The organism is Siccirubricoccus deserti (genome assembly GCF_014283215.1).
GTDB classification, from domain to species: domain Bacteria; phylum Pseudomonadota; class Alphaproteobacteria; order Acetobacterales; family Acetobacteraceae; genus Siccirubricoccus; species Siccirubricoccus deserti.
Genome location: NZ_JACOMF010000031.1, coordinates 1 through 55,708, shown reverse-complemented (window position 1 = coordinate 55,708; position 55,708 = coordinate 1). Strand labels below are relative to the sequence as shown.

The window sequence follows — 55,708 nt, the reverse complement described above, 5'->3', positions numbered from 1 at the left end:
GCGAGCAGGCCGGTGGCCGCGAGCAACGCACGTCGCCGTGGCATCCAGCCGGCGGTCGTAGTGCTTTCTGTCATTGGACGTTCCCCTTTGCGATGGCGGTCATGCTGGGTCAGGGGTCGGCAGCCGGCAAGGGTCCGCGGGCGCGGTAGGCTGCCGGCCCGGGGCGGCCGCTGGTATGGAGAAAGCCGCCACGTGCCGCCTTCCGGCGGAGGCGGACCTCATCGCCATACGCGCGTCGCCAGAAGCCGGCCTGGCCTGTAAAAGGCGGGACATGCCCAGCCCCGCCGATCCGCGTCCGACCCTCGCCGCGCCCGATGACGACCCCTGGCTCTGGCTGGAGGAGGTGGCGGGCGAACGCGCCCTCGCCTGGGTCAAGGGGCAGAACGCCGCCACCCTGGCGCGCCTCGCCGATGCCCGGTTCGAGGCCGATCGGGCCTCGGTGAAGGCCGCGCTGGACCGGCCGGACAAGCTGCCTTTCGTCACCCGTCGCGGGCCCTTCCTGTATAATTTCTGGCAGGACGCGGCGCAGCCGCGCGGGGTCTGGCGGCGCACCACCCTCGACTCCTACCGCCGCCCGGCGCCGGAGTGGGACGTGCTGCTCGACCTCGACACCCTGGCGCGGGCGGAGGGCGAGGATTGGGTCTGGCAGGGCGCCACCACCTTGCCCGGCACCCATGATCTGGCCGTGCTCCGCCTCTCCCGCGGCGGCGGCGATGCGGTGGTGCTGCGGGAGTTCGATCTCGCCACCCGGCAGTTTGTCGCGGACGGCTTCGCCCTGCCCGAGGCCAAGGGTGGCGTCGACTGGGTGGACCGCGACACGCTGCTGCTCTCCTCCGCCTTCGGCGAAGGCATGGCGACGCGCTCCGGCTATGCCCGCAGCGTGCGGCTCTGGTCCCGTGGCGCCGACCCGGCCGCGGCGCCGGTGCTGTTCGGCTGCGATCCGGGACATATGGCGGCGGGAGGCGACGTCGACCGCGAGGCGCCGGGGCGGCTGGTCTTCATCGACCGGATCGGCTTCTACGACGCCGCTGTCCATATCGGCGACCGCACCGGCCCGAAGCAGCGCATCGACCTGCCGAGCGATGCGGAATACGTGTGGCAGCAGGGCTGGCTCGCGGTGCAGCCACGCAGCCCCTGGACGCTGGACGGCACCACCCATGCGCCCGACAGCCTGCTCGGCATCGGCTTCGATGCTTTCCTGGCGGGCGACCGGCGCTTCCGGCTGCTCTTTGCCCCCGGCGAGCGCCGCGCGCTGCAGGGATTCTTCTGGTGCAACGGGCGGCTGGTGGTCTCGGTGCTCGACGAGTTGCGGCCGGTCTTCACCGTCTTCACCCCGGGCGAGGAAGCCTGGACTTCGGCGGAGCTGCAAGGTCTGCCACGGCACGGTGTCGCGCATCTCTGGCCGTTGGATGCGGTGGCGGAGGAGTCCGATGGCACGCTGCTCGCCCAGGTGCAGGATCCCATCACCCCCGCCAGCCTGCTGCTGACCAGCACGGCGCTCGCGGCGCCCGCGCTGCTGCGGCAGTCCTCGCCGACCTTCGACGCCAGCGGCCTGGTCGTGACGCAGCATGAGGCGGTCTCGGTGGATGGGGAGCGCATCCCCTATGTGCAGACCGGCCCGGCGGGGGAGGCCGGCGGCGAGGCCCCGGTGCACCTCACCGGCTATGGCGGCTTCCGGGTGCCCAGCCTGCCCCACTACCAGAGCATCATCGGCAAGCTCTGGCTGGAGCGCGGCGGCACCACCGTCGTCGCCAACATCCGCGGCGGCGGCGAGTTCGGCACGCGCTGGCACGAGGCGGGACGCCGGGAGGGCAAGCGCCTCTCGCATGACGACTTCGCCGCCGTGGCCGCCGATCTGGTGCGGCGCGGCGTCACCCAGCCGCGGCGCATCGCGGCGGAGGGCGGCTCGAATGGCGGGCTGCTGATCGCCAACATGCTGACCCGCTACCACGAGCGCTTCGGCGCGCTCTTCTGCACCATCCCGCTGATCGACATGCGGCGCTACAGCAAGCTGTTGGCCGGAGCGAGCTGGATCGCCGAATACGGCGACCCGGACAGGCCGGAAGACTGGGCTTTCCTGCAGCACCTCTCGGCCTACCACACGGCCGAGCCGGGGCGGCGCTACCCACCCATCCTGCTGGCCACCACCCGCCGCGACGATCGCGTGCATCCGGGCCACGCCCGCAAGATGGCGGCCAAGCTGCAGGCCATGGGCTACCCGGCACTGTTCCACGAGCCTGCCGCCGGCGGCCATGGCTACGGCAAGGACAATGCGGAAGTGGCCGGCTTCGCCGCCCTCGGCGCCGCCTTCCTGCGCCGCGCCATCGGCTGGGAGGCCGCGGCGGCCTGATCCACCGTGGAGGCTGGGCACGGTTGGCGGACCCGCCTGGAGCACCCTCAGGCTGACCATGCCGGTCGGCTGAAGGCCGTGCTCCCCCGCAGACCGTTTCCAGCCTGCGGGAAACTGCTCTAGCCTCGGTCGTGCAGGGCGGCCGGACGCTGATGCCCAGGGCGGAGGCTCGGCTATGCGCCGGTCGCTAGGCGTTCGAGGCAGGAAGGATCAGCAAACCGTGCGAGTTGCGATCATCGGTGCCGGCGTGCTCGGCGCCAGCACCGCCTTCCACCTGGCCCTGGCCGGCGCCGGGGTGGTGGTGGCCGACCAAGCCCATGCCGGGCGTGCCACCGCGGCCGGGGCCGGCATCATCTCGCCCTGGTCCTCGGGCCGCGTCGATCCCGGCTGGCGCCGCATCGCCGAAGCCGGCGCCCGCTACTATCCCACCCTGATCGAGCAGCTCGCCGAGGCGGGTGAGGTCGAGACCGGCTACCGCAGGGTGGGCGCGCTCTCGGTTGCGGCGGATCACACCGAACTCGATCAGATCGAACGGGCGGTGCGTGCCCGGCAGGCCGAAGCGCCGGAAGCCGGGGAGGTGGCGCGGCTCTCGCCCGCCGAGGCGCGCGCGCTCTTTCCGCCGCTGCGCCAGGACCTCGGCGGGGTACATGTCAGCGGCGGGGCCCGCGTCGATGGGCGGCTGCTCGCCGCCGCGCTGCGGCGGGCGGCCGAGCGGCGGGGTGCGCGCTTCCACACCGGCCCGGCCGAACTGCTGGCCCGCGACGGGCGCGTGACCGGGATCCGGCTGGCCTCCGAGGTCATCGAGGCGGATTGCGTGGTCGTCGCGGCCGGGGCCTGGGCACCGGAGATGCTGAAGCCCCTAGGCGTTTCCCTCGCGGTCGTGCCCCAGCGTGGGCAGATCACGCATCTTCGCCTCGAGGGCGTGGACACCGGGGCCTGGCCTGTCGTGCTGCCCCGAAGCAGCCATTACCTGCTCGCCTTCGGCGGCTCCCGCGTGGTGGTCGGGGCCACGCGCGAAACCGGCTCCGGCTTCGACTACCGGGTCACGGCGGCGGGCCAGGCCGAGGTGCTCAATGAGGCCCTGGCCATTGCGCCCGGCCTTGGCCCGGCCACGCTGGTCGAGACCCGCATCGGCTTCCGGCCCGTGGGCCCGGACCTCAGGCCGATGCTGGGGCGGATCGCGGGGCTTGACGGGTTGGTCATCGGCAACGGCCTGGGCCCATCCGGGCTGACCATCGGCCCCCTTGCCGGCCGTCTCCTGGCGCAGCTGGTGCTGGGCGAGGCGCCTGAACTCGACCTTGCGGCGTATGATCCGCTGCGGTTGCCCGGCGATGCCGCAGGGGACGGGGCCGAGCCGGTCCGGTGAGGCGGGCACCCATGCTCCCCCAATGAGCACAAGGGCTGGCGTACCCGATCAGGCGGTCGCGTCGCGGATCCGCTCGATCCGCAGCACCCCCTTCGCACCCCAGCCCTGCACGCCCTCGGGCACCTCGGGGCGGAAGCCCTCGTACAGCCGGAAGCCGATGCGGTTCAGCTCCTGCGGCGCATGGCGGGCGGCCAGCGCCACCATCGCCTCACGCGTCTCGGCCAGGCGGCTGCCGAAGGCCCTGGCGATATAGGCCGCCACCGGGGCCGCGGGCGCCGGCGTGCCGTCTCCGGCATCCGCCAGGACCACCCCGTCGGCGTCATGCGTCAACCGCACCTCCTTGCCGAGCAACCGGGCCGTGTTCATTGGCATGGTCGGGCCTTGGTCTTTCGCCATCTCCCTGTCTTCGGCGATGCCGAGGCGCCGCGCCTTCGCCCGCGCGGCGGTACCGGCGACAGCGCTGGCGAGGCTCAGGGCGGTGTCGGGAGGATGGCCCAGCCGTTCGGCCACCACGGCTGCCCAGAGGGTCAGCACCGGGGCGCGGTTGACGTGGATCGGCGTGGCGGCAGGCATGCCCACGAACCTACAGCGGATCCGCGCTCCGGGGTGTTCACGCCCTCATACCAGCAGCATGAATCTTCCATTCATGTCGAGCCGCTGGCGGCAATCGCTCAGACCCTGCCGATCGCGCCTACGACTTCCACTCACCCCTGAGGCCGGCGCGGCGCATCCGTGAACCCTGGCGCACATCATAGAAGCCCCACTGGAAACCAGAGTGCCAAAGCCCTCCACGTTCGCTGCTGTAAATCCGGCTCGGGAGTGTTCACCCAAAGGGACAATCCGCCTGCGCCGGCCCGATTGACCAGCCAGTGCTCACCCAGCGGCGGCACCCACGAACTCGAGCCCCACCTGGGTGCCTTGCTGCCAGCGGCGCCGCGCCGGCTGGAGCAATCCGTCCGGAAGGCGAAGCTCCACCATCTCCGGCACCTCTACCGGGTCGAAGAGGCAGATCCGCGCGCCGGTGGAGGAAAGGTCGAAGGCTGCGCAGGTCAGCAAGACCTCTCCGAATGCGATCCGGGCTTCCTTGATCATGCGGCTCCGAGCCGTGCGGCGTTTATCCTGCATTGCATCCTCTGGCTCGGTTCAAGATGATTTCACAGGATATTATTCAAATTTTGTCCTGTGCACGTTTTTATAGATCATCCTTCAGGGCAGCGCGATTTCCCGCGACGCCATCCGAACATCACAAAATCGTTATCAATTAGCTAGTCCGAACGTTCTCAAAAAGGAAGCGGCAATGTGAAGAGGCGGGCCGGGCCGGTGCCGCGTTGCGCTTCCTGTCCACGAGAGGGAGAGCGCCATGCTTCGCAGACTGACGACGGCGGCCGTGCTCGGCGCGGCATTGCTTGGAATGGTGGCGTGTGGGTCCAGCCCTGGCGGGCGGGCGGTATCCGGTGGGCTGCTCGGCGCGGGCGCGGGCGCGGGTGTCAGTGCCCTGACCGGCGGCAGTGTCGGCACCGGTGCGCTGGTCGGTGGCGGCGTCGGCGCGGCCGGCGGGGCCCTGACCGCACCCCGGTGGTAGCGGGCTGCGCGCGCGGGGCCAGGGGCGGTTCCAGGGCGCTGGCGCCAGCCTTTGGCGTTCCGTCACCCGCTGCAAAGGAGACAGGCGGGAACCGGCCCGCGGCTCCCAATCCACCCGGATGCCGAGCCGCCGGACCGGCGCGCCATAGCGCTCCGATTCCTGCACGGTGAAGGTCACCGATCCTCGGGGCAGGAGCCGACCGGCTTCGCGTTCGGGCCGGGCAACCGCTCTCGGAAATGGCCGAACAGTGAGGGTGCCATGTCGTTGGAGGTGCTGCCGCGATCAGTGCCTGCGCATCCTTGCAAGCGAGTCGGCAGAGACCGCCATGACGTTCACCGAAGATTGGAATGCGGCGTGAAGTCGCGCTCCGGGTCACAGGGCAGCCGTGCATAGAGAAGTCGGTTGACCACCTGCGCGTCGGTGGTGGCGAGCAGCAGTGCATAGCCCTCTGGCGCCATGCGCACGCCCGCTTCTGTGGCGATGCTGCCGGCGACGCCGGTGCGGTTCTCACAGACGATGGGTTGGCCGGAGCGCTGCGACAGCGGCTCGGCCATCAGCCGCCCGACACATCGGCAGAGGAGCCAGGGTCGAAGGGTAGGACCAGGCGGGTGGGACGGTCGCGCCACTCCGCCGCCCGCACCATTGACGCGGTCAGGACAGCACCGGCCCTGCCAGCACTGCGCGCCGCCGCGTGACCATCTCCTCCACTCTTTGCGGGAATGCTGCTGCGCGGGCTGACACGCGCCAAGGTGGCAGGCCAGGGCATGGACGTCCCCGGGAAGCAGCCTAAGCTGCGCCCGGGCGACAGACCCGGGGGGAGAAACGCATGCAACGCCGGGTGATGGTCGCCACCTTCGGGCTGCTGCCGTGCATCGTCAGGGCGCAGGGCGCGCGGCCGATCCGGCTGATCGTGCCCTATTCGCCGGGCGGCGCGACCGACATTCTCTCCCGCCTGCTGGCGCCGCGGCTGAGCGAGAGCCTCGAACAGCCGGTGGTGGTGGAGAACCGCGCCGGCGGCAACAGCATCGTCGGCACCGAGGCGGCGCTGCGCGCCGCGCCGGATGGCCAGACGCTCGGCATGATCGACCTTGCCTTCGTGGTGAATCCGGCAATGTACGCCACCCTGCCCTACGATGCGCAGCGTGACGCCGCGCCCGTCGGACTGGTGGCCAGCGCGGCGCAGGTGCTGCTGCTGCACCCGGCGGTGCCGGCGCGCAACCTGGTGGAGCTGGTGGCGCTGGCCCGCGCCCGGCCGGGGCAGCTTTCCTTCGGCTCGGCCGGCGCCGGCACCGCGGTGCGCATCGCCGGCGAGCAGCTCCGCATTGCCGCCGGCCTCGACATCCTGCACGTCCCCTATCGCGGCGGCGGCGAGACCCTGGCGGCGGTGACCTCGGGCGAGGTCAGCATGATCTTCTCCGGTCAGGCCCAGGCGAAGCAGCTGGCGGATGCCGGAAGGGCCCGGCCACTGGCCATCACCGGCGCGCGGCGCGGCCGCCGCATGCCCGAGGTACCGAGCTTCGCCGAGGCCGGCTTCGCTGGCGTCGACGTTGTCACCATCAACGGGCTGATCGCGCCCGCTGGCACCCCTCCCGAGGTGATCCGGCGGTTGAACGCCGCGGTGGTACAGGCGCTGCGCCAGCCGGATCTCGCGCAGCGGCTGACCGAGCTGGGCTTCGAGATCATCGGCGGAACGCCGGAGGAATTCGCCGCATGGACCGCGGCGCAATTGCCGAAATGGGATGCGCTGGTACGCACTGCCGCCATCCGCCCCGAGTGAAAGGACTCACCGCATGACGATCAAATCCGTCACCGCCTTGCCGCTGGCCCTGCCCCTGCTGCCCGGCAGTTCCCGCCCGAGCTTTGCCGGCAAGACCCTCGACGTCGCCCGGATGATCGTGGTCCGGGTGGAGACCGATGATGGCGTGGTCGGCTGGGGCGAGACCTTCAGCCACCTGGCCTGGCAACCGGCACATGCCGCGCTGCGCGATGTCGTCGCGCCGCTCGCCATCGGCCGGGACGAGCGCGACATCGGCGCGGTGTCGCTGGAGCTGCAGCGCATCCTGCACTTGTTCGGCCGCAGCGGCGCCATGCTCTACGCGCTCTCGGGGTTGGAGATCGCGCTGTGGGACATCGCCGGCAAGCGCGCCGGCAAGCCGATCGTCGAGCTGCTTGGCGGCGCGCGGCGCAAGCTGCTGCCGGCCTATGCCAGCCTGCCGCGCTACGGCGATGTCGCGACCGTCGCCCACCATGCCGCCGGCGCCGCCGCGCGCGGCTATCGCTCGGTGAAGCTGCATGAGATCGGCGCGCCGCAGGTCGCCGCCGCCCGCGCCGCGGTGGGCCCGGATGTGGCGCTGATGATGGACACCAATTGCCCCTGGACGGTGGATCAGGCGCTGGCAGTGGCCGAGCAGGTCCGGCCGCAGAAGCTGCTCTGGCTGGAGGAGCCGGTCTGGCCGCCGGAGGACCACGCCGGCCTCGCCCGGGTGCGCGCCGGCGCCGGCATCGCCGTGGCCGCCGGCGAGAATGCCGCGAGCCCTGAGGAATGCATCGCCCTGATGGCGGCCGGCGGGGTGGACTACATCCAGCCGAGCGTCACCAAGATCGGCGGCATCGGCGCCTGGATGCGGGTGGCGCGGGAGGCCGAGGCGCGCGGCATCGCCGTCATGCCGCATTGCCCGTATTTCGGCGCGGGCTTCATCGCCACCCTGCACATGGTGGCGGCGCTGCCGGGGGAGAGCCTGGTGGAGCACATGTACTATGACCTGGAGACCAGCCCCTTCGCCGCGGCGATCCAGCCGCAGCGCGGCAGCTTCACCGTGCCGGAAGGGCCGGGGCTCGGCTGCGAACCGGATCCGGAGGTGCTGCGGCGTTACGCGGCGGCGTGAGGCGCGGCGGGCCGGCGAAAGCCGGCCTGGAGCCAGCTTCCGGCCAAAAAGAAAGCCGCCAACCCAATGGGATGGCGGCTGAAGTTAACAGGGAGGCTTCACGTCTGGGAGACGAAGGAGTTCGGGGAAACCCCGAAACCCTCTTCCGACGAAGTGCGTCGGAATGGCTATAGCCTACCCCTAACATTGCCATGCCGGTTTGGTGAAAGCTGCCACCACCCATGCGCCATACGCATATCACACGGTGCCGGACAGTTCCGCGACCAGGAAGTCCCGGAACACCGACACCCGCTTGGAATGCCGCATTTCCTCGGGATAGACGAAATAGGCGTCGAGCCGCGGCGCCTTGAGCTCCGGAAGCACCTGCAGCAGCCCTTCCAGCTCCCGGCCCATGTAGTCGGGCAGGGCGGCGAGGCCGAGGCCGCTCTGCACCGCTCGCAGCATGCCCGTCAGGCTGTTCACCTCCACCGCTGCCCGGCGCGGCGCGCCGGCGCGGCGGCCGGCCTCGCTCAGCCAATTCACTTCGTCGATCGGCGGCCGGTGGTCGCCCCAGACGATCAGCCGATGGGCGTCCAGATCCTCCGCTCGCTGCGGGATGCCGGCGGTCTTCAGATAGCCGGCGGCACCGCAGACCCGCCAGCCGAAGCTCGCCAGATGGCGCTGGATCAGATCGGGCTGGCGCGGCGGGTGCATTCGGATGGCGACATCCGCCTCCCGCATCGCCAAGTCCAGGTCGCTGTCGTCCAGCAGCAGGGTGACGCTGACATCGGGGTAGAGCGTGAGGAAGCGCGAGAGCCGGGGCGCCAGCCAGGTGCTGCCGAAACCCGTGGTGCTGGTGACCTTCAGCCGCCCCGCCGGGCGTTCGCGGCTTTCGGTCAGCAGCGCCTCGGTCATCGCCAGCTTGGCGAAGACCTCCCGCACGGTCCGGTTCAGCGTCTCCCCCGGCTCGGTCAGGATCAGGCCGCGGGCGTGGCGGTGGAACAGCGGCACCTGCAACGCCTCCTCCAGCGCCTGGATCTGGCGGGAGACGGCGGATTGGCTGAGATTCAGCGTCTCCCCCGCATGGGTGAAAGAGCCTGCCTCCGCCACCGCGTGGAAGACGCGCAGCTTGTCCCAGTCGAGTGGCATCGGCGGCGGGCTTCCCTTCAGGTCCAGGCTTCGACGGCGGGGGCCTCGGCCGGCAGATGCGCCAGCCACTTCTCCGCCTCGAGCGCGGCCATGCAGCCGGTGCCGGCGGCAGTGACCGCCTGGCGGTAGATGCGGTCCTGCACGTCGCCGGCGGCGAAGACGCCGGGGATGCTGGTGCGGGTGCTGCCCGGCTCGGTGGTGATGTAGCCATCGGCATCCATGCCGATCTGGCCATGGAACAGCGCCGTGGCCGGATCATGGCCGATGGCGACGAAGACGCCGTCGAAGGGCAGTTCCGCCGTGGCGCCGGTCTTCAGGTTGCGGGTGGCGACAGCGCGCAGGGCACGGAACCTGCCCTCGGTCGCCAACATCTCCTCGACCACCGTATCCCAGACCACGGTGACGTTCGGCTTGGCGAACAGCCGCTGCTGCAGGATCCTCTCCGCCCGGAAGCTGTCCCGGCGGTGGATGACGGTGACGCGCTTCGCCAGATTGGAGAGGTAGAGCGCCTCCTCCACCGCGCTGTTGCCGCCGCCGATCACCGCGACCTCCTTGCCGCGGAAGAAGAAGCCGTCGCAGGTGGCGCAGGCGGAGACGCCGAAGCCGGACAGCTCCTTCTCACCGGGCACGCCAAGCCAGCGGGCCTGGGCGCCAGTGGCGATCACCAGGGTCTCGGCCAGGTAGATGTCGCCGGAATCGCCCGTGGCGCGGAGCGGCCGGGCGGCGAGGTCGACGCCGGTGATGACGTCCTGGATGACGGTGGCGCCGACATGCTCGGCCTGGGCGCGGAACTGATCCATCAACCAGGGGCCCTGGATGGGTTCGGCGAAGCCCGGGTAATTCTCGACATCGGTGGTGATGGTCAGCTGCCCGCCCGGCTGCATCCCGGCGACGACCAGCGGCGCCAGCCCGGCCCGGGCGGCGTAGATGGCCGCGGTATAGCCGGCGGGGCCGGCGCCGAGGATCAGCAGGCGGGTACGGTGGGTATTGGACACGGACTCGGTTCCCGGCGTTTCAGTCAGGCGTTGCATATTCGGTGTGCGGCGCCGCACCACAAGCACAAGTCTTGCGACTTCGACAGGGAGCAATGATATTGCGCTGTACGCCAAACGGCGGCAATGAAACATGAGCGCATGCGGACCGAGCCAGAACAATCCCTTGACGAGGTGGATCGCCAGATCCTCGCCGAACTGCAGGCCGATGGTCGCATGACCAATGTGGAGCTCGCACGCCGGGTCGGGCTCTCGGCCCCACCCTGCCTCCGCCGCGTCCGGCGGCTGGAGGAGGAGGGCATCATTCGCGGCTACCACGCCGACCTGGACCCGGTGGCACTCGGCTACGAGATCACCTTCTTCGCTTTGGTCGGGCTGGAGAGCCAGAAGGAAGCCGTGCTGGCGACCTTCGAAGGCGCGGTGCGCGAATGGCCGGAGGTGCGGGAATGCCACATGATCCGCGGCGGCGGCGATTTCCTGCTGCGGCTGGTTGCCCGCGACACGGCACATGAGAATGCGTTGACCTCGCGGCTGACCGCAGCGCCGGAGGTGGCGCGGGTGCAGACCCTGCAGACCATCCGCACCGCCAAGGACGAGGCGGGCGTTCCGGTCAGCTAACGATATGCTTCCAATGACCCTGAACCTTGGCAGGTTCAGCCTTCCTCACACGCCGGACGGCCCGCTTTCGCGGGCCTTGGCTTCGCGCCACCGGGCACGGCGCGCGGAAGCGTGCTCGGGCCGGCCGCGGAACCGGCCGGTTGGCCTGATTCCACTCTTGCCGCGGCGGCCCGTCGTGCTAACCGCGGCGCCATGGCACTCCCCGACCCTGATTCCAGCCCCGATGGCCCCCGCGCCCTGGTGACCCGTGAGCGGCTGGATGCCGCCGCCCGTTTCGCCGGCGACATCTGGCTGCCCGACCATCCGTATTTCGACGCCGCCGAGCCGGCGATCGAGGCGCTGTGGCGCGACGCCATCCTGCCCTTCCTGGCCGGCGCCGACTTTACCTGCGTGCTCGACTTGGCGACCGGGCGCGGCCGCAACGCGCGGATGCTGCTGCCGCTGTCGAAGCGGCTGATCCTGGTCGACATCCGGCCGGAGAACATCGCCTTCTGCCGCGACCGCTTCGGCGATGATCCGCGCATCAGCTACATCGCCAACAATGGCTACGACCTGCGGGAGGTGGCGGACGGCACGGTGACGCTGTTCTACAGCTTCGACGCCATGGTGCATTTCGACAGCGACGTGGTGCGCGCCTATCTGGCGGAGGCGCAGCGGGTGCTGGCGCCGGGCGGCCGGGCCTTCCTGCATCATTCCAACTACACCGGCGGGCATGACTGGCGGGTGGCGCCGCACTGCCGCGCCTTCATGTCGAAGGACATGTTCCGCCACTACGCGCTGAAGGAGGGACTGGAGGTGCTGCGGCAGCGGGTGTTCGACTGGGGCGGGGAGACGGAGCTCGACGGCTTCACCCTGCTGCGGAAGGCATAGCGCGCTTGACGGTGCCCGGCCGCCGCCGCGATGACGCTGGGATGAGCGCCCCCCTCCCTCCCGCCCAGACCATCGCCCGCCTGCTCGCGAACCCCCGCTTCCGGGCCGCCGTGGCGGTGCTGGACCGGGAGCATGAGCGGACGGTGGAGGACATCATCCGCCTCACCGAAATTCCCAGCCCGCCGTTCAAGGAAGCCGCCCGCGCCGCCGCCTATCTGGCGATGCTGCGCGACCACGGGCTGGAGGAGGTGGAGCAGGACGCCATCGGCAATGTCATGGGGCGCCGCCGCGGCAGCGGCAACGGCCAGACCGTGGTGGTCGCGGCGCATCTCGACACCGTCTTCCCCGAGGGCACGGATGTGCGCGTGCGGCGGGAAGGGACGAAGCTCTTCGCCCCCGGCGTCGGCGACGACACCCGGAGCCTGGCGGTCAACCTTGCCTTCCTGCGTGCCATGGATTCCGCCGGCATCGTCACCCGCAGCGACATCCTCTTCGTCGGCGATGTCGGGGAGGAAGGCCTCGGCGACCTGCGCGGGGTGCGGCACCTGTTCCTCGAAGGCCGGCACCGCGACCGGATCGCCGCCTTCTTCACCGTGGACAGTCCGGACGTGGACCGAATCGTCACCGGCGGCATCGGCAGCAAGCGCTACCGGGTGGGCTTCCGCGGGCCGGGCGGGCACAGCTTCGGCGCCTTCGGGCTGGTGAACCCGGCCTATGCCATGGCCCGCGCCAGCCTGGCATTGGCGGAGCTGCCGGCGCCGGTGGACCCGCGGACGACGCATTGCGTCAGCGTGCTCGGCGGCGGCACCTCGGTGAACGCCATCCCCAATGCGGTGTGGATGGAGGTCGACCTGCGCAGCCAGTCGGCAGCCGAGCTGGCGCGGCTGGAGGCGGCCTTCCTCGGCGCGGTGGAGGCCGCGGCGGCCGCCGAGAATGCGGCGCGCTCGACCCGGGAAGGGCCGGTGACGGTGGAGCTGACGCCGATCGGCGACCGCCCCGCCGGGGAAACGCCGGCGGGGGCGGCAATCGTCCAGCTCGCCGCCGCGGCAGTGGCGGCGCAGGGCTACGAGCCGGTGCTGGAGGCCTCCTCGACCGACGCCAACATCCCGATGAGCCTCGGCATCCCGGCGGTGAAGATCGGCAGCGGCGGCACCGGCGGGCGGGCGCATTCGCTGGAGGAATGGATCGACGTGGAGAAGGGCGAAAGCCTGCGCGGGATGGTTGCGAGCTTGGCAGCCATCCTGGCGGTGGCTGGGGTGGAGGAGGGCTGACGAAGGCCGGGGGCCGACGCCCCCCGGCTCACCGTGCGGCCCGCGCCAAGGCCAGAGCAGTACCCAGGGCGGCAAGGGAGAAGACCAAGCCGCTGCCGAAGACCGCCGCATGGCTCTCTCCGGTGGCCGCGAACAGCGCCGCCAGGGCGAAGCCCACCACCGTCTGCACCACCGCGAAGGCCGCGGTGCATCGCACCCAGAGCCCGGTCGCCTGCGGCCCTGCCAGAACCCGGGTCACCGCCAGGGTCACGGTGGTCACTCCGACGGCGGCGAAGCCGGCCAGCGCCGCGGTCGGCAGCACCAGCCCGGGGGAAGGCGGCAGCGCCAGCGCCAGCGCCGCCGCCTGCACCAGCAGCCACAGCACCAGGGTCGGCAGCGCGCCCAGCCGGTCCACCACCCGCCCGCTCAGTACCCCACCGGCAATGCCCGCCAGACCGAAGGCCAGCCAGGTGGCGGCGCCGATGCCGACGCCGAGGCCCCGGCCACGCGCCGCCAGATCGGCCAGGTAGACCATCGGCGGCACCATCCCGGCGCCATGCAGCCCGTAGGTGAGGATCAGCAGCCGGGCCCGTGGCGGGCGGGCGGCGGCGGCTCCGGTCAGCACCATGTCCGGCCAGCGCGGATGGGCGAAGGCCCAGAGCAGCAGCACCAGCCCTGCCAGCCCCAGCCAGGTCGCCGGCAGCCCGGCGCCGAGCAGCGCCGGCACCGCGACCGCCCCGGTGGCGATACCGATGCCGACCCCGCTGATGACCACGCCGCCGGCCTTGCCGCGGTCCGGTGCCGCCACGCTCGCCTGGGTCGCCGGTCCGGCGATGGCCATCAGCAGCCCGCCGGCCACCCCGGCCAGGGTCCGCCACAGCAGCAGCCAGGCGAAGCCGCCGTTCCAGGCGCAGGCGGCGAGCGAGACGGCGATCAGCGCCATCCCCGCATCCAGCAGCCGCGGCACGCCGATCCGCCGTGCCACTGCCGGCCCGATCAGCGTGCCGATGAGGTAGCCGAGCAGCGCCGCGGCACCGAGGGTGCCGGCCTGGCCGCCATCCACCCAGCCGGCGGTGACCATGGCCGGGAACAGCGGCACATAGGCGAAGCGCGCAATGCCATTGCCGGATGCGGTCGCCGCGGCACCGGCGGACGCGAAGCGGAGATAGGAGGCCACACGCCGAGGCTACATGCCCCAGACCATATGACCAACGCGGCTAACGCCGGGCCGTCATGCAGTTCGTGACGCAACAACCGCCGGGACCGGCGCCGCCACCGCTTGCAGCAGGCCAAGGCCGGCAACCTCGCCGATCACCACCAGCGCCGGCGTCGGCAGCGCGGCGCGACGGGCTTCCAGGGTGCAGGTGCCGAGGGTGGTGCGCAGCACCGCCTGGCCCGGCAGCGAGGCCTGCGCCACGACCGCCACCGGCGTCTTCGGCGCCCGCCCGGCGGCCAGCAGGCGCAGCGCGATCTCGTCCAGCCGGCTGAGTGCCATGAAGGCGGCAATGGTGCCACCGGCGCGACCCAGCGCATCCCAATCGACGCTGCCGGGCAGCTCGCCCGCCTCGTCATGGCCGGTGACGAAGGTAACAGCGCTGGCGGTGCCACGATGAGTGAGCGGAATGCCCGCCGCCGCTGGCGCCGCGGTGCCGGCGGTAACGCCTGGGACCACGCGCCAGGGAATGCCGGCGGCGGTCAGCGCCACGGCTTCCTCGCCACCGCGGCCGAACAGGAAAGGATCGCCGCCCTTCAGCCGTACCACCCGGTGCCCGGCGCGGGCGCCGGCGATCAGCCTGGCGTTGATCTTCGCCTGGGACAGCGGCGCATGGCCCTTCCGCTTGCCGACCGCGAGCACGGTTGCCCCGGCGCGGACCAGCCGCAGCATGGCCCGGCCCGGCAGCGCGTCATGCAGCACCAGATCCGCCCGGGCGAGGGCGCTGGCAGCGCGCTGGGTCAGCAGCCCGGGGTCGCCGGGGCCGGCGCCGACCAGCCAGACCTCGCCGGGGGCGGGGGCGTCGCCGGTCGCCAGTGCGGAGGCATAATCCACATCGGTCATGCGTAATATCCGAATTTGGCAGCTAAATTCGGCTTTCCACGCCGACGATGCAAGAGCCGTCTGCCATTGCGCGGCCTTAGGGCGCAAGTTGTGGCGACAATGTCCTTGATAAGGCGATTAATGATCGCTAATTTTGGCCTATATGCCTCGGATTGGCGTGCATACCCATCACCCACAGGACATTCCCGCATGAGCAGCACCCCGAAGGCGCGGCCCGCCACCGCGCCGGTGGTCTTCACCGCCAACCGGCTGCGGGACGGCCGCGTGGTCTGGCTGGGTGCCGAGGGATCGTGGGTGGAGGCGCTGGCGGCGGCCCGGGTCTTCCCGCCGGAGGCCGCGGCGGAAGGGCTGGCACTGGCGAAGCAGGGCGAGCGGCAGCAGCAGGTGGTCGGCGTCTATGGGGTCGAAATCCGCCACCTGGCCGGTGCGCCGGTGCCGCTGAAATTCCGCGAAAGACTGCGCGCCGCCGGGCCGAGCATTGCGGCCGAGCCGGCCGGCTGGCGCCTCGCCTCCTGAATCCGGAACAGATTCGATGAACGTCATCGCCTCCCGCCCTGCGCCGCAGTATCCGCCGCACGCCCGGACCTATCGCTACGATGAGATCGACCGCGAATTCCTGGCCGAGCGCATCGCCGAGTTCAGCGACCAGGTGGCCCGCCGCCTGAGGGGCGAGCTGACCGAGGATGAGTTCAAGCCGCTGCGGCTGATGAACGGGCTCTACCTGCAGCTGCACGCCTACATGCTGCGCATCGCCATTCCCTACGGCCTGCTGAACGCGACGCAGCTGCGCCAGCTGGCGCTCATCGCGCGGCGCTGGGACCGTGGCTTCGGCCATTTCACCACGCGGCAGAACATCCAGTTCAACTGGACGAAGCTGGAGGATGTGCCGGACATCCTGCGGGCGCTGGCCGAGGTGGACATGCATGCCATCCAGACCAGCGGCAATTGCATCCGCAACGTCACCACCGACGAATACGCCGGCGCCACGCCGGATGAGGTGGTGGACCCGCGCGTCTATGCCGAGATCCTGCGGCAGTGGTCGACCCTGCACCCGGAATTCACCTGGCTGCCGCGCAAGTTCAAGATCGCCATCACCGGCAGCCCGAACGACCGCGTCGCCGCCCAGGTGCACGACATCGGCGTGCTGGCGAAGCGCAACGTCGCCGGCGCGATGGGCTTCGAGGTGCATGCCGGCGGCGGCCTCGGCCGCACCCCGCTGATCGGGCGAAAGCTGCGCGACTGGGTGCCGGAGGATGAGTTCCTCGGCTACATGGAAGCCGTGCTGCGCGTCTACAACGCGCTCGGCCAGCGCGACAACATCTACAAGGCGCGCATCAAGATCCTGGTGCGCGACCTGGGCGACGCGTTCGTGGAGATGGTCGAGCGCGAATACGCCACCATGCCGCGCGATCCCTACCGGCTGGACCCCGCCATCGTCGCCGCCATCGCCGCGCATTTCGCCCCGCCGCCCTTCGCGGCGCTGAACGACATCGCCCCGCCGGAGGACCCGGAATTCGCCGCCTGGGCCAGCCGCAGCGTCCGGCCGCATCGCCAGCCGGGCTATGCCTCGGTCACCATCTCGCTGAAGCCGGTCGGCGGCATCCCGGGCGACGCCTCGGCCGACCAGATGGAGGTGGTGGCGGCGTTGGCGGAGCGGCATTCCTTCGGCGAGATCCGGGTCAGCCATGTGCAAAACCTGGTGCTGCCGCATGTCCGCCAGGATGAGCTGTTCGCCGTGTGGCAGGGGCTGCGCGCCGCCGGGCTGGCGACGCCCAACATCGGGCTGATCAGCGACATCATCGCCTGCCCGGGGATGGACTACTGCGCCCTGGCGACGGCCCGCAGCATCCCGGTGGCGCAGCGCATCTCCGAACGCTTCGCCGACCTCGACCGGCAGCTCGACCTCGGCGAATGCTTCGTCAACATCTCCGGCTGCATCAACGCCTGCGGCCATCATCATGTCGGCCATATCGGCATCCTCGGCGTCGATAAGCGTGGCGAGGAGGTCTACCAGGTGACGCTCGGCGGCTCCGCCACCAATGACGCGGCGGTGGGAGAGCTGGTCGGGCCGGCCTTCTCCTACGATGACATCGTGGACGCCATCGAGACCATCATCCGCACCCATGTCGCGCATCGCGCGCTGGGCGAGCGCTTCATCGACACCTATCGCCGCATCGGCCTCACGCCGTTCAAGGAGGCGCTCTATGCCGCTGCTTGAGGATGGCCGCATCGTCGACGACCCCTGGGTCACGGTGGCGGATGACGCGCCGCTGCCGGAGGCGCCGACGATCCTCCCGCTCGCCCGGCTGCAGCGGGAGGCGGCGGCGCTTGCCGGCCGCAACGGGCCGCTTGGCGTCGCCCTGCCGCCCGATGTCGCGCCGGAGGCGATCGCGCCGCTGCTCGGCCGCCTGGCGCTGGTCGAGCTGACCTTGCCGAGCTTCCGCGACGGCCGCGCCTTCACCCAGGCGCGCGCGCTGCGCGAGCACCATGGCTACACCGGCGAGATCCGCGTCGGCGGCCATGTCATCCCCGACCAGTACCTCGCCCTGCTGCGCTGCGGCGCCAGCACGGTGGTGGTACCGGAAGGCGCCGATCCCGCAGTGTGGGATGCGGCGCGCCGGGTGATCGGCATCGCCTATCAGCATTCGGCCGCGCCGGGCCACCCCCTCTCCCTGCTGCGGCGGAAGCTGGAGGTCGCCTGATGCAGGGGCGCGGACTCCTCGTCACCGCCGGCGCCCGCACCATGGCGCTGCCGGAGGTGCCGACACTGGCGGAGGCGGCGGAATGCGTGCCGGCCCTGGGGCTGGAGCCGGCGGATGACTCCCCCGAGGTGCCGGGCGCGCTGATCCGCGCCGATACCGCGTGCTGGGCCGAGGTGATGCGGCGCGCCCACATCCAGTCGGGCTAGCGCCATGTTGCCACTCACCATCGACCTGTCGGATTGGCCCGTGCTCCTGGTCGGCGACGGCCGCGCGGCGCTGGCCCGGCTCGACATGCTGGAGGCTGGCGGCGCCCGCGACCTGACCATCTTCGCCGAGGCCCCTTCCGCCGCGCTGCGCGACCGCGCCGGAGCGCGGCTGGTGGAGCGGCTGCCGAGCGATGCCGAGGTGGCGGCGGCGCGGCTGCTGCTGATGGCCGGGCTGTCCGGGGCCGACAGCGCCCGCCTTGCCGCAGTGGCCCGGGCGCATCGCGTGCTGGTCAATGCCGAGGACATCCCGCCGCTCTGCGACGCCTATGCGCTGGCGATGGTGCGGCGCGGCAATCTCGTCATCGGCGTCTCCACCGAGGGCCGCAGCCCGGCTTTCGCCCGCGGCCTACGGCAATGGCTGCAGCACCGCTTCGGCCCGGAGTGGCACGGCAGGCTGGAGGATGCCGCGGCGATGCGCGCCCGGCTGCGCGCCGATGGTGCCGCCCCGGCGGCGATCACCGCCGCCACCGCCGAGTTGCTGGAGCGCTGGCTGCCCGACCCCCTCGCCGCCCCTGGCGCTTCCCGCGAGGGCTGATAGGCTCCCCGGAAAGGCAGGGGAGGATGGCGTGCAGTTCGGCATCTTCGACCAGAACGACCGCGGCACGCTGGCCCTGACCGGGCATTACGAGGCCCGGCTGCAACTCGCGGAATTCTACGACCGCGCCGGCTTCGACCGCTACCACGTCAGCGAGCACCATGCGACGCCGCTCTCGGCGACACCGGCGACCGGCGCCTGGCTCGGCGCTGTCGCGCAGCGGACGAAGCGGCTGCGCTTCGGGCCGCTGGTCTACATCCTGCCGCTCCGCCACCCGTTGCAGATCGCCGAGGAGGTCTGCCTGCTGGACCAGATGAGCGGCGGGCGGTTCGAACTCGGCGTCGGCCGCGGCATCTCGCCCTATGAGCTGGGCTACCATGGCATCGACGCGGCCGAGGCGCCGGCGATGTACCGCGAAGCCCTTGCCCTGCTGGTCCAGGCGCTGACGCAGGAAGAGGTGAGCTTCGAGGGCCGCTGGTGGCAGTGCCGGCAGCTTCCCATCGTGCTGCGCCCGGCGCAGCAGCCGCACCCGCCGCTGTGGTACGCCTGCGCCACGTCGGAGGCCGCGGTGTGGCCGGCGCAGCATGGCGTCAACATCGTCTGCAACGCACCGGCGGCGCAGGTCGCCAGGATCGTCGCGCGCTACCGGGCGGAATGGCGCGGCACCAAGCCGCTGCCCTGCCTCGGCCTGTCGCGCGCCATCGTCATCGCCGAGACCGCGGAGGAGGCCCGTGCGGTGGCACGGCGTGGCTGGAAGCGACATGCCGAGAGCTTCCTGAAGCTGTGGCGCAGGCACGGCACCGGCCCGCAATTCGCCCGCATGACCGTGGATTTCGCTGATACCGAGGCCGCTGGCATGGGCTTCGCCGGCACCGCGGCGGAGGTGCGCGACGCGCTGCTTGCGCAGGCGGCGGAGACCGGGGTGAATTATCTGGTCAGCCGCTTCGCCTTCGGTGACCTGACGCTCGCGGAAAGCCTGCGCTCCGCCACCCTCTTCGCGCAGGAGGTGATGCCGGCGCTGGCCGAGCGGCATCGCAAGGCAGCCTGAACCCCTTCAACCAGGAGACGCACGATGGCCTTCCCGCTGCCCGAATCCAATCCCGAGGCGCTCGGCCTCGATCCTCGGCCGCTGGCGCGGCTCTGCGCCATCATCGAGCAGCACATCGCCGCGGGCCATCACCCCGGCGCGCAGCTTGCCGTCGCGCGGCATGGCAAGCTGGCGCTGTTCCGCAGCTTCGGCCATGCCCGCGTGGCGCCCGATGTGGCGGCCGACGCGCGTAGCCTATTCCTGATGTATTCCAACACCAAGGTGGTCACCGCCGCGGCGGTCTGGACCTTGGTGGAGGATGGGTTGCTGCGGTTCAGCGACACCATCGCGCAGCACGTCCCGGAATTCGCGGCGAACGGCAAGGGCGGCATCACCGTGCTGCAGCTGCTTACCCACCAGGGCGGCTTCCCTTCCGCCGTGGTCCCCGCCGCCTGCTACGCCGACCACGCGCTGCTGCGGAAGACCGTCTGCGAATTCACCCTGGAATGGACCCCGGGCAGCCGCGTCTACTACCACCCGGCCGCCGCCCACTGGGTTGCGGCCGTGCTGATCGAGGCGCTCACCGGCCAGGATTTCCGCGACTACATCCGCAGCCGGATCACCGAACCGCTGGGGCTGGCGGATGAGATCTTCGTCGGCCTGCCGGAAGCGCAGCTGGACCGCGCCGCGCATATCTACGATCCGCAGCAGGACGGGAAATACGTGCTGCGCCCGGGGGAGAATGACGCCGCGCACCATGCCGCGGGCATTCCCGGCGGCGGCGGCTACGGCAGCGCCCGCGGCATGGTGGCCTTCTACCAGATGCTGGCGCAGGGCGGGGTGCTGAACGGCACCCGCATCCTGTCGCCGCGCACCATCGAATTCGTCACCCGCAATTTCACCGGCGACCGCGTGGACGAGAACATGGGCCTGCCGATGAACCGCGGCATCGGCCCGCATTCACGCGGCGAGCATCCGGTGATCCGCGGCCTGGGCGCGGTGGCGCATCCGCGCACCTTCGGCCATGGCGGCGTCGGCTCCTCCTACTGCTGGGCGGATCCGACCAGCGGCGTGAGCTTCGCCTTCTTCTCCAACTGCCGGCAGGTCGAGCCCTTCCATACCGAACGCATGGATGTGCTCTCGAACCTGGCGCATATGGCCATCCTGCCGGGCTGAGCAGCCGGGCCGGGCAGCGCCTGCCTTCCGCGGCTTTGCCGCGGCAGGCCGTGCCGAAGCGCCGATTGGAAAGGACAGCCCCCGCGAAAGCGCGCAGCGAATTCGTGGGGATGTCTCAGCGCCGCGTGAGCCACATGGTGGTGAACATCACCCCGACCAGGATGATCATCCCGGTGCGGTGCTCGGCGATCCATTGCAGGGCATCTTGCAGCATGCCGCTACTCTACTCTTAGCGCCGCCCCTGCGGCCAGCGGCGCCAGCGGCAGCGCCGCGGCGACCAGCGCGCCGAGCAGCAGCAGGTAGGGCCGCGGCGAGAGCCCGGCCGCGGCGGCCTCGATCGCGGCCGCACCGAAGATCACCGCTGGGATCGCCAGCGGCAGCACCAGCAGCGGCAGCAGCACCCCGCCTCGCCGCGCCCCCAGGGTCAGCGCCGCCCCAGCGGTGCCGAGCAGGGAGAGGAATCCCGCCGCCAGCCCCAGCGCGGCCATCGCCGCCGGCCAGGCGCCCATCGGCAGGTTCAGCATGGCCGCCGCGACCGGCGTGGCCACCAGCAGCGGCAGGCCGGTGGTCAGCCAATGCGCCAGCGCCTTGGCCGCGGCGACAGCACCAGACCCGAGGCCGCTCAGCAGCAGCTGGTCCAGCGTGCCATCCTCGGCATCGGCGCCGAACAGCCGGTCCAGTGGCAGCAGCGCCGCCAGCAGCGCCGCCGCCAGCAGCGCCCCGGGGGCGATGCGGGCCAGGGTCTCCGGCGCCGGGCCAATGCCGAAGGGGAAGAGCGCCGCCACCAGCACGAAGAACAGCACCGCTGCCAGGGTATCGGCCGGGTGGCGCAGGGCGAGGCGCAGCTCGCGCGTCAGCAGCGCAATCCAGGCCCTCACAGCCGCAGCTCCTCGGCCCCTGGCAAGGGGAGTGGCAGATGCGTCGCCGCCAGCACCATGCCGCCCGTCGCCCGGTGCTGCGCCAGCAGCGTGCCCAACCGCGCCACCGCGGCGGCGTCCAGCCCCACCGTCGGCTCGTCCAGCAGCCAGAGCGGCGCCGCCCCCAGCGCCAGTCGGGCCAGCGCCAGCCGCCGCTTCTGGCCGGCGGAGAGCACCCGGGCGGGCAGCTCGGCCAGCGGCGCGAGATCGAGCGCGGCCAGCGCCGCCTCCACCTCACCGCCCCAGAGCCGGGCGAAGAAGCGCAGGTTCTCCCGCGCCGTCAGCGCCGGCTTCAGCGCATCCTGGTGCGAGAGGTAGCGCAGCCGGGCGGCATGGGCGGCGCGGTCGGCCAGGGCATCGGCGCCGTCCCACAGCAGCGCCCCCGCGGCCGATGGCAGCAGCCCGGCGAGCAGCCGCAGCAGGCTCGACTTGCCCGCGCCATTGGCGCCGACCAGCAGCAGCGCCCCGCCCGCGCCAAGGCGGAATGACACTTCCGCAAAGATCACCCGCTCCCCGCGCAGGCAGGCGAGGCCCCGTGCCTCCAGCATCTTCCGAATCCTCTTCTCCAGGCCCCTGCCCCGCCCCGTGGACGTCAACCCCCGTCCTGCGTAAAACCCCTTCCCACGTGTTGCGCCGCCCAGGCGCACCGAGGAAAGGGTTTCCGGACCATGCGGATGATCGGGCAGGACAGCCTGAAGACCCGCCGCACCCTGACGGTGGACGGCAAGAACTACCACTACTTCAGCCTGCCCGAGGCGGCCAAGGCGATCGGCGACATCGCCCGGCTGCCGGTCAGCCTGAAGGTGCTGCTCGAGAACGTCCTGCGCTACGAGGACGGCCGCAGCTACACGGTGGATGACGCCAAGGCGATCGCCGGCTGGCTGCCCGCCGGCCATTCGGACAAGGAAGTTCCCTTCCGCCCGGCCCGCATCCTGATGCAGGACTTCACCGGTGTGCCTGCGGTGGTGGACCTGGCCGCAATGCGGGACGGGATCATCAAGCTCGGCGGCGACCCGCGGAAGGTGAACCCGCTGGTGCCGGTCGATCTGGTGATCGACCACTCGGTCATGGTCGACGTCTCCGGCACCGCCAACGCCCTGCAGCGGAACGTCGACATCGAGTTCGAGCGCAACGGCGAGCGTTACGAGTTCCTCCGCTGGGGCCAGTCGGCCTTTAATAATTTCCGCGTCGTGCCGCCGGGCACCGGCATCTGTCACCAGGTGAACCTGGAATACCTGGCGCAGGTGGTCTGGACTACGCAGGACATCGGCGACACCTACGTCTACCCTGACAGCTGCTACGGCACCGACAGCCACACCACCATGGTGAACGGCCTCGGCGTGCTCGGCTGGGGCGTCGGCGGGATTGAGGCGGAGGCGGCGATGCTCGGCCAGCCGATCGCCATGCTCATCCCGGATGTCATCGGCTTCAAGCTGACCGGCAAGCTGCGCGAGGGGGTCACCGCCACCGACCTGGTGCTGACGGTGACGCAGATGCTGCGCAAGAAGGGCGTGGTCGGGAAGTTCGTCGAGTTCTTCGGCGCCGGCCTCGATGACCTGCCGCTGGCGGACCGCGCCACCATCGGCAACATGGCGCCGGAATACGGCGCGACCTGCGGCTTCTTCCCGGTCGATGCGATGACCATCGGCTATCTCCGCCTCTCCGGCCGCGACGAGCACCGGGTGAAGCTGGTCGAGGAATACGCCAAGGCCCAGGGCATGTGGCGCGACAGCAACTCGCCGGACCCGGTCTTCTCCGACACGCTGGAGCTGGACATGGGCACCGTCGAGCCCTCGCTCGCCGGGCCGAAGCGGCCGCAGGACCGGGTGGCGCTGTCCAACACCGCCGCCTCCTTCGCCAAGGACCTCGCCGCCGGCGCCATGGGCGTGCCGGGCGACGAGGCGAACAAGCGGGTGCAGATCGAGGGCGCGCATTACGACCTCGGCCACGGCGATGTGGTGATCGCCGCCATCACCTCCTGCACCAACACCTCGAACCCCTATGTGATGATCGCCGCCGGCCTCGTGGCCCGGAAGGCGCGCGCCAAGGGGCTGAAGCCGAAGCCTTGGGTGAAGACCTCGCTCGCCCCCGGCAGCCAGGTGGTGACCGAATACTACGAGAGCTCCGGCCTGCAGGCCGACCTCGACGCCATCGGCTTCCAGACCGTCGGCTACGGCTGCACCACCTGCATCGGCAACAGCGGGCCGCTGCCGGACCCGATCGTCGACGCCGTCGAGAATGAGAAGCTGGTGGTCGCCGGCGTGCTTTCCGGCAACCGCAACTTCGAGGGCCGGGTCCACGCCAACGTGCGCGCCAACTACCTGGCCTCGCCGCCGCTGGTGGTCGCCTATGCCCTGGCCGGCACGGTGACCAAGGATCTGACGAAGGAGCCGATCGGCACCGGCAGCGATGGTCAGCCGGTGTTCCTGAAGGACATCTGGCCGAGCCAGAAGGAAGTGAACGACACGGTCGATGCCTGCGTGACCCGCAAGATGTTCGTCGACAAGTACGGCGACGTCTTCAAGGGCCCGACGCAGTGGCAGGCGATCCGCGTCGATGCGGACAGCGACACCTACCGCTGGAACAGCGGCTCCACCTACGTCCAGAACCCGCCCTATTTCGAGGGCATGACCGCCGAGGTGAAGCCGGTGACCTCGGTGCACGGCGCCCGGGTGCTGGCGCTGCTGGCCGACAGCATCACCACCGACCACATCTCGCCCGCCGGCAACATCCGCAAGACCAGCCCGGCCGGCGAGTACCTGCTGGAGCACCAGGTCCGGCAGGCCGACTTCAACAGCTACGGCGCCCGCCGCGGCAACCACCAGGTCATGATGCGGGGCACCTTCGCCAACATCCGCATCAAGAACGAGATGGTGCCCGGCACCGAGGGTGGCGTCAGCAAGCACTACCCCTCGGGCGATGTCGCGCCGATCTATGACGTGGCGATGCGCTACAAGCGGGAGGGCGTGTCGCTGGTGGTGTTCGGCGGCAAGGAATACGGCACCGGCTCCTCCCGCGACTGGGCGGCGAAGGGCACCTTCCTGCTGGGCATCAAGGCGGTGATCGCCGAGAGCTTCGAGCGCATCCACCGCTCCAACCTGGTGGGCATGGGCGTGCTGCCGCTGGTGTTCCAGAACGGCCAGGACCGCAAGTCGCTCGGCATCACCGGGGACGAGGTGATCGACATCCTCGGCCTCGAGCAGATCAAGCCGCGGCAGACGCTGGAACTGGTGATCCGCCGCGCCAACGGCACGGTGGACAAGACCACGGTGCTGAGCCGCATCGATACGGCCGATGAGGTCGAGTACTACAAGAACGGCGGCATCCTGCACTACGTGCTGCGCGGGATGGCGAAGGCGGCGTAACGCCGGCTCCGTCCGCTGCCCATGGCAGGGCCTGACCGCTTCCGGTGGAGGCGGTCAGGCCCTTTTTCATGGGAACCAGGGCTTTCGCAGAACGCTTGGGTGCGTCGCAACCTGGCAAGGAGAGCCCATGCGACCAACCCTGGCGATCGCCATGCTGACGATGCTCGCCGGCTGCGCCGTGGAACGCACCGTCGCGACCGCGCCGGCGGCCTATTCCACTGCTTCGCCCTATGCGCCGCAGGTCGAGGCCCAGCGGGTGATCGTGCCGGCGCCCGGCTCCTACTGCGAGGAAGCGGTGGCGGAAGCGCAGGATGCCGCGGCGCGCGCCGCCGTCACCGGTGGCCAGCGGGATGCGGGACGGGCGGCGCGCACCGCCGACTACGCCGCGCGCGACTGCCGCTGAGGCGCGATGGGCCGGTCAGCCTTCGGCGCCGCTGCGCTGCCCGGCGATCATCGCGAGGAATTCCCGCCGGGTGGAGGGATCGTCGCGGAAGGCCCCGAGCATCCGGCTGGTAACCATGGAAACGCCGGGCTTGTGGATGCCCCGCGTCGTCATGCACTGGTGCGCGGCCTCGATGACCACGGCCACGCCCTTCGGCTTCAGCACGTCATTGATGCAATTGGCCACCTGCGCCGTCAGCTTCTCCTGGATCTGCAGCCGCTTGGCATAGACCTCCAGCACCCGCGCCAGCTTGCTGATGCCGACCACCCTTCCGGCGGGGAGGTAGGCGATATGCGCCCGCCCGATGATCGGGACGACATGGTGCTCGCAATGGCTCTCCAGCCGGATGTCGCGCAGCACCACCATCTCGTCATAGCCATCCGTCTCCTCGAAGGAGCGGGCGAGCAGTTCGACCGGGTCGGTGGCGTAGCCGGCGAAGAACTCCTCATAGGCGCGGACGACGCGGGAAGGGGTGTCGATCAGCCCTTCCCGGTCGGGGTCGTCGCCGGCCCAGCGCAACAGGATGCGCATCGCCGCCTCGGCCTCCGCGCGGCTCGGACGGGACTCCTCCGAGGCTTTCGTCTCGGCCAGGCCAGCGGGAGTCTGAATGTTCACGGCAATTTTCCCCAAGGAAGGGAGAGCGCCAGTCGGACGACTGTCCGGATCAGACGCCAGGGAAACCCGGAGATGGGTGCAGCGGACGAACCCGCAATGCCTGATCCTGCCGTGAAAATGTCACAGAGGCTAGACCGGATCGATGCGCCCGGCCTGTTGTTTACAGGGCGGCTTCACGCTCCAGGGCGCAAACCCCTCTCCGCGATCCTCTCTAGCGGCTGTTCGCCACCACGAACTCCGCCTCGGTTTTCGCCTTCACCTCATCCAGCGTGACCTCGGGCGCCAACTCGAGCAGTCGGACCGAGGTTTCGCCGCGGCGGGCCAGCTCGAAGACGCCGAGTTCGGTGATGACCATGTCCACCACCCGCTGCCCGGTCAGCGGCAGGGTGCATTGCTTCAGCAGCTTCGGCTTGCCGCCGGCGGTGTGTTCCATCAGCACCACCACCTTCTTCACCCCGGCGACGAGGTCCATTGCCCCACCCATCCCCTTCACCATCTTGCCCGGGATCATCCAATTGGCGAGGTCGCCATTCGCCGCCACCTGGAGTGCACCCAGGATCGAAAGATCGATGTGGCCGCCGCGGATCATGGCGAAGCTGTCGGCACTCGAAAAATAGCTGCTGGTCGGCAGCGCCGTGATGGTCTGCTTGCCGGCGTTGATCAGGTCGGGATCCTCCTCCCCCTCATAAGGGAAGGGGCCGAGGCCGAGCATGCCGTTCTCGCTCTGCAGCTGCACGTTGATGCCTGGCGGCACATGGTTGGCCACCAGGGTCGGGATGCCGATGCCGAGGTTGACGTAGAAGCCGTCCTCCAGCTCGCGGGCGGCGCGGGCGGCCATCTGGTCGCGGGTCCAGGGCATGGGTCAGACCTCCTCGCCGGTGGCGGCAGTCGCCGGTTCGCGCTTGCGCACCGTGCGTTGCTCGATGCGCTTCTCATAGCCCGGTGGGCATTGGATGAGGCGCTTCACGAAGATCCCGGGGGTGACGATGTGGTCGGGGTCAAGGTCGCCCGGCTGCACCAGATGCTCGACCTGCGCCACCGTCAGCTTCGCCGCGGTCGCCATCACCGGGTTGAAGTTCCGCGCGGTGCGCCGGTAGACCAGATTGCCCTCGGTATCGCCCATCCAGGCGTGGATGATGGCGAGGTCGCCGACGATCCCGCGTTCCTGCACATAGGTCTCGCCGTCGAATTCGGCAGTGGGCTTGCCTTCGGCCACCGCGGTACCGACGCCGGTCTTGGTGTAGAAGGCCGGGATGCCGGCGCCGCCGGCGCGGATCCGCTCGGCCAGCGTGCCCTGGGGGTTGAACTCGATCTCAAGCTCCCCGGCCAGGTACTGCCTGGCGAAGGTGGCGTTCTCGCCGACGTAGCTGCTGACCATCTTGCGGACCTGCCGGGTCTGCAGCAGCAGGCCGAGCCCCGCATCGTCGATGCCGGCATTGTTCGAGACGATAGTGAGATCCTTTACCCCGCTGTCGCGGATCGCCTCGATCAGCAGCGAGGGGATGCCACAGAGGCCGAAGCCGCCGGAGAGGATGACCATGCCGTCGCGGAGCGCGCCGGCCAATGCCGCCTTCGCGTCCGGATAGACCTTGCCCATGCGGCGGAGCTCCCTCTGTTTCAGCCGGCTTCCGGCGTGCCATCCGGCAATCCGTGGCACTTGGAATACGGCACCGACGCGGCGCAAGCTAATCGGCCGACGCCGTGCGTGGAAGGCCCTCGCAGGCCCTTGCGTGTCCTGCGGGCGACGGTTATACCCCGCCCCCACTCCCCGGGGGGCCATAGCTCAGTTGGGAGAGCGCTTGAATGGCATTCAAGAGGTCGGCGGTTCGATTCCGCCTGGCTCCACCAGGGTTCCCGCCGGTCTCCGCATAGCGCGACCGGCGGCCTCTCCCCCAGCATCCAAGCCTGACGCATATTGCTGAAGGGCGGCATCGCCCGGAGGCGTGACTCTGTCCTGCCGGGCAATGCTCCGGCAATCGGCTCAGGTGCGCATGGCGCGTGGTTGCTGCCAGAGCGGAGCCACGCCTTCAGGCTTCCAGCGATCTGCTCCAGTGAAACGCTTCCTTCACCTCGGCATGGTGCTCTGGCGATCTTTCGAGGACCGCCACCCGTGTTCCAGGCCCTGTCCACGGCACTGCTGCCTCAGGCTGGCCGGCTGATCACCGGCCTGCGGAACGCGGCACCGCTATCGGCCGTCGCGGCGCGGGCGCGGCGGTTCCGCCGGGCGCTGACGGCGGCAGCGGCCGATGCGCCACAGCTGGCGGACCTGCCCCATCCACTTCCCGCACCCGAGGGCGCTCCAGAGGCCGAGAGCCTTGCCCTCGCCCGCACCGATTGGGCGGAGCGGCTGTGGGACGCCGGCTTCACCGGCCCGGGCGGCGCGGCGGAGGCGCTGCGGCTGTCCGGCCTGCTGCCACTCTCCCCGGCCACCACGCTGCTGCTGCTGGGTCAGGATGCCGGCGGCGCCGCGGCCGCCATCGCCACCCAGCGCGGCGCCTGGATCGCCAGCCACCAGCATGACCCCGTCGCCGCCGCGCGGATGGCGGCGCGGCTGCGCCCCTTCGGTCGGCGCATCGAGGTAAGGCCCTGGTCGCCCCAGCAGCCGGCTTTCCGGAAAGGTTTCCACCAGCATGCGCTGGCACTGGAACCGCTGCGGCCGGATCCGCGGCCCGGACCGCTCTGTGCCGCCATCGCCGGCGGGCTGAAACCGGGCGGCCAATTCGTGCTGCTGGAGTTGGTGGAGGGCGCCTCAGCTGGCCAGCGCCAGGCGGCGCTTCGGCGCTGGATGCAGCTGGAAACCCGGTCCGCCCCACCGCCCTCACGCGCCGCGGTGGAGGCGGCGCTGCACGCCGCCGGCTTCCAGGTCCATGTCACGGAGGACGCCAGCCAGCGGCATTGCAGCGGCATCGTCGAGGCCTTCGGCCGGCTGATGCCGGGGTTGCGTGCGGCAGGCCGCCCGGCCAGCCCTGGGGCGACCGCGGCCCTGCTGGCCGAGGTGGAAAGCTGGCTGCTGCGCCACCGCCTGGTCGCCTCCGGCCAGCTTACCCTGCTGCGGTGGCATGCCAGCCGGCGGCGTTGATCTCGGCAGCCCTGAGGGTCAGGGCATCTCAAGCGCCGGGCGGCCCGTCTGGCCTCTGCGCGAAGCAGCCGGTCGGCGTGGCTGCGCCGCTACCCGACGCTGACGATGCGGTAGCCGTATTCGCGGCCGTCCGGCTCCAGGATGGTGACGTATTCGCCGGGACGGAACTGCGCGGCGTGGCGGATCAGCACCTGCGGCCCCGCATCCGCCGCCTCCCCGGCCAGCGGCTGGAAGCGCAGCGACCAGCCGGCTTCCGGGTCGTGCTGCACGTCACCCTCCCGCGGCGGCCCGTCCGGCCAGACGCGGCGGGCGGGCCAGGGGTTGGGGTCGGCTCGCCAGGCGGCGCTGTCCAGCTGGCGCTCGCCGTTCAGCGTCACCTCCATCTCGTAGCGGTGCACCGGGCTGCCCACGGGGAAGCCGGGCCCCGATGCCATCACCAGGGTCACCAGAGGCATGCCGTCGTCCTGCCTTCCGCGCCTGACCCGCGATCGCCCCGGCTGGAAGCACCCAGGGCGTGACTCGCTGGCTCAACAAAACCTGGCGGCCGCGGAGGCGCGGCCCACCGGGCAGAGCAGAACGCGGCATGCTGCTGGCAGTTCAAATCGCCACCCGCACGCCGAGCTCGACCACCCGGTCCGAGGGGATGCGGAAGAACTCCGTCGCCGGCACCGCATTGCGGGACATCAGGGTGAACAGCCATTGCCGCCAGCGCGACATCTTCGGCACCACCGCCTGCACCAGCGTCTCCCGTCCCAGGAAGTAGCTGGTCTGCATCGGCTCGAAGGCGACGCCGGCCTCGCGCAGGGAGATCAGCTCGCGCGGGATGTTGGGACTTTCCTGGAAGCCGTACCGGAGGATGACGCGGTGGATGCCGGCGGCCAGCTCGGTCAGCTCCATCCGGCGGTCGGCCGGCACCTGCGGCACGTCCTCGTTCAGCACCGTCACGAACAGGACGCGCTCGTGCAGCACCTTATTGTGCTTCAGGTTGTGCAGCAGCGCGCCGGGGACGAAATCCGCCTGGCCGGTCATGAAAACGGCAACGCCGGGCACCCGGACGGTGCGGCTCTGCGGCAGCCGGGCGAGGAAGGATTTCAGCGGCAGGCTGTCCTGGCGAAATCTGGCGAAGAGCAGCTGCCGGCCGCGGTACCAGGTGGTCATCAGCACCATCAGTATGGCGCCGAGCACCAGCGGTACGTAGCCGCCGTCCGGAATCTTCAGGACATTGGCGATGAAGAACACCGCATCCAGCGCCAGCAGCGGCCCGAAGACGACGGCCACCAGCGCCGCCGGCCAGCGGAACTGCCGTCGGAACACCAGCAGGGCCAGGCAGGAGGTGCAGAGGAAGGTGCCGGTGACGGCGATGCCATAGGCCGCCGCCAAGCTGTCGGAACTGCGGAATTCCAGCACCAGGATGATCACGCCGAGCAGCAGGGCGAAGTTCACCTGCGGCAGGTAGATCTGGCCCTCCTCGGTCTCGCTGGTGTGCCGCACCACGAGCCGCGGCGAGAAGCCGAGCTGGACGCATTGCCGGGCGATCGAATAGGCACCGGAGATCATGGCCTGACTGGCGATGATGGTGGCCGCGGTCGCCAGCACCACCAGCGGCAGGCGCAGCCATTCCGGCGCCAGCAGGTAGAAGGGGTTCTCCAGCGCCCCCGGGGTGGAGAGCAGCAGCGCCCCCTGGCCGAAGTAGTTCAGCGCCAGCGCCGGCAGCACGAAGCCCATCCAGGCCAGCTGGATCGGCCGCTTTCCGAAATGCCCCATATCCGCGTACAGCGCCTCCGCCCCGGTCACCGCCAGCACCACGCTGCCCATGGCGATGAAGGCGGCCAGCCGGTAGACGGCGCAGAAGTGGATGGCATAGGTCGGCGACAGGGCGACCAGCACCTCCGGCTCCCGCACGATCTCGATCAGGCCGAGGATGCCGATGGTGGCGAACCACAGGGCGCAGATCGGCCCGAACACCGCGCCCATGCTGCTGGTGCCGCGGTACTGCACCAGAAAAAGCCCGAGCAGAATGATGACCGAGAGCGGGATCACCGCCTCCTCGAAGGCGGGCGAGACCACTTTCAGCCCCTCCACCGCCGAGAGCACCGAGATGGCCGGCGTGATGATGCCGTCGCCGAAGAACAGGCAGGCGCCGGCCATGCCGACCAGCGCCACCAGCCAGCGGCCCCGCTCGGTCCGGGCGCAGCGCTGGGCCAGCGCCATCAGCGCCAGGATGCCGCCCTCGCCACGGTTGTCGGCGCGCAGCACGAAGACGACGTATTTCACCGTAACAGTGAGGATGAGCGACCAGAAGATCAGGCTGAGCAGCCCGAGGACCTCCCATCGCTCCACCCCATCCGAGGCGAAATGCAGGACCGAGGCCTTGAGGGCGTAGAGCGGGCTGGTGCCGATATCGCCATAGACCACCCCGAGCACGCCGAGCAGCAGGGCCGGAGTCAGGGCGCGGCGATGGCCGTCGACGGAGGATGTGGTCAAGGTGAAGGATGCCCCGGAGCCGGAACGCCGCAACGCATAGGCTCGGGTTGGACGGGAAGGCAAGAGCCCGAGATGGGTGCCCCTCCAAGGAGCCAGCCCCTCGCAGGGTGAGTCATTAGATTTTACACCAAGATGTGAAATTAATACTTCATTCTAAGGGAATTATTGGGCGTGCGCCTGGCACAGCACTTGCGTTCGTTCACGCGTTGCCGGACGGATCGGCCACGGAGCCCGCTGACCTTCAATCTTCATGGTCCCGCATGCGGACTACGCTGGCACGGCTACCGCCGGCGTGTTCCTCGGCGGCAGCGTCGAGGCCGACGGCTTGGCTACGATAACCTATCCCTACGAGGTGCCCGAGCCCCCAGCCTCGCGCTGCCCGGTGTCGACCTGCGCGTCTTTGCGGGCGGCCATATGAAAATGGCGGTGCGGCTTGCGCCACACCGCCATCGAAGATCAGCCTGAAAGCGATCAGGCGTCGAGGCGCTGATCCCGCCGATGGGCGCGGCGTGCCATCCCGAAGGCGAGCAGGCCGGCGCCGAGCAGGGAGAGCGACATCGGCTCAGGCACCGGGGTCACCGTCGGCGGAGAGGCGGCGCTGAAGGATGCCCCAATGGCGCCGCCGCTGGTGGTCTGGGTCAGCGCGAAGATGAGGCTCATCGCACCCGCGGAGTAGGCGCTGAGATCGCCCGATGGAGTGAAGATACCCAGCACGGAGAAGTTGACAACGCGGTTGGTACCCGACAGCTGAAAGCTTGTCGCCACCACGTCACCAACGAAGCTGCCCCAGTCCGCGTTGAAGCTTACATCCTCTCCCATGGCTACCGTGAAGGTTGGCATGGTGAACGAGGTCGTGCCGCCCCAGAGTCCGTCAAAGTCGCCCGACGTGCCCTGGACCGAACCCCCGACATTTGTGTAGGTCAGGCCGACGTTGATATTCTGCCCCGTAGGCGACGTTTTGACATTATTGAGCCCGGCCGAGAAAGTCCCATTGATCGAACTCATCACCGGCTCGGCTTGGGCGGTTCGCGCGAGCGACCCGAAGCAGAGGCCGATGGCCAGGACGGCCGCGGCAAGCTTGGAGGTAAACTTCAGCATCTTCGGACCCCGAGTCACTGGTTGTGAAACACTACGGGGTGATAGCAACCTACATGCCAGGGGGAATAACTATGTTTTTTCAAAGATTTAACGCTGCCAGACTAGGCAGCATCCACCTCATGTAAAATTCCTCGACTCTCATTCGGAACCGGGACCGGATCACGCGCAGGCGATGCACGGCCGGCGTCCGGCTGTGCGCTGCGGAGCAACGGAACTACCTCACTGCCAGCCTGGTGCGCGGCGACCATGTGCCGATGCCCAGTGTCATTGCCGGTTTCCACACACCCTTCGCCGGGACGCGGGCGTCAGGCCTGTCGCACTTGCATCCGCCGAGCGGATTCGCCATCCGGCTTAGGCGATCCGCTCCAGGGTCATCGGCTCGCCACGCCGATACGCGAGTCCGCCGACCAGCCTCCGCGCGGCGAACTCAGTTCCAGGGCAAAGACCATTGTAATTTCTGTGGCGGAATGGTGGCAACAAGGGCACCCCACCCGGCCTGCGCTCACTGCCGGGAGTGCCATGGCATGAGACTGTCAGGAATTTTTACACCACGCCCCTGTCCCAAGATGACTGCTGGAAATGAGGGTGCCGTATACGGCAGTACTGCTGCTGATGGCTGTCGCAGCAGCAACGCCAGTCGATGTCGTCAGCCGTTGCGCAAGGGCCCCGCCATCGGTGGGGAAGCTCCTGGAAAGCGATAGACGTCGCCCATCGAGTCGATGCCGCCAGCCGAGAGCGTGGTCGACCAGGATAGGAGCACCCGAAGGCATCGACCACGCGGCAATACAGCAACGCTGAAGCGGCCGACCCGCTAATGCCCCCGCAGGATCTGGCTGAGGAAGAGCTTCAGCCGCTCGGTCTGCGGGCTTTCGAACATCTGGGCCGGGGTGCCCATCTCGACGATCTCGCCGCGGTCCATGAACACCACCCGGTCCGCCACCTGGCGGGCGAAGCCCATCTCATGAGTTACGCAGATCATGGTCATGCCGTCCTCGGCCAGCGAGACCATGGTGTCCAGCACCTCCTTGATCATCTCCGGGTCCAGCGCGCTGGTCGGCTCGTCAAACAGCATGATCTTCGGCTTCATGCAGAGCGCCCGGGCGATCGCCACCCGCTGCTGCTGGCCGCCGGAAAGCTGGCCCGGGTATTTCTTCGCCTGCTCCGGGATGCGGACGCGGGTGAGGTATTCCATCGCCAGTTCCTCCGCCTGCGCCTTCGGCATGCGACGGACCCAGATCGGGGCCAGGGTGCAATTCTCCAGAATGGTCAGGTGCGGGAACAGGTTGAAGCTCTGGAACACCATGCCGACCTCGCGGCGGATGTCGTCCAGCGCCTTCACATCGTCCGACAACTCGATTCCATTGACGACGATGCGGCCTTCCTGGTGGGTCTCCAGCCGGTTGATGCAGCGGATCATGGTGGATTTGCCCGAGCCCGAGGGGCCGCAGACCACCAGCCGCTCACCCAATGCCACGTTCAGCGAAACGTCGCGCAGCACATGCAGCGCCCCGAACCACTTGTTCACCTTGTCGAGCAGGATGGCCGGCGGCGCATCGGTGCGCGCGGCGGAGGCGATTTGTTCCAGGGTCTCGCTCATCGACTGGTCCCTTCAGAGCGTGGTCGCCTGCGGCAGGCGGGACTCACGCGACCCAACAGATGGAGGGCCGCGCCCGGCCTTGGGTCGGGCGCGGCCATGCCTCAGCGCCGGCGGTGACGGTTCAGCTCCGCCTCAAGATTCTGGCTGTATTTGCTCATCGCGAAGCAGAAGACGAAGTAGATGGCGCCGACGGTGATGTAGACCTCGATGCCGAAGCCCTGCCACGCCGGCTCGATGATCGCGGTCTTGCCGGCGGTCAGCAGGTCGAAGATGCCGATGATCAGCACCAGCGAGGTATCCTTGAAGAAGCCGATGAAGGTGTTCACCAGCGGCGGGATCACCATCCGCAACGCCTGCGGCAGGATGATGAAGCCGGTCTTCTGCCAGTAGCTGAGGCCCAGTGCGTCGGCTGCCTCGTACTGCCCCTTCGGCAGCGCCTGCAGCCCACCGCGGACCACCTCCGCCAGGTAGGCGCCGGCGAAGAGGATGATGGCGATCTGGGCGCGCAGCAGCTTGTCGATGTTCATGCCCTCCGGCAGGAAGAGCGGGAACATCACGCTGGCCATGAACAGCAGGCTGATCAGCGGCACGCCGCGGATCAGCTCCACATACAGCACGCAGAGCGCCTTGATCGCCGGCAGCTTCGACCGCCGGCCGAGCGCCACCAGGATGGCCAGCGGGAAGGCGAAGGCGAGGCCGAAGGTCGCCAGGATCAGGGTGATGACCAGCCCACCCCAGCGCTCCTGCGGCACATAGGACAAGCCGGCGACACCGCCCCACATCAGCACGCCGATCAAGGTCAGCACCACCGCCCAGATCAACCCCAGCACCGGCCGCCAGAACCGCCGCATCGCCGAGACGACGTAGAGGCCGATGAACAGCAACACGCAGAGCGCCGGGCGCCAATGCTCCTCGAAAGGGTAGGTGCCGAACAGGATGAAGCGGTGCTTCTCGGCGATCACCGCCCAGCAGGCGCCGGTGCCCTTGAGGTCGCGGCAGGCCTGGGTCTGGTTGTCCGGCACCGACCAGATGGCGTTGACGATGCCCCATTCGGCGAAGCCGACGATCCAGCGGATCAGCAGATAGGCCAGCACCAGCGTCACCGCGGTGTTCAGCCAGCCGGAGAAGAGGTTGGCACGTGCCCAGCCGAGCAGCCCCACCTGGCTCAACGGCGCGCTGCGCGATACGGCTTCGGGCGAGGCGGCGGCGGGGGTGTTGAGGGTGAGATCGCTCATGCCCGTCACCTCTCCACCAGCGCGATGCGCGCATTGTACCAGTTCATGAACAGGCTGATGGACAGGCTGATCGTCAGGTAGACCAGCATGATGATGGCGATGCCCTCGATCGCCTGCCCGGTCTGGTTCAGGGTGGTATTGGCGATGCTGACGATGTCCTGGTAGCCGATCGCCACCGCCAGCGAGCTGTTCTTGGTGATGTTGAGGTATTGGCTGGTCATCGGCGGGATGATGACGCGCAGCGCCTGCGGCAGCACGATCAGCTTCAGCACCTGGCCGGACCGCAATCCGAGTGCCTGCGCCGCCTCCCACTGGCCAAGGGCGACCGCCTGGATGCCGGCGCGGACGATCTCGGCGATGAAGCCGGCGGTGTAGAGCACGAGGCCGAGCAGCAACGCGAAATATTCCGGGCTGACGTTCAGCCCGCCCTGGAAGTTGAAGCCGCGCAGCGCCGGCCAATCCACTGTCCAGGGCGCCCCGGCGGCGGCCCAGACCACCAGCGGCAGCCCCAGCGTCAGCCCGAGGCCGACCGGCCAGACCGGCCGCGGCCTGCCGTCCCGCATCTGCCTCGCCAGCGCCTGCCGGCGGTAGAGCCAGGTCGCCACCGCGCCCAGGATGAGCATCAGCAGCGCATAGCTGTGGCCGTCCTGCCATTCGATCCAGGGCAGCTTGAGCCCACGGTTCGAAAGGAACACGCCCTCCATCGGATGGATCGCCTGGCGAGGCCCGGGCAGCCCCTGCAGGATGGCGTACCAGAACAGCAGCTGCAGCAGCAGCGGCAGGTCGCGGATCACCTCGACATAGACGGCGGCGAGCTTGGCCAGCAGCCAGTTCTTCGACAGCCGGGCGATGCCGATCAGCGTGCCGAGGATGGTCGCCAGGATGATGCCGACGATGGCGACCTTCAGCGTATTGAGCAGGCCGACCATCAAGGCGCGGAAATAGGTGTCGGTCGGGCTGTAGTCGATGACGTGCTCGGCGATCGGCAACCCGGCCTCGCGGGTGAGGAAGCCGAAGCCGGTGGCGATCCGCCGAACCTCCAGGTTGTGGACCGTGTTCGACCACAACCACCAGACAATGCTGCCAACCAGGCCGACGACCAGCACCTGCCAGACGATGCCGCGCACCCGCTCGTCCGACCAGGATAATCGCAGCGGCCGCCTCGGCGGCGTCCGGAGAGAACGCGGGTCGATCGTTGAGTCGGACATCGCATACGTCCTTGCGGTTCAGTGCGGGCCGCGGAGGCGGCCGGGCGTTCGGGCCCGGCCGAGCCAGCTCACCGGAACGGCGGCGAGAATTGCAGCCCGCCCTGGGTCCACAGCGCGTTCGGGCCACGCTGGATGCCGAGCGGCACCAGATGGCGCTGGAACAGCTCGCCGTAATTGCCCACGGCCTTCAGCACGTTCACCGCCCAACCGTTCTGGAGACCGAGCATTTCCCCGAGACCACCATTCTTGCCGAGGATACGCTGCACCTCCGGCCGCGGGTCATTAGCCATCTGGTCGACATTCGCCTGGGTGATGCCGAACTCCTCAGCGCTCAGCAGGAGGAAATGGACCCAGCGGGTGATGTCGGCGAAGCGGGCGTCGCCCTGGCGCACGCCGAGCGCCAGCGGCTCCTTGCTGATGATGTCAGGCAGGATGAGGTGGTCGGCCGGGCGCTGCTGGGCGCTGCGGGTCGCAGCCAGGCCAGAGACGTCGGTGGTATAGGCGTCGCAGCGGCCGGAGACATAGGCCGAGAGCAACTCCTCCAGCCGCTCGATCACCACCGGGGTGAAGCGGATGCGGTTGGCGCGGGCCCAGTCGGTCAGGTTCTGCTCGGTGGTGGTGCCGGGCTGGACGCAGATGGTGGCGCCTTCCAGTTCCTTCGCCGACTTCACCCCGGCGCTGGCCTTCACCATGAAGCCCTGGCCGTCATAGAAATTGGTCGCGGTGAAATCGAGGCCGAGCGACGTGTCGCGCGACAGCGTCCAGGTGGTGTTGCGGGCCAGCATGTCCACCTCGCCGCTCTGCAGCGCGGTGAAGCGCACCTGGGCGGTGGTCGGAACGAAGCGGACCTTGTTCGGGTCGCCGAAGATCGCCGCGGCGACCGCGCGGCAGTAATCCGCGTCGAAGCCGCGCCAGACGCCCTGGCTGTCCGGCTGGGCAAAGCCGGCGAGGCCGGTGTTCACGCCGCAGATCAGGCTACCTCGGGCGCGGACCGCATCGAGGGTGTTGGCGGCGCCGGCCGGCGCCTGGGCTTTGGCAGCAAGCGGCAACGCCAGACCGATCCCCAGCGCCGCAATGCTCAGCGCACGCGTCAACGAAGGCCCAAAGGGCTGCATCCCGTAGTCTCCCCGTTAGCCACACGCCCTTCGGGCGCGTGATTCCCTGTGCCGTTCTCTAGCAAATGCTGCGCCACCCAACGCCGGGGATCAACGCCGATCCTCGGCATGGGCCCGGCCGCCTTGCCGGCATCTGGCGATAGCAGAGAGTTAAGCGATTGCGAAGCAATGGCTTGGGTCGGGCGGGCGGCACCCGTCGCAGGCTGCGGCGGCGGCCCGGCAATCCGGCGAGGCTCGCCCAAAATGCCTGCCCTGGCTGCCGTCCTTCAGGGGCAGGCCGGGATGAGGGGCATGGTCATGCCCGGCTGGCGGCCCCGCAGATCACCCGGCCCATTCGGCACCGGAACGTCGCCGCCGGGAATGGCCTACCCGCTGGCAAGGCAAGCGGTGCGGCGCCGGCAGCCCGCTGCCGCGTTGCGCCGAACGCCGCTTCCGCGCAATCTGTAACTGTTTTGAATCATCACGGGAGTTGTTCAGGAATGAACCGCCGCCGCCTTCTCGCACGCGGTACCGCAGGCGCCGCAGGCGCCGCGACGCTCGCCTCGCCCAACCTCGCCTCCGCCCAGCCGCGGATTCGCTGGCGCTGCCCTGGCAGCTTCCCGAAATCGCTGGATACGCTCTACGGCACCCAGGAATACATCGCCCGCCGGGTCTCCGAGATGACCGACGGTGCCTTCCAGATCCAGGTCTTCGGCCCCGGCGAGTTGGTGCCGGCGCTGCAGGTGATGGATGCGGTCGGCGGCGGAACCGTCGAATGCGGCTTCACCAGCGGCTACTACTACCTCGGCAAGGATCCTTCCCTGGCCCTGGTCACCTGCCTGCCCTTCGGCCTGTCCTCTCGCCAGCACTGGGCCTGGTTGACCCATGGCGGCGCTCGCGACCTCTACAAGGAGGTCTATGCCGACCAGGGGGTGGTCGCCATTCCGGCCGGCAACACCGGCGCCCAGATGGGCGGCTGGTTCCGCAAGGAGATCCGCACCATCGACGACCTGAAGGGGCTGAAATTCCGCATCGCCGGCTATGGCGGCAACGTGCTGAGCAAGCTCGGCGTCATCGCCCAGCAGCTTGGCGGGCCGGACATCTACCCGGCGCTGGAGCGCGGGGTGATCGACGCCGCCGAATGGGTCGGGCCCTATGACGACGAGAAGCTCGGCTTTCAGCGCGTCGCGCAATACTATTACTACCCCGGCTGGTGGGAGTATTCGCCCTCCATCGACCTGATGATCAATGCCCGTGCCTATGAGGCGCTGCCGGCGCCGTACAAGGCGGTGCTGGATGCCGCCTGCACCGAGGGCTGGCACTGGATGGCGGCGCGCTACGACGTGGTGAACCCCCAGGCACTGCGCCGCCTCATCGCCTCCGGCACCCAGCTCCGCGGCTTCCCGCGCGACGTGCTGCAGGCCTGCTACCGGGCCAGCCAGGAATTCTACGCCGAGGTCGGGGCCGGCAACGCCCGGTTCAAGCGCATCCATGAGCAATGGGACAAGTTCCGGCTGGAACAGACCCAGTGGCTGCGGGTGGCGGAGGACAGCCTCGGCAATTTCCTCGCGGCGACCACCGTGCAGAGGTGATCGGCCAGCGGCGGCGGTATGCCGGTACCGCCGCCGCCCGGCCAGCGGCTTTTCGGCTTCGGTCTGATGGCGTCCCTGGTCTGCCAGCCAGTTCGGAACCACAACCCGTGCTTCAAGCAGGTGCATGCGCTTTGAGGCAGCTTCCGCTGTGACATCCAGAGCGGGTTTGCGTCACCGGGACCGCAGCGCCAATTGCCTGTCCATCGCCGAGCGATGTGACAAGGCGAGGCCGGGGCGTGACTCCGCTCCATGAACGACCGGCTACAGCGGGCCTGGCGTTCGCACTCGAACGCAATCCGCCGTAGCCCCCGCCCTACCCCTCAGCGCGCCGGCATGCGCACGTGGCGCAGCTGGATGTAGTTGTCCGCGGTCTGCACCACCTCCACGCCCTGGCGCGCCGCCCAGACGATCTGCTGCTGATGCAGCGGGATGTAGCCGACATCCTCCTGCAGCAGGCGGCTGGCGTCGGTGATGATTTGCTGGCGCTTCGCCGGGTCGGTCTCCACCGCCATGGCGGCGATCAGCGTATCCAGCCGAGGATTGGAATAGCCGCCATTGTTGAACACGCCGCGCGAGCCGTCGCGGCTGCCGGCCAGGCTGAAGAAGGCGTTGTGCGCGTCGGAGGTCGTCGGCGTCCAGCCCAGCAGGTAGAAGCTGGTGTTGTAGCGCGGGGCATTCACCTCGGCGAAGAAGCGGGCGCGGGTCTGCGCCGCCAGGGTCACCCGGATGTTGATGCGCGCCAGCATGGCGACCACCGCGGTGCAGATCGCCTCGTCATTCACATAGCGGTCGTTCGGACAGTCCAACGTCACCCCGAAACCGTTCGGATAACCGGCCTCCACCAGCAGCTTGCGTGCCTCGGCGAGGTCGAGCGGCGGCCGCTTGTCGTCTTCCTCGCGGAAGCCGTTCACCCCGGGACCGTAGATCAGGTTGGAAGGCCGCGACTGGCCGCGCATGACGGTGCGCTGGATGGTGTTGACGTCAATCGCCAGCAGCATGGCGCGGCGGACCCGCACATCCTGGAAGGGGTTCTTCCCCTGCACATCGGATTTCAGCAGTTGCGGCCGCATCTGGTCCATGCCGAGGAAGATGGTGCGCAGCTCCGGCCCCTGGATGATCCGCACACCGGGTGTCCGGTTGATCCGATCCACGTCCTGCGGCGGCACGGTGTAGACGAAATCCACCTCGCCCGAGAGCAGCGCGGCGACCCGCGTCGCATCATTGGCGATGATGTTCAGCTCGGCGCGCTGGATGTTGTGGGTGGGGGTGTCCCACCAATCCGGGTTGCGCTCGATCACCGTGCGCCGGTCCGGCTCCCGCAGCACCAGGCGGAAGGGCCCGGTGCCCATGGCATTGCGGGTGGCGAAATTCTCCTCGCGCGAGGTCAGGTCGGCCGGGCGCGTCGAATTGTGCTTCTCCGCCCAGGCGCGGGAGAAGATGCCCCAGTTGGTGATCTCCTGGATCAGGATGGGGTTCGGGACATGCGTCTCGAAATCCACCGTGTGGTCGTCGATCTTGCGGATATCCTTGACCGTCGCCAGCACGGATTGGATGTTGGAGCCGGGGGCGCGGCTGCGCTGCGCGCTGAACACCACGTCGTCGGCGGTGAAAGGCGTGCCATCGGTGAATTTCACGCCCCGGCGCAGATGGAAGCGCCAGACGGTCGGGGAGGGCTGTTCCCAGCGCTCGGCCAGCGCCGGCTCCGGCCGCATCTCGCGGTCCCGCCGCACCAGCGGCTCGTAGAAATTGGACCCGAAGGCCAGCAGGAAGGTTTCCTGCCGCGTGTAGGGATCCATCGAATTGACGTCGCCGTCATTCGCCCAGCGGAAGACCTGGGCCTGGGCGTCTAGGGCGGTGCCGCACAGCAGCGCGGCAATCAGGGCAAAGCGACGCATCGTGTTGCACTCCCAGCGCGAAGCCTGGGGCAAAGCTAAACCGAAGTGCACCGCTTACAAAGCGAAACGGGGGTGCCTTGCGGCACCCCCGTTCATTGCCGCCGACAGGGAGGCTGGTTTCAGGCGCGCAGGGCGCGCGGCAGGTCGGCCACGGCGCGGTCGATCATCGCCGCATCCGCGGCGACATCCATCCGCTCGGCGATCACGCTGCGGGCGGCGGCGGTCGCCACCTCGGCCGCAGCGTGGCGCACCTCGGCCAGCGCCCCGGCTTCGGCGGCGGCGATACGGTCAAGCGCCATGCGCTCCCGCCGCTGGGCCGTAACCTCGGCCTCGGCGGCGGCGGCCTCGGCGACACGCGCCGCTTCCGCCCTGGCGCGGGCGAGCATCTGCTGCGCCTCCGCCAGCGCTGCGGCGCGATCAGCCTCGGCCTGCTTCAGCAGCACCTCGGCCTCGGCGCGGAGGCGGGAGGCCTCATCCAGCTCCGATCGCACCCGCGCCGCCCGGGCATCGAGCATGCCGGTCAGCTTGGCCCAGGCCATGCGACCGACCAGCGCCACAAAGATGACGAAGCTGACGGCGACCCAGAATTTCGGGTCGAGCCAGAAATGCTCGTAATGATGTGCCATCAGGCCCGCCCCCGCGCCGCGAGTTCGCGGTCCACCGCGCGCTCCACCATGCCACGGTCAGCGGGACCGATCAGCCTGCCGACCACCGCCTCCGCCGTGTCGGAGGCGACCTGGCGCAGCGCGCCGAGCGCCGCAATGCGCGAAGCGTCGATCCGCTTCTCCGCGGCCTCGATCTGCGCCGCCAGCCTGGCGTTCAGCGCCTCGCCACGGGCGGTTGCCTCGGCCTGCGCCTGCTGCGTCGCCTCGGCGATCGCCGATTGCGCTTCCGTCCGCGCCTTGGCGGTGGCCGCCTGCAGCTCGGCCAGCGCCGCATCGGCCTGCTGCTTCGCGACCTGAGCGCTCTCGAGGTCGCCCTCGATCCGCTGCCGCCGGGCTTCGAGCACGCCCTCCACCTGCGGCAGGGCGTAGCGCGCCATGACGTAGTACAGCAGCCCGAAGATGATCAGCATCCAGACGACCTGGGCGATCGTCCAGGGATTGCCGAAGGCAAGCTGCGGCATGCCGCCTTCGCTGCCCGTGGTCGCACCCGGATGCTCGGCCGCCACCTGCGCCATGGCAGGCATCGCCGCCAGGGCCAGGACGAAAGCGGTCCGAATGGTCTTGCTCATACCCATCTCCCTAGCGGTGCGAGGAGCGCGGCCAGCCAAACCGGCCGCGGCATAGCACCACCCGCTGCGCATGCCGGTCAGGGCGCCAAGCGGCGCCCCGGGGCCATACTCAGGTGAAGAGGATGAGGAAGGCGATCAGCAGGGCGAAGAGCGCGACCGCCTCGGTCAGCGCGAAGCCCAGAATGCCGATCGGGAAGACGGCGTCACGGGCGGCCGGATTGCGGGCCACGCTGGTGATCAGCGAGGAGAAGATATTGCCGATCCCGAGACCCACGCCAAACAGCGCGATCACGGCGATACCAGCCCCAAGGGCCTTCGCAGCGGCGACTTCCATGCCTCTAGTCCTTCTGTCCGTCTACTGGTGTCGGTGTCTGTCCGAACGCTTTGCCCTGAACCCCGGTCACATGGCGGGTCAGTGCAGGTGCACCGCGTCGTGCAGGTAGATGCTGGTCAGGATGGCGAACACATAGGCCTGAAGGAAGGCCACTAGGAGTTCGAATCCAACCAGAGCGATATTGAGCGCCAGGGGCAGCACGGCGACAAAGGGGCCGATCACGCCAAGGCCGCCCAGCAGGACCACGAAGGTGGCGAACACCTTCAGCATCACGTGGCCGGCGACCATGTTGGCGAAGAGACGGACCGAGAGGCTGAGCGGCCGCGAGAGGTAGGAGATGATCTCGATCGGGATGATCACCGGCGCCAGCAGCTTGGGTGCCCCTTCCGGGAAGAAGTAGCTGAAGAAATGCGTGCCGTGGATCGCCAGCGCGACGATCGTCACCACCACGAAGACCAGCGCCGCCAGCGCGAAGGTGACCGCGATGTGGCTGGTGAAGGTGAAGGCGTAGGGCAGCATGCCCAGCAGGTTGCCGAACAGGATGAACATGAACAGCGAGAAGACGAAGGGGAAGTAGCGCTTGCCCTCCTCGCCCACCTGCGCGGACACCATGTCATGCACGAACTCATAGCCGGATTCGGCCAGCGCCTGCAGCCGGCCCGGCACCACGGCCCGGTGCCTCATGCCCCAGACCATCAGCCCGGTGATCAGCCCGATCGCCAGCAGCATATGTGCGTTGGACTGGCTGAATCGCACCGATTCCCCAAGCGCGCCAAGGAAGGGCGCGAGCTCGAACTGGCTCAGCGCGTCGATAGCTTTCCCCTCAGCGGCCACGGCAGCCTCTCCCGCGTCGAACGCGTCAAATTTTCCGGCCACGTCCCGGGGCGAACAAGCGGTAGACGTTCAGTATCCCGGCAGCGGCGCCCGCCACGAAGAACAACAGGAAGAGCCAGGGTTTCGTCCCGAGCCACCGGTCCAGCATCAGGCCGATGACGACACCGACCACCAGGGCCGACACCACCTCCACGCCTGCGCGGAATCCGATCCCCCAAGGACCAGTCGATAGGCTTCCCTTCCCATCCCCGCTCGGCTTGTCCAGACCCTGGCGGGTCCGGGCTTCCCGGAGACGTTGCTCGAAGCCGTCACGCTCGCTCACCCTCGCTCCTCCGTCGGTTCCCGTCGGAAGGCAACGGGCTGGTAAGGCCCCTCCCGCGGAGTGTCAAGCAAGCGGCGGCGGCGGAATGCGCCAGGGCGGCAGATTCCGCCGCCTCAGGCATCCTCGAAGGCGCCGCTCTGCTGTCGCCATAGCCTGGCATAGACGCCGCCGCGGCGCAGCAGATCCTCATGCGTGCCTTCCTCGACGATCCGGCCGTGGTCAAGCACCACCAGCCGGTCCATGCGGGCGATGGTCGACAGCCGGTGGGCGATCGCGATCACCGTCTTGCCGGCCATCAGCTCGGCCAGCTGGTCCTGGATCACCGCCTCCACCTCGCTGTCGAGGGCACTGGTCGCCTCGTCCAGCACCAGGATCGGCGCATCCTTCAGCAGCACCCGGGCGATGGCGATCCGCTGCCGCTGGCCGCCCGAAAGCTTCACCCCGCGCTCCCCGACATGCGCATCATAGCCGGCCCGGCCGCGCCAGTCCTCCAGCGTCCCGATGAAGCCATCGGCGGCGGCGCGGGCGGCCGCCGCCTCGACCTCCGCCATATCGGCCTCCGGCCGGCCGTAGCGGATGTTCTCCCGGATCGAGCGGTGCAGCAGGGCAGTGTCCTGGGTGACCACGCCGATGGCGGCGCGCAGGCTTTCCTGGGTGACCCCGGCGATGTCCTGGCCATCCACCAGGATCCGCCCCGCCTCCGGCCGGAAAAAGCCGAGCAGCAGGTTCACCAGGGTGGATTTGCCGGCCCCGGAATGGCCGACCAGCCCGACCCGCTCGCCCGGCGCCACCCGCAGGTTAAGGTCCTGCAGCACGCCGGTGTCGCGGCCGTAGCCGAAGCGCACCCGCTCGAAGCGGATCTCGCCGCGGTTGACGCGCAGCGGCACCGCGCCGGGCGGGTCGGGGGCGGTGGGCGGCACAGCGATGCTGCCCATCGCCTCCTGCACCACGCCGAGGTTCTCGAAGATCGCGGTCACGTTGAAGGCGACCCAGCCGGAGATATTGGCGATCTGCCAGGCCATGGGCAGCGCCGTCGCCACCACGCCGAGGCCGATCTCGCCCCGGGTCCAGAGGAAGATCGCCATCGCGCCGGTCGCCGTCAGCATGCTGGCGTTCAGCGTGCTCAGCAGGAAGCCGTTCAGGGTGACGAGGCGCATCTGCCGCAGGAAGGCGGCATTCAGCCCCAGCAGCCCCTCCCGGACGAAGGCATCCTCCTGCTCCGCCCGGGCGAACAGCTTCACCGTCTGGATGTTGGTGTAGCTGTCGACGATCCGGCCGGTCAGCAGGCTGCGCTGGGCGCTAGCCTCGCGTGAGCGGTCGCGCATCCGCGGCACCAGCACCCGCAGCAGCGCGGCGTACAGCAGGAACCAGACCGCGATCGGCAGCGCCAGCCGCCAGTCGGCGCTGGCCAGCAGCCCGAGCGCCGCGGTGCCGTAGACCAGGATGTACCAGACCGCATTGACCACCTGCACCACGGTTTCCCGCAGCGCCGGCCCGGCCTGCATCACCCGGTTGGCGATGCGGCCGGAGAAATCCTCCTGGAAGAAGGGCAGCCCCTGGCGCACCACCTGCCAATGGCTCTGCCAGCGGATCATCGAGGTGACGTTGCCGTTGATCCCCTGCTGGGTAATCAGGTTCTGCGTCGCGATCGCCAGCGGCCGGCCGAACAGCAGGATGGCGCCCATGCCTAGCAGGCTCGGCCAGGCCTCGGCCCAGAGCGTATCCGGCGGGTAGCTCCCCAGCAGCGAGACCAGCCGGCCGATCATCACCGGGATGGCGGCGTCGAGCAGCGCCACGGCCAGCCCGGCGAAGAACAGCGCGGCGAACAGCGCCTTCGCCTGGGTGATGAAGTGCCAATAGAAGCCGGCGAGCGTCCGCGGCGGCGGGGCGTCCGGCACCGGCGTGCCGAACAGGCGGGCGGCACGGGTGCCCGGGGCGGCGACCGGGTCGACAAGGCGCTCGAAGAGTCGGAAGGGCATGCCACAGCAACCGCCGGAGAGCGCCCGAGATCAAGCGAAAATCCGTGACCGCACCGCAGCGAAGCGGCCTGCGGCGCGGCGCATGCGCGTGGCCTTTCCGTGGCGCAGGGAATCCGCAACAATCCCGCAAGAATTCCGTTCGCTGATCCGAATAAGATCCGTGTCTCCTTCACCGCCATTCCGCTCGACATTCAGCAATGTTCGGGTGTTAAGCTACCGGAATGGGCAGGGTGTGGAGATTTCTCAAAGACCATCACGACCAGATCGGCTCCACGACTGCACTCCTGGGCCTTGTTGTCGGAATTGGTGGATTTGCTCTGACCATACAGCAACTGCAGAGCACCGCGCAGGCGCTGCGAGCCTCGAATACCTATCAGGTTCAGAAGGATGCACGCGAACTGGTCGACAAGGTGCGTGCAGATGAGAGGTTCCGCGCCGCCATGCAGGCCGGCGTCCTGCCGGAGAACGACAGTGCGGTGCTCGAGAACCTCTGGAAGATGTTCAATTTCTATGTGTCGGTCTTCCGGCAGAGCGAGGCGGACGGCCTCTCGCCGCAATTCGTCGCCTCTTTCCGCCGCGATTTCTGTGCCTTCGTGCAGAAGCCGCTTGTGGCGCAGGGTTGGGATCGCCTGCGCGCTGCCGACCAGCTGGGTGCGGACCAGGAGGAAATGCGACGGAGGTGGTGCCCATGAGAATACGGATCCTGGCCGCCCTGCTCCTGATGACGATTCCTGCCGCGCGCGCCGAGGCCAGCGAATTTGGCAACATCTTCGGCTCGCCGGCGGCAGAACTGCAATCCAGCCGCGCCAGCGCCCGCGCCCTGGAAGGGCTGGAGAGCATCCTCGCGGCGCTCCGCGCCCGCGAGTTGCGCGAACCCGGTGCGGGCCGTGAACGGCTGTCCGCCGCCTCCACCGCGTTGCGGCAGGCCAGTGCGGCCATGCGGGAGGTCGTCATCCCCGAGCAGCAGAACCGGCCCGTCGCGACCCTCAACCTGCGGCAGGCCGAGTCGCAATCCCTGGCCTTCGCGGCCCAGCGGTTGCGACGCCCGCCGATCGCCAACCTGCGAGAACTCTACCAGGTTTTCGCGGAGACGGCGGCGCAGCTGGCCGACCTCGCCGAACGCCAGATGGGCGCCACCGACGACGACACCATCCTTTTCCAGCTCGGCCCCGAACTCACCTTCTTCATCCGGCTGGGCGAAGTGGTCACGCGCGTGTCGCGGGCGGCGAACCGGTAGGGGATGGAGGCACCTACCGCGCCGCGGCCACCGGCCCTTCCGCCAGTTCCACCGCCCGCCCGAGATCGACGCTCAGCAGCCGGCTGACGCCGCGTTCCTGCATCGTCACGCCGTACAGCCGGTGCATCCGCGCCATGGTCAGCGGGTGGTGGGTGACGATCAGGAAGCGGGTGCCGCCTTCCTCCGCCATGCCGACCAGCAGGTCGCAGAGCCGCTCCACATTGGCGTCGTCGAGCGGCGCATCCACCTCGTCCAGCACGCAGACCGGCGCCGGCTGGCAGCGGAACACCGCGAAGATCAGCGACAGCGCGGTCAGCGCCTGCTCGCCGCCGGAGAGCAGCGACAGCGCCGAGAGCTTCTTGCCCGGCGGCTCGGCATAGATCTCAAGCCCCGCCTCCAGCGGATCGTCGCTGCCGACCAGGGCCAGATGCGCCCGGCCGCCGCCGAACAGCCGGCTGAACAAGCCACGGAATTCGGTATCCACCCGGGTGAACACCTCCCGCAGCCGCTCCCGCCCCTCCCGGTTCAGATGGCCAATGGAGCCGCGCAGCTTGGCAATGGCGCTGCCGATCTCCTCCCGCTCGGTGGTGATCTGGCCGATGCGCGCCTCGATCTCCGCCATCTCGACCTCGGCGCGGAGGTTGACCGGCCCCATCTCCTCCCGCTCGCGGGTCAGGCGTTCCAGCTTGCGGCGGGCCTTGTCCTCGGCAGCATCGGACAGCTCCTCCGGCGGCGGCAGGGCGGCACCCTCGCCCAGCCGTTCCGCCACCCGCGCCTCCACCGCCTCGGCCGCCACCGTAGCCTGCTCGGCGGCGCCCTCGGCGCGAAGCTGGGCCTCGCGGGCAGCGGCGAAGGCGGCATCGGCCTGGCGCCGCGCCTCGGTCGCCGCCCGCAGCTCGGCCTCGGCGGCGGCCAGGGCGGCGGCCGCGATGGCATGCGCGGCCTCGACCTCGGCCAGCCCGCTGCCGGCCTGACGGCGGCGGGCGGCGGCGGCCTCGGGCGCCTCAGCCAGCGCCTCGCGGGCGGCGGCGGCCTCGGCCTGGCGGGTGCGGAGGTCGGCCAAGCGGCTGGCGGCATCGGCGCTGCGGCTGTCCCAATCCGCCTGCTCAGCGGCCAGGGTGGCGCGGCGGCCGGCATTCCGCTCCCGCTCCGCCCTTAGCCCGGCCAGGGCTTCGAGGGCGCTGCCCTCGGCGGCGCGGGCAGCGGAGAGGGCGGCGCGGGCGGCATCCACCCCGGCGCGGATGGCAGCGAGGTCGGGCAGCGCTGCCTGGGCGGCCTCGGCACGGGAATGCGCCGCCTCGGCCTCGGCCAGCTCAGCCTCGGCGCGTTCGAGCTGCGGCGCCAGCGCATCGGCCCGGCTGCTGGCCTGGGCGGCCTCGGCGGCGAGGCAGGTGGCCGCCTCCCGCGTGCTGACCAGCGCGGCCTCGGCGGCGGCGCGGGCGGTGCGGGCGGCGGCCTCGGCGGCCTGGGCCTCGGCTTCCGCGGCCTGGGCGGCGCCGGCGGCGGCGGCCAGGGCGGCGAGGTCGGGCAGTTCGGCGGCTTGCGCCTCGGCCAGCGACGCTTCCGCCGCCGCCCGCTCGGCAGCCAGCCGGGCGAGTTGCGGAGCCAGCGCCTGGACCCGGCTCTCCGCCCGCGTGGCGGCGGCGGCCAGGGCGGCGGCGGCGCTGCGGCTGCGCTGCAACCCCATCTCCGCCTCGGCGCGGGTGTCGCGGGCGGCGGTCTCGGCGGCGGCCGCCTCGGTTTCCGCCTGTGCCGCCAGATCATACTCGGCGATCGCCGCCTCGGGGTCCGGCAGCCCGGCCAGCGCCGCGGCGGCGGCCTCGGCGGCGGCGGCGGCCTCGGCCTGTTCGGTGGCGAGGCGTTCGAGCTGCGGCTCCAGCGCGCCCAGGCGGCTTTCCGCCTCGGCGGCGGCGGCGGCAAGGCGGCTGGCCTCGGCCCGGGCGCCGGCCAGCCGCGCCTCGGCGGTGCGGCGCGCGTCGCGGGTGGCGGCCTCGGCGGCAACGGCCGCGGCCTCGGCGGCGGCGGCCTCGCCGCTTTCGGTCCGTGCCTTGCCGGCGGCGGTGGTCGCCGCGGCCAGCCGCGCCTCGGCGGCGCGCAGCCGGTTGCGCTGCTGCAAGCGTACCGCGCCGGGGTTGGGCGCATCGGCGCGAGCGGTGTGACCATCCCAGCGCCAGACCGCGCCATCCCGCGCCACCGCCGCCTGGCCCGGCGCCAGCAATGCCTGGGCGGCGGCGCCATCGGCGCCGTCTTCCAGCAGCCCGACCTGGGACAGCGCGCGAGCCAGTGCCGCCGGCGCCTCGACCAGGGTGGAAAGCGGGGTCAGCCCGGCCGGCAGCGGCGGCGGGGCGGCAAAGGGCGGCAGGCTGCGCCAATGGCGGGCGGCGGCGGCATCGGTCGGGCTATCCAGCGCCTCGCCCAGGGCGGCGCCGAGCGCGGCTTCCAGCCCGGGCGGGACCGCCACCGCCTCCAGCACCGGCGGGGCGCTGCTGCCGGCGCGGTCTCCGGCGGCCAGGGTCTCGGTCAGCGCCTGCACCTCGGCGGCGGCGCGGGTGCGGGCGGCCTCGGCCTCGGCGGCGGCACCGCGGGCCTCGGCCTGGCGAGCGGCGGCGGCGGCGCGAGCAGCCTCGGCCTCACCGACTGCGGCGAGCGCGGCGGCCAGTGCCGCCTCGGCCCCGGCAGCCTCGGCCTGCGCCGCGGCAACCTGCTCCGGCGGCACCAGCGCAGCGCAGGCGGCATCGCGCTCGGCGGCCAGCCGGGCGTGCTGCGCCGCGGCCTGGCTGGCGCGCTGGGCGGCGCTGGCGTGCTCGGCGGCGGCACGCTCCCGCACCGCCTCGGCATCGGCCATGCGGCGGCGGGCGGCGGCATGGGCTTCCTGGGCCGCGGCGCGGCGGGCCTCGGCGGCTTCCAGCGCGGCACGGGCCTCGGCCAGCGTGGCCTCGGCGGCACGGGCGGCCTGTTCGGCGGCGGCGAGGCGTTCCACCGGCACCAGCTCGGCCGTCGCCGCGGCGTGCTCGGTGGTGAGGCTGGCGTGCTGGACGGCGATGCGGCTGGCGCGCAGCGCCGCCTCATCCCGGGCAGCGCCGAGCCGGTTGGCCTCGGCCTCGGCAGCAGTGGCGTCGCGGCGGGCGGTGGCGTGGGTGTCCTGGGCGGCGGCGCGGGCGGCTTCGGCCGCCTCAAGTGTGGCGCGGGCCGCGGCGAGGCTGGCCTCGGCGGCCACCGCCTCGGCCTGGGCCGCCGCCAGCCGCTCCGGCGGCACCAGCGCGGCGAGGCTGGCGGCGTGCTCGGCCGCCAGGGCCGTGCGCTGCTCCGCCAGCCGGCGGGCGCGCTGGCCGGTGGCGGCCAGTTCGGCGGCGGCGGCATTGGCGCGGGCGGCGACCTGCGCCGCCTCCTCGGTCGCGGTATTGGCGGTGCGCTCGGCCTCGCGCGCCGTATCGGCGGCTTCGGCCAGGGTGGCTTCGGCGGCGGCGAGACGCTCCGGCAGGCTGGCCTCGGCCGCCGCCAGCACCGCGGCCTCTTCCGCCAGCCGCTTCGCCGCGGCCGCGGCATCGGCCGCCACCGCCTGGGCATGCGTGAGGTCGCGGTCGAGCTGAGCCAACCTCTGCTCGGCGGCCTCCAGGGCGGCACGGGCGCGCTGCTCCTCCGCCTCCAGCCCCTCGGCCTCGACCCGCCGGCGCTCCAGCGCTGTGCGGGCCTGGGCCTCGGTCTCGCGCAACCCGTGCGGGCCGGGGGTCAGCGCCTTCTCCGCCTCGAAGCTGCGGATCGCCGCCGCTTCGGCGGCGGCCTCGGCCTGGCGGGTGGCGGCGCTGGCGGCGTTGAAGCCATCGCGGGCCACGGCCAGCGCGGCCTCCGCCCGGGCGCGCAGCAACGCCAGCCATTCCGCCTCGGCCTGGCGCACGAGGCCGGAGAGGTTGCGGTAGCGATTGGCCTGGCGAACCTGGCGCTGCAGCCCCTGGCGTTGGGTATCGATCTGGCCGAGCAGATCCTCCGACCGGGTCAGGTTGGTCTCGGCCTGGCGCAGCTTCAGCTCCGCCTCGTGCCGGCGGGCGCGGAGGCCGCTGATGCCGGCCGCCTCCTCCAGTACCTGCCGGCGCTCCTCCGGCTTGGCGCCGATCATCGCCGCGACCCGGCCCTGGCTGACCATGGCGGAGGCGCGGGCGCCGCTGCCGAGATCGGCAAACATGGTCTGCACATCGCGCGCTCGGACCTCGCGGCCGTTCACCCGGAAGGCCGAGCCCTCGCCGCGGGCGATCTTGCGAATGATCTCCAGTTCGGGGCTGTCGGCATGCGGCGGCGGGGCAAGGCCTGCGGCCTCCTCCAGGAAGAGCGTGACCTCGGCGAGGTTGCGGCCCGGCCGGGTCGCGGTGCCGGCGAAGATCACATCCTCCATCTCGCCGCCGCGCATGGAGCGGGCGGAGGTCTCGCCCATCGCCCAGCGCAGCGCCTCGACCACGTTCGACTTGCCGCAGCCATTCGGCCCGACAATGCCGGTCAGGCCGGGCAGTACCTCGACCGTTGTCGCCTCGGCGAAGGATTTGAAGCCGGCGATGCGCAGCCGGGCCAGGGTCGCGCGCGGTGCGAGGCGGCGCGGCGCATTCCCAGGCGTCTCTCCCTCCGGCGCCGGCTCGGCCTGATCAGGCTCCGCCGCCTTCAACCCAGCCGTCGCCGTCCCGGCCGGGGGCGACCCGGCGGGTGTCGATTCTTCCGGTGTCGGCTCGGCCAACGCTGCGGGCGGCGTTTCGCTCAAGCCCGCTTCGCCTCCTCGACCAGCGCCTGGAAGCGCTCGAAGGTGACACTGCCGGACTGGTTGCGCGGCGGCCGGCCGGTGGCCTGGAAGGAAAAGCTGGGCGTCGCCTGGATGTTGAACTCGCGCTCCGCCACCGACCGCTGCTCCATGATGCCGCGGGCCAGCGCCTCATCGGCCACCACCTCGTCGAATTTCGTCCGCGACATGCCGGCCAGCGCCGCCATGCCGGCCAGGGCGTTCATCGTTTCGCCTCGGCCGAAGGCCCAGCGATCCTGGTTGGCCAGCAACGTGCCGATGAAGCCCTCGTAGCGCTCGGCGGGGAGGGAACGGGCGACGGCGGCGGCAGTCAGCGCCAGCCGGTCGAGCGGGAAGTCGCGCCAGACCAGCCGGGCGGCGCCCTTGTCCAGAATCTCCGCCTTCACCCGGGGGAAGGTGTCGCGGTGGAATTGAGCGCAATGGCTGCAGGTGAGGGAGAAGAATTCCAGCACCCGCACCGGCGCATCGGCGGCGCCGACGCCGCGTTCGCCAAGCCGCGGATCGGCGGGCTGGGCCCGGACCAGGGCCGGGGTGCCGGCGGCAAGCGCCGTGGCGGCGAGCAGGGAGCGACGGGGCAGGATCATGCGGCCTCCGGGGTTCTCCCCCGGCTGCCGGGGGCGTGGGTGGGTACGGGCGCCGAATCCGCCCGGGTGCGACCAGCAGAGTAGCAAACCATCGACCGGCCGCCTCCACCCCTGAGAATCGCGGGCAGAATCAGCGGCAGGCGACTAGCCGCGGCTCCGATAGACGCCTCGCGCCAGCTTTGCCAGCGCTTCGCGCAACTCGCCCGGCGGCAGGCTGGCGACCGCGGCCTCGACCTGCGGCGGCAACGGCGTATCCGGGGGGCGGCGCGGGGCGGCCGCCGGCACGGTGCCGGCCTGCTGTACGAAGCGCAACCGCTCCACCGTCACCCGGCCGAGATGGGCATTGATCCGGGCGATAAGCTGCGGCGCCAGATGGCTCAGCTCCATCGCCACCGGACCGACGCAGCCGACGGTCAGCGTGCCGGCCGAAAGCCGCTTCGGCGTGGTCACTGCGGCCAGCGCTGGGCCGACCACCGCCGGCCAATCCGCCATCAGCGTGGCGCCGCCGGGGCTCTTCTTGCGGAACACCGGCCGGGTCAGCGGCGGGATCAGCTGGCCGAGCGGGCGCGGCCCATAGGGGCTGCGCGCCTGGGCACCGCTGGCATTTCCCCGATCCGGGCTATCCTTCGCCATATGCTCCACCCGTTCCCGACCGCCCCGGCATGACGCGTGCCGCCCCGCCGCCCGGCCCGGCCGCCATCCTACCTGAGGCCGCGCCGCTGCTCGACTGGTATGACCGGCATCGCCGGGTGCTGCCCTTCCGTACCAGCGACGGCCGTGCCGAGCCGTACCGGGTCTGGCTGTCGGAGATCATGCTGCAGCAGACGACGGTCGCCGCGGTCGGGCCGCGGTTCGAGCGCTTCCTGGCGCGCTTCCCTGATATCGCGGCGCTGGCGGCAGCGCCGGAGGCGGCGGTGATGGAGGAATGGGCCGGGCTCGGCTACTACGCCCGGGCCCGCAACCTGCATGCCTGCGCCCGCCAGGTGGTGGCGCTGGGCGGCTTTCCCCGAAACGCCGAGGGGCTGCGGGCGCTGCCCGGAATCGGCGCCTATACCGCCGCCGCCATCGCCGCCATCGCCTTCGGCGAGCCGGTGGTGCCGGTGGATGGCAATGTGGAGCGGGTGGTGGCGCGCCTCGCCGCGGAGGAGATGCCTCTGCCGGCGATCAAGCCACGGCTCGCCGCCCTGGCCGCCGGCTTCATGGCGGATCCAGCGGCGCGGGCGCGGCCGGGGGACTTCGCCCAGGCGCTGTTCGACCTCGGCGCCACCATCTGCACGCCGCGGTCACCGGCCTGCGCCCTCTGCCCCTGGCGCGGCGGCTGCGCGGCGCAGCGGGCAGGCATCCAGGCGATGCTGCCGCGCAAATCGCCGAAGCGGGCGCGACCGCTGCGGCATGGCGCGCATTTCCTGCTGCGCGACGCGGCCGGGCTGGTGCTGCTGCGGCGCCGGCCGCCGCGCGGGCTGCTCGGCGGCATGCTGGAACTGCCCGGCACGCCCTGGCGCGACACCCCCTGGGGCACGGCGGAGGCGCTGGCGCTGGCCCCGGTTCAGGGCCCGGCCTGGCGCCCGGTGCTGGGGCTGGCGCGACACGGCTTCACCCATTTCGAGCTGGAGATGCGGCTGTTCACCGCCACGGTCCCGATGGTCGATCCGGCGGAGGGGCTGGAGGCCCGCCCTCTGGCCACGGCGGAAGCAGCGCTTCCGACGGTCATGCGGAAGCTGCTGGCGCTGCCCTGGAAGGATGGCTGAACCTGCTCAGGGGGCGGCGGTCCCCCCATCGCGCAGCGCATAGACCAGCCGCCCGGCCCATTCGCGCAGCGCGTACCAGCTCTGGGCTAGCCGGTCCGGCCGGGGCATGAACTCCCGCGCCTCCCAGCGCGGCAGGCGGTCGAGCCGCACCGGGGCGGCGAGGGTCGGCAGGCCGGCCCGGGTGAAAGCTTCCTGCGACCGCGGCATGTGCCAGGCGTGGGTGACCAGCCAGGCGGCGCCGATCCCCTCCCGCCGCAGCAGCGCCGCGCTGAACAGGGCGTTCTGCCGGGTGTCGGCCGAGCGGTCCTCCTGCCACCGGGTCTCGACGCCGAAATCGGCGGCGAGGCTCGCCGCCATCAGCGCCGCGATCGGTGGATCACCGCGCCCGAGCGGCCCTCCGGAGACCAGCAGCGGCAGCCCGGTGGCGCGGTGCAGCGCGGCGCCGGCGCGCATCCGCTCCAGGGTCAGCGGGCCGACGCCGGGGGCGTCGCGCGACCAGGCAGCCTCCCCGGCGAGGATGATGATGGCGCCCGGCACCGCTGTGGTGGCGGGAACCGCCTCGCCCGGGCGAATCTCCCGCTCCAGCGAGGCGTAGAGCAGACCGGCGCAGAGGGGAGTGGCCAGGACCAGCAGCAGCAGCGCGGCCGCGACGGCCAGCGCGCCACCAAAGCGCCGGCCGCGCCAAGCGAGCAGCCCGCCGGCCAGCGCCAGCAGCGCCAGCAGCAGCGGCGGCAAGAGGAAGGAGGTCAGTGTGGATTGGAGGTACATCCGGGCGCCTGGCGAATGCGGTGGCGGGACCAAACCTCGAATGCTTTCACCCGCGCCGGCCTGCGGTGCCGCGGGCAGGAAATGGCGTGGCCCGCGACGGGCTTGGCGTCATGCCCGAGTGGCCTTAGTGACAGGGAAGTCATTCTCGTCTCAGGATAGCAGGGTAGGATTGTCGTGTCTCTGCAACCATCCTGAGGTGGATTCGACCGGGAAATGGGCGGACCGTGGCGTCAGGAACGCTTTGATGCTGTCGTCTGCCTAGCAATGGGGTGCGTATTGATGGAAGGGTACATCGTCCTGGCCACGGGAGGCCGCGCCTATGTCGAAATGGCGATCAACCTAGTGCACTGACTCATTCAGAAGGTGCAGGAAGTCTGGCGAGCTTGCTGAGGATGGTATCTGCAGGTTTGGTCCAGACGAATGGCCTGGCGGCCCTGTTGTGGTCGCGGATGTAGCGGGTGATT

General features: G+C 70.4%; 53 protein-coding genes and 1 tRNA gene (1 of these 54 cut by a window edge). 23 read left to right on the top strand and 31 right to left on the bottom strand.

Going from position 1 to position 55,708, the window contains the following annotated elements; translation table 11 throughout:
- Window positions 1–74, bottom strand: the 5' end (the start) of a protein-coding gene (locus tag H7965_RS20125) for a tripartite tricarboxylate transporter substrate binding protein (protein WP_186772382.1). The gene continues 916 nt to the left of window position 1, outside the view; the window shows 74 of its 990 coding nt (coding positions 1–74); its start codon is at window positions 72–74; its stop codon lies beyond the left edge, outside the window.
- Window positions 75–271: 197 nt separating this feature from the next.
- Between H7965_RS20125 and H7965_RS20120 the strand changes: the two genes are divergently transcribed.
- The gene (locus H7965_RS20120; protein WP_186772381.1) at window positions 272–2,350 is read left to right on the top strand and encodes a prolyl oligopeptidase family serine peptidase; all 2,079 of its coding nucleotides are present in this window, start codon (window positions 272–274) and stop codon (window positions 2,348–2,350) included.
- 220 nt (window positions 2,351–2,570) lie between these two features.
- Complete coding sequence (locus H7965_RS20115; RefSeq protein WP_186772380.1) at window positions 2,571–3,716, top strand: NAD(P)/FAD-dependent oxidoreductase; 1,146 nt, start codon at window positions 2,571–2,573, stop codon at window positions 3,714–3,716.
- A 48-nt stretch (window positions 3,717–3,764) separates the two neighbouring features.
- Here H7965_RS20115 and H7965_RS20110 read toward each other — a convergent pair whose 3' ends face one another.
- Both H7965_RS20110 and H7965_RS20105 read right to left on the bottom strand, forming a co-directional pair.
- Window positions 3,765–4,289 (bottom strand): hypothetical protein, encoded by a 525-nt coding sequence (locus H7965_RS20110; protein ID WP_186772379.1) that lies wholly within the window; start codon window positions 4,287–4,289, stop codon window positions 3,765–3,767.
- Between the two features lie 300 nt (window positions 4,290–4,589).
- Complete coding sequence (locus H7965_RS20105; protein ID WP_261394315.1) at window positions 4,590–4,841, bottom strand: PilZ domain-containing protein; 252 nt, start codon at window positions 4,839–4,841, stop codon at window positions 4,590–4,592.
- A 235-nt stretch (window positions 4,842–5,076) separates the two neighbouring features.
- Between H7965_RS20105 and H7965_RS20100 the strand changes: the two genes are divergently transcribed.
- Entirely contained in the window at window positions 5,077–5,298 is a 222-nt protein-coding gene (locus H7965_RS20100; RefSeq protein ID WP_186772377.1) for a hypothetical protein, read from the top strand.
- A 332-nt stretch (window positions 5,299–5,630) separates the two neighbouring features.
- Here H7965_RS20100 and H7965_RS20095 read toward each other — a convergent pair whose 3' ends face one another.
- Window positions 5,631–5,852: a tripartite tricarboxylate transporter substrate-binding protein gene (locus tag H7965_RS20095; RefSeq protein WP_186772376.1), complete on the bottom strand. Its 222-nt coding sequence runs from the start codon at window positions 5,850–5,852 to the stop codon at window positions 5,631–5,633.
- 272 nt (window positions 5,853–6,124) lie between these two features.
- On the opposite strand from H7965_RS20095, the gene H7965_RS20090 reads away from it, so the two are divergent.
- The gene (locus H7965_RS20090; RefSeq protein ID WP_186772375.1) at window positions 6,125–7,075 is read left to right on the top strand and encodes a tripartite tricarboxylate transporter substrate binding protein; all 951 of its coding nucleotides are present in this window, start codon (window positions 6,125–6,127) and stop codon (window positions 7,073–7,075) included.
- 13 nt (window positions 7,076–7,088) lie between these two features.
- Window positions 7,089–8,183 carry a mandelate racemase/muconate lactonizing enzyme family protein gene (locus tag H7965_RS20085; protein ID WP_186772374.1) on the top strand — a complete coding sequence of 365 codons (1,095 nt, stop codon included), beginning with the start codon at window positions 7,089–7,091 and terminating at the stop codon, window positions 8,181–8,183.
- Between the two features lie 237 nt (window positions 8,184–8,420).
- Here the strand turns inward: H7965_RS20085 and H7965_RS20080 are convergent, their stop codons facing one another.
- On the bottom strand, window positions 8,421–9,311 hold the full coding sequence (locus tag H7965_RS20080; RefSeq protein WP_186772373.1) for a LysR family transcriptional regulator: 891 nt from the start codon (window positions 9,309–9,311) through the stop codon (window positions 8,421–8,423).
- A gap of 17 nt (window positions 9,312–9,328) precedes the next feature.
- Window positions 9,329–10,342 carry a thioredoxin-disulfide reductase gene (trxB, locus tag H7965_RS20075; RefSeq protein WP_186772372.1) on the bottom strand — a complete coding sequence of 338 codons (1,014 nt, stop codon included), beginning with the start codon at window positions 10,340–10,342 and terminating at the stop codon, window positions 9,329–9,331.
- Between the two features lie 102 nt (window positions 10,343–10,444).
- On the opposite strand from trxB, the gene H7965_RS20070 reads away from it, so the two are divergent.
- From H7965_RS20070 to H7965_RS20060, 3 genes are all read left to right on the top strand, one after another.
- Window positions 10,445–10,921 (top strand): Lrp/AsnC family transcriptional regulator, encoded by a 477-nt coding sequence (locus H7965_RS20070; RefSeq protein WP_186772371.1) that lies wholly within the window; start codon window positions 10,445–10,447, stop codon window positions 10,919–10,921.
- 192 nt (window positions 10,922–11,113) lie between these two features.
- Entirely contained in the window at window positions 11,114–11,791 is a 678-nt protein-coding gene (locus H7965_RS20065) for a class I SAM-dependent methyltransferase (protein ID WP_186772370.1), read from the top strand.
- Between the two features lie 41 nt (window positions 11,792–11,832).
- On the top strand, window positions 11,833–13,062 hold the full coding sequence (locus H7965_RS20060; protein WP_186772369.1) for a M20/M25/M40 family metallo-hydrolase: 1,230 nt from the start codon (window positions 11,833–11,835) through the stop codon (window positions 13,060–13,062).
- 28 nt (window positions 13,063–13,090) lie between these two features.
- Here H7965_RS20060 and H7965_RS20055 read toward each other — a convergent pair whose 3' ends face one another.
- Window positions 13,091–14,218 carry a YbfB/YjiJ family MFS transporter gene (locus tag H7965_RS20055; protein ID WP_186772368.1) on the bottom strand — a complete coding sequence of 376 codons (1,128 nt, stop codon included), beginning with the start codon at window positions 14,216–14,218 and terminating at the stop codon, window positions 13,091–13,093.
- A gap of 54 nt (window positions 14,219–14,272) precedes the next feature.
- Window positions 14,273–15,097 (bottom strand): uroporphyrinogen-III C-methyltransferase, encoded by an 825-nt coding sequence (cobA, locus tag H7965_RS20050; RefSeq protein WP_186772367.1) that lies wholly within the window; start codon window positions 15,095–15,097, stop codon window positions 14,273–14,275.
- Between the two features lie 189 nt (window positions 15,098–15,286).
- Between cobA and H7965_RS20045 the strand changes: the two genes are divergently transcribed.
- The 7 genes from H7965_RS20045 to H7965_RS20015 are packed head-to-tail and all read left to right on the top strand — an operon-like array spanning window position 15,287 to window position 20,803.
- Window positions 15,287–15,613: a DUF2849 domain-containing protein gene (locus H7965_RS20045; RefSeq protein WP_186772366.1), complete on the top strand. Its 327-nt coding sequence runs from the start codon at window positions 15,287–15,289 to the stop codon at window positions 15,611–15,613.
- Between the two features lie 16 nt (window positions 15,614–15,629).
- Window positions 15,630–17,315, top strand: a complete 1,686-nt coding sequence (locus tag H7965_RS20040; protein WP_186772365.1) for a nitrite/sulfite reductase — start codon at window positions 15,630–15,632, stop codon at window positions 17,313–17,315.
- Entirely contained in the window at window positions 17,302–17,799 is a 498-nt protein-coding gene (locus H7965_RS20035) for a DUF934 domain-containing protein (RefSeq protein ID WP_186772364.1), read from the top strand. Before H7965_RS20040 ends, H7965_RS20035 begins: the two co-directional genes overlap by 14 nt.
- Window positions 17,799–18,005, top strand: coding sequence for a type 2 periplasmic-binding domain-containing protein (locus H7965_RS20030; RefSeq protein WP_186772363.1), 207 nt, complete (start codon window positions 17,799–17,801; stop codon window positions 18,003–18,005). The genes H7965_RS20035 and H7965_RS20030 overlap by 1 nt, the downstream gene beginning before the upstream one ends.
- Window positions 18,006–18,009: 4 nt before the next feature.
- The gene (locus H7965_RS20025) at window positions 18,010–18,600 is read left to right on the top strand and encodes a precorrin-2 dehydrogenase/sirohydrochlorin ferrochelatase family protein (protein WP_186772362.1); all 591 of its coding nucleotides are present in this window, start codon (window positions 18,010–18,012) and stop codon (window positions 18,598–18,600) included.
- A gap of 31 nt (window positions 18,601–18,631) precedes the next feature.
- Entirely contained in the window at window positions 18,632–19,648 is a 1,017-nt protein-coding gene (locus H7965_RS20020; protein ID WP_186772361.1) for an LLM class flavin-dependent oxidoreductase, read from the top strand.
- A gap of 24 nt (window positions 19,649–19,672) precedes the next feature.
- Window positions 19,673–20,803, top strand: coding sequence for a serine hydrolase domain-containing protein (locus H7965_RS20015; RefSeq protein WP_186772360.1), 1,131 nt, complete (start codon window positions 19,673–19,675; stop codon window positions 20,801–20,803).
- A gap of 218 nt (window positions 20,804–21,021) precedes the next feature.
- On the opposite strand, the gene ccmB is transcribed toward H7965_RS20015, so the two are convergent.
- Together ccmB and ccmA are read right to left on the bottom strand one after the other, a co-directional pair.
- Entirely contained in the window at window positions 21,022–21,681 is a 660-nt protein-coding gene (gene ccmB, locus H7965_RS20010; protein WP_186772359.1) for a heme exporter protein CcmB, read from the bottom strand.
- Window positions 21,678–22,268: a heme ABC exporter ATP-binding protein CcmA gene (gene ccmA, locus H7965_RS20005; RefSeq protein ID WP_186772358.1), complete on the bottom strand. Its 591-nt coding sequence runs from the start codon at window positions 22,266–22,268 to the stop codon at window positions 21,678–21,680. Before ccmA ends, ccmB begins: the two co-directional genes overlap by 4 nt.
- Window positions 22,269–22,388: 120 nt before the next feature.
- Between ccmA and acnA the strand changes: the two genes are divergently transcribed.
- Entirely contained in the window at window positions 22,389–25,085 is a 2,697-nt protein-coding gene (gene acnA, locus H7965_RS20000; RefSeq protein ID WP_186772357.1) for an aconitate hydratase AcnA, read from the top strand.
- 127 nt (window positions 25,086–25,212) lie between these two features.
- Complete coding sequence (locus H7965_RS19995) at window positions 25,213–25,488, top strand: hypothetical protein (protein WP_186772356.1); 276 nt, start codon at window positions 25,213–25,215, stop codon at window positions 25,486–25,488.
- A gap of 15 nt (window positions 25,489–25,503) precedes the next feature.
- Here H7965_RS19995 and folE read toward each other — a convergent pair whose 3' ends face one another.
- The 3 genes from folE to H7965_RS19980 all read right to left on the bottom strand — a co-directional run bounded on the left by folE (window position 25,504) and on the right by H7965_RS19980 (window position 27,739).
- Window positions 25,504–26,142, bottom strand: coding sequence for a GTP cyclohydrolase I FolE (folE, locus tag H7965_RS19990; protein WP_186772355.1), 639 nt, complete (start codon window positions 26,140–26,142; stop codon window positions 25,504–25,506).
- A 211-nt stretch (window positions 26,143–26,353) separates the two neighbouring features.
- Window positions 26,354–27,001, bottom strand: a complete 648-nt coding sequence (locus H7965_RS19985; protein ID WP_186772354.1) for a CoA transferase subunit B — start codon at window positions 26,999–27,001, stop codon at window positions 26,354–26,356.
- A gap of 3 nt (window positions 27,002–27,004) precedes the next feature.
- Window positions 27,005–27,739, bottom strand: a complete 735-nt coding sequence (locus tag H7965_RS19980) for a CoA transferase subunit A (protein ID WP_186772353.1) — start codon at window positions 27,737–27,739, stop codon at window positions 27,005–27,007.
- A gap of 175 nt (window positions 27,740–27,914) precedes the next feature.
- Here H7965_RS19980 and H7965_RS19975 point away from each other — a divergent pair.
- Both H7965_RS19975 and H7965_RS19970 read left to right on the top strand, forming a co-directional pair.
- A tRNA-Ala gene (locus H7965_RS19975) sits at window positions 27,915–27,990 on the top strand.
- A gap of 262 nt (window positions 27,991–28,252) precedes the next feature.
- Window positions 28,253–29,221, top strand: coding sequence for a hypothetical protein (locus tag H7965_RS19970; protein WP_186772352.1), 969 nt, complete (start codon window positions 28,253–28,255; stop codon window positions 29,219–29,221).
- Between the two features lie 89 nt (window positions 29,222–29,310).
- Here H7965_RS19970 and H7965_RS19965 read toward each other — a convergent pair whose 3' ends face one another.
- The 7 genes from H7965_RS19965 to H7965_RS19935 all read right to left on the bottom strand — a co-directional run bounded on the left by H7965_RS19965 (window position 29,311) and on the right by H7965_RS19935 (window position 37,958).
- Window positions 29,311–29,676, bottom strand: coding sequence for a hypothetical protein (locus H7965_RS19965; RefSeq protein WP_186772351.1), 366 nt, complete (start codon window positions 29,674–29,676; stop codon window positions 29,311–29,313).
- Between the two features lie 142 nt (window positions 29,677–29,818).
- Window positions 29,819–31,705, bottom strand: coding sequence for a potassium transporter Kup (locus H7965_RS19960; RefSeq protein WP_229682720.1), 1,887 nt, complete (start codon window positions 31,703–31,705; stop codon window positions 29,819–29,821).
- Between the two features lie 471 nt (window positions 31,706–32,176).
- Window positions 32,177–32,803, bottom strand: coding sequence for a PEP-CTERM sorting domain-containing protein (locus tag H7965_RS19955; protein WP_186772350.1), 627 nt, complete (start codon window positions 32,801–32,803; stop codon window positions 32,177–32,179).
- Between the two features lie 811 nt (window positions 32,804–33,614).
- Entirely contained in the window at window positions 33,615–34,400 is a 786-nt protein-coding gene (locus H7965_RS19950; RefSeq protein WP_186772349.1) for an amino acid ABC transporter ATP-binding protein, read from the bottom strand.
- 101 nt (window positions 34,401–34,501) lie between these two features.
- Entirely contained in the window at window positions 34,502–35,635 is a 1,134-nt protein-coding gene (locus H7965_RS19945) for an amino acid ABC transporter permease (RefSeq protein WP_186772348.1), read from the bottom strand.
- A gap of 5 nt (window positions 35,636–35,640) precedes the next feature.
- Window positions 35,641–36,843: an amino acid ABC transporter permease gene (locus H7965_RS19940; RefSeq protein ID WP_186772347.1), complete on the bottom strand. Its 1,203-nt coding sequence runs from the start codon at window positions 36,841–36,843 to the stop codon at window positions 35,641–35,643.
- A gap of 68 nt (window positions 36,844–36,911) precedes the next feature.
- A complete protein-coding gene (locus tag H7965_RS19935; RefSeq protein ID WP_186772346.1) occupies window positions 36,912–37,958 on the bottom strand; it encodes an amino acid ABC transporter substrate-binding protein in 1,047 nt (348 codons plus the stop codon).
- Window positions 37,959–38,437: 479 nt separating this feature from the next.
- Here H7965_RS19935 and H7965_RS19930 point away from each other — a divergent pair, with 479 nt between their 5' ends.
- Window positions 38,438–39,529, top strand: coding sequence for a TRAP transporter substrate-binding protein (locus H7965_RS19930; RefSeq protein ID WP_186772345.1), 1,092 nt, complete (start codon window positions 38,438–38,440; stop codon window positions 39,527–39,529).
- Window positions 39,530–39,849: 320 nt separating this feature from the next.
- Here H7965_RS19930 and H7965_RS19925 read toward each other — a convergent pair whose 3' ends face one another.
- The 7 genes from H7965_RS19925 to H7965_RS19895 form a co-directional block, all read right to left on the bottom strand.
- The gene (locus H7965_RS19925) at window positions 39,850–41,424 is read right to left on the bottom strand and encodes an ABC transporter substrate-binding protein (protein ID WP_186772344.1); all 1,575 of its coding nucleotides are present in this window, start codon (window positions 41,422–41,424) and stop codon (window positions 39,850–39,852) included.
- 119 nt (window positions 41,425–41,543) lie between these two features.
- A complete protein-coding gene (locus H7965_RS19920) occupies window positions 41,544–42,050 on the bottom strand; it encodes a F0F1 ATP synthase subunit B family protein (protein WP_186772343.1) in 507 nt (168 codons plus the stop codon).
- The gene (locus H7965_RS19915) at window positions 42,050–42,658 is read right to left on the bottom strand and encodes a F0F1 ATP synthase subunit B family protein (protein WP_229682719.1); all 609 of its coding nucleotides are present in this window, start codon (window positions 42,656–42,658) and stop codon (window positions 42,050–42,052) included. Before H7965_RS19915 ends, H7965_RS19920 begins: the two co-directional genes overlap by 1 nt.
- A 109-nt stretch (window positions 42,659–42,767) precedes the next feature.
- Window positions 42,768–42,992, bottom strand: a complete 225-nt coding sequence (locus H7965_RS19910) for an ATP synthase subunit C family protein (RefSeq protein WP_043338292.1) — start codon at window positions 42,990–42,992, stop codon at window positions 42,768–42,770.
- A 78-nt stretch (window positions 42,993–43,070) separates the two neighbouring features.
- Window positions 43,071–43,826, bottom strand: a complete 756-nt coding sequence (locus tag H7965_RS19905; RefSeq protein ID WP_186772341.1) for a F0F1 ATP synthase subunit A — start codon at window positions 43,824–43,826, stop codon at window positions 43,071–43,073.
- 25 nt (window positions 43,827–43,851) lie between these two features.
- Window positions 43,852–44,148: an AtpZ/AtpI family protein gene (locus H7965_RS19900; RefSeq protein ID WP_186772340.1), complete on the bottom strand. Its 297-nt coding sequence runs from the start codon at window positions 44,146–44,148 to the stop codon at window positions 43,852–43,854.
- Between the two features lie 113 nt (window positions 44,149–44,261).
- On the bottom strand, window positions 44,262–46,127 hold the full coding sequence (locus tag H7965_RS19895) for an ABC transporter ATP-binding protein (RefSeq protein WP_186772339.1): 1,866 nt from the start codon (window positions 46,125–46,127) through the stop codon (window positions 44,262–44,264).
- 230 nt (window positions 46,128–46,357) lie between these two features.
- On the opposite strand from H7965_RS19895, the gene H7965_RS19890 reads away from it, so the two are divergent.
- Both H7965_RS19890 and H7965_RS19885 read left to right on the top strand, forming a co-directional pair.
- Window positions 46,358–46,819, top strand: a complete 462-nt coding sequence (locus H7965_RS19890) for a hypothetical protein (protein ID WP_186772338.1) — start codon at window positions 46,358–46,360, stop codon at window positions 46,817–46,819.
- Window positions 46,807–47,364 (top strand): hypothetical protein, encoded by a 558-nt coding sequence (locus tag H7965_RS19885; protein ID WP_186772337.1) that lies wholly within the window; start codon window positions 46,807–46,809, stop codon window positions 47,362–47,364. Before H7965_RS19890 ends, H7965_RS19885 begins: the two co-directional genes overlap by 13 nt.
- Window positions 47,365–47,377: 13 nt before the next feature.
- Here H7965_RS19885 and H7965_RS19880 read toward each other — a convergent pair whose 3' ends face one another.
- The 3 genes from H7965_RS19880 to H7965_RS19870 form a co-directional block, all read right to left on the bottom strand.
- Window positions 47,378–52,108, bottom strand: a complete 4,731-nt coding sequence (locus H7965_RS19880) for an AAA family ATPase (RefSeq protein WP_229682718.1) — start codon at window positions 52,106–52,108, stop codon at window positions 47,378–47,380.
- The gene (locus tag H7965_RS19875; RefSeq protein ID WP_186772336.1) at window positions 52,105–52,728 is read right to left on the bottom strand and encodes a thioredoxin domain-containing protein; all 624 of its coding nucleotides are present in this window, start codon (window positions 52,726–52,728) and stop codon (window positions 52,105–52,107) included. Before H7965_RS19875 ends, H7965_RS19880 begins: the two co-directional genes overlap by 4 nt.
- A gap of 144 nt (window positions 52,729–52,872) precedes the next feature.
- Window positions 52,873–53,361, bottom strand: coding sequence for a DUF721 domain-containing protein (locus tag H7965_RS19870; RefSeq protein ID WP_186772335.1), 489 nt, complete (start codon window positions 53,359–53,361; stop codon window positions 52,873–52,875).
- Between the two features lie 29 nt (window positions 53,362–53,390).
- Between H7965_RS19870 and H7965_RS19865 the strand changes: the two genes are divergently transcribed.
- On the top strand, window positions 53,391–54,476 hold the full coding sequence (locus H7965_RS19865) for an A/G-specific adenine glycosylase (RefSeq protein ID WP_186772334.1): 1,086 nt from the start codon (window positions 53,391–53,393) through the stop codon (window positions 54,474–54,476).
- A gap of 6 nt (window positions 54,477–54,482) precedes the next feature.
- Here the strand turns inward: H7965_RS19865 and H7965_RS19860 are convergent, their stop codons facing one another.
- Complete coding sequence (locus H7965_RS19860) at window positions 54,483–55,244, bottom strand: YdcF family protein (RefSeq protein WP_186772333.1); 762 nt, start codon at window positions 55,242–55,244, stop codon at window positions 54,483–54,485.
- Between the last annotated feature and the right edge of the window lie 464 nt (window positions 55,245–55,708).

What these genes read in the sequence shown, in the direction of transcription:
- ccmA (WP_186772358.1), bottom strand. Translation starts at nt 22,268, where the DNA reads ATGCTGGAGGCACGGGGCCTCGCCTGCCTGCGCGGGGAGCGGGTGATC.
- H7965_RS20105 (WP_261394315.1), bottom strand. Translation starts at nt 4,841, where the DNA reads ATGCAGGATAAACGCCGCACGGCTCGGAGCCGCATGATCAAGGAAGCC.
- H7965_RS19910 (WP_043338292.1), bottom strand. Translation starts at nt 42,992, where the DNA reads ATGGAAGTCGCCGCTGCGAAGGCCCTTGGGGCTGGTATCGCCGTGATC.
- H7965_RS20090 (WP_186772375.1), top strand. Translation starts at nt 6,125, where the DNA reads ATGCAACGCCGGGTGATGGTCGCCACCTTCGGGCTGCTGCCGTGCATC.
- H7965_RS19945 (WP_186772348.1), bottom strand. Translation starts at nt 35,635, where the DNA reads ATGAGCGATCTCACCCTCAACACCCCCGCCGCCGCCTCGCCCGAAGCC.
- H7965_RS19875 (WP_186772336.1), bottom strand. Translation starts at nt 52,728, where the DNA reads ATGATCCTGCCCCGTCGCTCCCTGCTCGCCGCCACGGCGCTTGCCGCC.
- trxB (WP_186772372.1), bottom strand. Translation starts at nt 10,342, where the DNA reads ATGCAACGCCTGACTGAAACGCCGGGAACCGAGTCCGTGTCCAATACC.
- H7965_RS19995 (WP_186772356.1), top strand. Translation starts at nt 25,213, where the DNA reads ATGCGACCAACCCTGGCGATCGCCATGCTGACGATGCTCGCCGGCTGC.
- H7965_RS19895 (WP_186772339.1), bottom strand. Translation starts at nt 46,127, where the DNA reads ATGCCCTTCCGACTCTTCGAGCGCCTTGTCGACCCGGTCGCCGCCCCG.
- H7965_RS19950 (WP_186772349.1), bottom strand. Translation starts at nt 34,400, where the DNA reads ATGAGCGAGACCCTGGAACAAATCGCCTCCGCCGCGCGCACCGATGCG.
- H7965_RS20035 (WP_186772364.1), top strand. Translation starts at nt 17,302, where the DNA reads ATGCCGCTGCTTGAGGATGGCCGCATCGTCGACGACCCCTGGGTCACG.
- H7965_RS20080 (WP_186772373.1), bottom strand. Translation starts at nt 9,311, where the DNA reads ATGCCACTCGACTGGGACAAGCTGCGCGTCTTCCACGCGGTGGCGGAG.
- H7965_RS20100 (WP_186772377.1), top strand. Translation starts at nt 5,077, where the DNA reads ATGCTTCGCAGACTGACGACGGCGGCCGTGCTCGGCGCGGCATTGCTT.
- H7965_RS19920 (WP_186772343.1), bottom strand. Translation starts at nt 42,050, where the DNA reads ATGGCACATCATTACGAGCATTTCTGGCTCGACCCGAAATTCTGGGTC.
- H7965_RS20070 (WP_186772371.1), top strand. Translation starts at nt 10,445, where the DNA reads ATGCGGACCGAGCCAGAACAATCCCTTGACGAGGTGGATCGCCAGATC.
- H7965_RS20025 (WP_186772362.1), top strand. Translation starts at nt 18,010, where the DNA reads ATGTTGCCACTCACCATCGACCTGTCGGATTGGCCCGTGCTCCTGGTC.
- H7965_RS19980 (WP_186772353.1), bottom strand. Translation starts at nt 27,739, where the DNA reads ATGGGCAAGGTCTATCCGGACGCGAAGGCGGCATTGGCCGGCGCGCTC.
- H7965_RS19940 (WP_186772347.1), bottom strand. Translation starts at nt 36,843, where the DNA reads ATGTCCGACTCAACGATCGACCCGCGTTCTCTCCGGACGCCGCCGAGG.
- H7965_RS20085 (WP_186772374.1), top strand. Translation starts at nt 7,089, where the DNA reads ATGACGATCAAATCCGTCACCGCCTTGCCGCTGGCCCTGCCCCTGCTG.
- H7965_RS19915 (WP_229682719.1), bottom strand. Translation starts at nt 42,658, where the DNA reads ATGAGCAAGACCATTCGGACCGCTTTCGTCCTGGCCCTGGCGGCGATG.
- H7965_RS19965 (WP_186772351.1), bottom strand. Translation starts at nt 29,676, where the DNA reads ATGCCTCTGGTGACCCTGGTGATGGCATCGGGGCCCGGCTTCCCCGTG.
- H7965_RS19860 (WP_186772333.1), bottom strand. Translation starts at nt 55,244, where the DNA reads ATGTACCTCCAATCCACACTGACCTCCTTCCTCTTGCCGCCGCTGCTG.
- H7965_RS20095 (WP_186772376.1), bottom strand. Translation starts at nt 5,852, where the DNA reads ATGGCCGAGCCGCTGTCGCAGCGCTCCGGCCAACCCATCGTCTGTGAG.
- H7965_RS20040 (WP_186772365.1), top strand. Translation starts at nt 15,630, where the DNA reads ATGAACGTCATCGCCTCCCGCCCTGCGCCGCAGTATCCGCCGCACGCC.
- H7965_RS19925 (WP_186772344.1), bottom strand. Translation starts at nt 41,424, where the DNA reads ATGCGTCGCTTTGCCCTGATTGCCGCGCTGCTGTGCGGCACCGCCCTA.
- H7965_RS20030 (WP_186772363.1), top strand. Translation starts at nt 17,799, where the DNA reads ATGCAGGGGCGCGGACTCCTCGTCACCGCCGGCGCCCGCACCATGGCG.
- H7965_RS19870 (WP_186772335.1), bottom strand. Translation starts at nt 53,361, where the DNA reads ATGGCGAAGGATAGCCCGGATCGGGGAAATGCCAGCGGTGCCCAGGCG.
- H7965_RS20110 (WP_186772379.1), bottom strand. Translation starts at nt 4,289, where the DNA reads ATGCCTGCCGCCACGCCGATCCACGTCAACCGCGCCCCGGTGCTGACC.
- H7965_RS19930 (WP_186772345.1), top strand. Translation starts at nt 38,438, where the DNA reads ATGAACCGCCGCCGCCTTCTCGCACGCGGTACCGCAGGCGCCGCAGGC.
- H7965_RS19935 (WP_186772346.1), bottom strand. Translation starts at nt 37,958, where the DNA reads ATGCAGCCCTTTGGGCCTTCGTTGACGCGTGCGCTGAGCATTGCGGCG.
- H7965_RS20065 (WP_186772370.1), top strand. Translation starts at nt 11,114, where the DNA reads ATGGCACTCCCCGACCCTGATTCCAGCCCCGATGGCCCCCGCGCCCTG.
- cobA (WP_186772367.1), bottom strand. Translation starts at nt 15,097, where the DNA reads ATGACCGATGTGGATTATGCCTCCGCACTGGCGACCGGCGACGCCCCC.
- H7965_RS20045 (WP_186772366.1), top strand. Translation starts at nt 15,287, where the DNA reads ATGAGCAGCACCCCGAAGGCGCGGCCCGCCACCGCGCCGGTGGTCTTC.
- H7965_RS20015 (WP_186772360.1), top strand. Translation starts at nt 19,673, where the DNA reads ATGGCCTTCCCGCTGCCCGAATCCAATCCCGAGGCGCTCGGCCTCGAT.
- acnA (WP_186772357.1), top strand. Translation starts at nt 22,389, where the DNA reads ATGCGGATGATCGGGCAGGACAGCCTGAAGACCCGCCGCACCCTGACG.
- H7965_RS19865 (WP_186772334.1), top strand. Translation starts at nt 53,391, where the DNA reads ATGACGCGTGCCGCCCCGCCGCCCGGCCCGGCCGCCATCCTACCTGAG.
- H7965_RS19955 (WP_186772350.1), bottom strand. Translation starts at nt 32,803, where the DNA reads ATGCTGAAGTTTACCTCCAAGCTTGCCGCGGCCGTCCTGGCCATCGGC.
- H7965_RS20120 (WP_186772381.1), top strand. Translation starts at nt 272, where the DNA reads ATGCCCAGCCCCGCCGATCCGCGTCCGACCCTCGCCGCGCCCGATGAC.
- H7965_RS19985 (WP_186772354.1), bottom strand. Translation starts at nt 27,001, where the DNA reads ATGCCCTGGACCCGCGACCAGATGGCCGCCCGCGCCGCCCGCGAGCTG.
- H7965_RS20060 (WP_186772369.1), top strand. Translation starts at nt 11,833, where the DNA reads ATGAGCGCCCCCCTCCCTCCCGCCCAGACCATCGCCCGCCTGCTCGCG.